The organism is Ensifer adhaerens, from assembly GCF_013283195.1.
GTDB lineage: Bacteria > Pseudomonadota > Alphaproteobacteria > Rhizobiales > Rhizobiaceae > Ensifer > Ensifer adhaerens_G.
Window position 1 is genome coordinate 555880 of the sequence record NZ_JABEKT010000004.1, and the last position, 56406, is coordinate 612285.

Here is a 56406-nt window from a genome sequence, read left to right on the forward strand (position 1 = left end):
GATGATCACCGCGATCAGGATCAGACCGGTGATCACCGGGATCACCTTGGTCACAAGCGTATTCGATTCCAGACCCGGATTGCGGTTGAAGAAGGCGACGATGGCAAAGGCGGTAAAGGCCATCAGCACCATGACGGCGAGCGTACCGACATTGGTCAGCCACGAGAACAGCGCCAACACCGGATCCTGCCCGGTTGCGGCAAACAGCGCGACGACGAGCACGGCCGTGATCGTCTGGATGACCGAGCCCGCATGCGGGCTATGATAGACCGGATGGGTTACGCCGATTGAGGCCGGCAACAAGCGCTCGCGACCGGCAACGTAGAGGTAGCGGGCGACACCGTTGTGGAACGCGAGCACGCCGGCAAACAGGCTGGTGACGAAGAGTACGTTCATGATCGGCGGCAGCCAGCCGCCGGCATAGCGCTCGGCGAGACCGAAGAGGAAGGTCGTCGGGTCGGCCAGACCCTGCAGTTCCGGCACCAGCTTGTCGGAGCCGACCGCATTCACCATCAGCCAGGAGGTCAGCATGTAGAAGACGCCGATGATCAGCACGGAGATATAGGTCGCGCGCGGCACGGTCCGATGCGGATCGCGGGCTTCCTCGCTGTAGATCGTCGTCGCCTCGAAGCCGATGAAGGCGGCAAAGCAGAACAGGATGCCGATCGCCGGCGAGCCTGACAGCAGCGCCGAAGGCGTGAACGACGTCATCGTCAGGCCGCTGTCGCCGCCCTTGGCGATGATTGCGACGTCAATGACAAGTACGACGAGGTATTCGAGAATGACCAATACGGTCAGCACCTTCGCCGACAGGTCGACGCGGCGATAGCCGAGAACGCCGACGATAGCGATGCCGATGAAGGTCCAGACCCACCACGGCAGGTCGATACCGAGCCCGGCAAAGAGGCCGGCGGTTGCCGCACCGAACAGGCCGAAGACGCCGATCTGCATAGCGTTATAGGCAAGGATCGCGATCATCGCGGCAGCCCCCCCCATCAACCCGCCCAACCCTTGGGCGGTATAGGCATAGAAGGCGCCGGCGTTGCGGATATGCCGCGCCATGGCGACATAGCCGATCGAGAACATCAACAGGATCAGCGTGACGAGCAGAAACGTGCCGGGGATACCGGCGCCGTTACCGAGCAGCATGGCCAGCGGCACGCCGCCGGCAACCGCCGTCAGCGGCGCTGCGGCCGATACCACGAGAAATGTGACGGCACCGACCCCGAGCGCATTCTTGCGCAACTGGTTGGCGCCGGTTGCGGGCGACGATTGATTGTCCATAGCTTCTTAGCTCCCCTTTTCTTGGCACTATTTGCCTTTGCCTCAGGTCCATCTCTCCAAAGGCATCCTCCGCGAAGCTGCTGCTGACCACGTTGTTTTTTGTTCTTGGTCCCGCGCAATAGTCGGTTCAATATTCAAACCGTTGCTTCAAATATAGACTTGCAAATGACACGGCGACCTGTCAAGTTATTTCGCATGTTAAGTATCTCTGCCAACTAAAAACGCGATACGGGTGGCTCAACCGCCTGAAAATCAAGGGAACAGGCATCGGGATCACTGGCGGCGGCGCTCGACGACGGAGGATTGGATGAGCACAATCGGAAAGGCACTGGCCCTTTTGGACGCGATATCGCGCCTGGACAGGGAAGCGGGTTTGAGCGACATCGCCAGGCACTGCGCGCTCGACAAGGCGACGGCGCGACGCTTTCTCGTCGAGCTTGAAAGACATGGTTTCGTCGAACAGGATCCGGACACCAAGCGCTATCGCATCGGCGGCGCGCCGGTCCGGCTTGCCCGCATCCGGGAAGCACGGTTCCCCTTTCTCACGCTCGCGGTTCCCTTTGTAAAAGAGCTTGCCAACACATCAGGCGAGACCGTGCATCTCTCGGAATTCGTCGCAGGCCGGCTTTCGACCGTTCACGTGGAAGACTCGCCGCGCGCCCATCGGGTCATCGTCGATGTCGGCAGCCCGCTGCCCCTCCATGCAACGGCCTCAGGCCACGCCTTCCTCGCCTTCTGCCCGCCAAGGCAGGTCGAGGATGTCCTGTCGGCACCACTCGAAGCGTTCACCGAACACACGATCACCTCGAAAACCGAACTGCGCCGGCTGCTGACGGAGACCGCCCATCGCGGCTATTCGATCAGCCAGCAGGGCCTGGAGAGTGGCGTCATCAGCGTTGCCGCGCCAATCCGCGCGCCAAACAGCGTGCCGATCGGCGCGATCGCCGTTGCTGCACCTGAGGTGCGCGCAAATGCCGACACGATCGCGGAACTCGGGCCGGCGACGGCGGCGATCGCCAAACGCATTTCCGAGAAATTCTTTGGGTTGGAGCAGGCGACTGCCAATCCGCTGGCAAGGAGGGCCGGCTGATGAATGCAATGAACCGTCTGCCCAACATCCTCGTCGTCGGAACGGGCGACACCAAATGCGAAGAGCTTCAATTCATGGCATCCGTCATCCGCGAGGCCGGTGGCCTGCCGGTGATGATCGACGTCAGCGTTCTCGGTGATCCGCCCTATGCACCGGAATATTCACGTCACGATATTGCCGAAGCGGCCGGCACGTCGATCGTGGCGATCGCCGCAAGCGGCGACGAAAACAGCGCGATGGAGTTGATGGCCAAGGGTGCGGCCGCTCTGACCCGCAGGCTCTATGATGCGGGCCAGGCCAATGGCGTCATCATTCTCGGCGGCTCGATGGGCACCGATCTTGCACTCGATGTCGCAGCATCCCTGCCGCTCGGCGTGCCGAAATTCGTCGTCTCGACCATTGCCTATTCGCACCTGCTGCCGCCGGAGCGCATCGCGCCCGATCTGATGATGATCCTTTGGGCGGGCGGACTATACGGCCTAAACGGCATTTGCCGGTCGGTGCTGTCGCAGGCCTGCGGCGCCGTGGTCGGAGCGGCCCGTTTCGGCACCAGGCCGGACAAGGATCGCCCACTGATCGGGATGACCTCGCTCGGATCGAGCTGCCTCAAATACATGAAGTACCTGAAGCCCGAACTGGAGCGGCGCGGCTATGACGTCGCAGTGTTTCACGCGACCGGCATGGGCGGCCGCGCCTTCGAGGCGATTGCCGCGCAGAACGGCTTTACCGCCGTCTTCGACTTCTGCATCCAGGAGGTCAGCAACCATCACCACGGCACCGTCGTCACCTCCGGACCGGATCGGCTGGAAAATGCCGGCCGCGCCGGGATCCCGCAGCTTGTAGCACCCGGAGCGGTCGACATGGTCGACCTGCCCGCATGGCAGGCGCTGCCCGCCGTTTTTGCGGACCGCCCCTATCACGCCCACAACCGGCTGCTCGGTTCGGTGACCACATCGCCCGAAGGTCGGCGCGAGATAGCCCGCATCATCGGCGGCAAACTCGCCGATACCAGCGCGGAGGTCGCCTTCATCCTGCCGCTCAAGGGCATCCAGGAATGGGACCAACTGGGCGAACCGCTGCACGAACCGGAGGCGCTCGACGCGTTCATCGACGAGATGCGCCGCACCGTGCCGCCGTCCGTCCACCTTCACGAGATCGACAGCCACATCAATGCACCGGAGTTCTCCGCCATGGCGCTTGCCATCTTCGACGACTGGATCGCCCGCGGCGTGATCCCGGAAGGCCGCCCGTGACCAACCGCGCCCTCGTCCTCGACTTCGGCGGCGTCGTCACCCGCACGCTGTTTGAAACCCATGATGTCACCGAGCGGGCGCTCGGCCTTTCGCCTGGCAGCCTGACCTGGCTCGGTCCGTTCGACACGGCGACCGATCCGCTCTGGGTGTCGATGCAAAGGCGTGAGATCACCGAGCGCGACTATTGGATGGAGCGCACCCGCGAAGTCGGCCGTCTTGTCGGCGAAGACTGGAGCGATATGAAGACCTTCGTCCAGCGCGCCCGCGGCGCCGAGCCGGAGCTGGTGCTGCGTCCGGAAGCGCGCGACGCGATCCTGCAGGCCAAGGACGCCGGCATCAGGCTCGCCATTCTTTCCAACGAACTCGATCTTTTCTACGGCGTGGAATTCCGCAAACGCTTTCCGCTGATCGAGCTTTTCGACGTCATCGTCGATGCCACCTACACCGGCATCCTGAAGCCGGACCCACGGGCCTACGAACGCGTGCTCGCCGAACTCGGCCTGCCGCGGGAGGCCTGCGTCTTCGTCGACGACCAGAAGAAGAACATCGAGGGTGCGGAGGCCGTTTCCCTGCCAAACGTGCACTTCGATGTCACCAGACCCGCAGAAAGCTACGCCAGAGCCCTTCGGATGCTCGGCATTTGAACTGACCAGGAGCAAGACATGCGCGAAACCAACTTTCTCATCGAGAACAACGCTCGCCACCTGTGGCACCCGATGGCCCACCCGGCCGAAATGCACGCGACGCCGCCGCGCATCATCAATGCCGGCGAAGGCGTGGAGATCGTCGACATCCACGGCAAGACGGTGCTCGATGCGGTCGGGGGCTTGTGGAACGTCAATCTCGGCTATTCCTGCGAACCGGTGAAGAAGGCGATCCGTGACCAGCTCGACGAGCTGCCCTATTATTCGACCTTCCGCGGCACCACCAATTCGCCGCTGATCGAACTCTCCTATGAACTTGCCGAGTGGTTCAAGGCGGATGGTCTCAGCCGCTCGTTCTTCACTTCGGGTGGCTCGGATTCGGTCGAGACCTGCCTTCGCCTCGCGCGCCAGTACCACAAGCTCAACGGCCAGCCGGAACGTACGAAATTCGTGGCGCTGAAGAAGGGCTATCACGGTACGCATTTCGGCGGCGCATCGGTCAACGGCAACGCCAATTTCCGTCGCAACTACGAGCCGTTGCTGCCGGGCGTCTATCACCTGCCCGCCCCTTATACCTACCGCAACCCGTTTGCGACCACCGATGGCGCCGAGATCGCCAAGGGCATTGCCCGCCTGTTTGAAGACGAGATCGCTTTCCAGGGTGCCGATACCATCGCGGCCCTGATCATGGAGCCGGTGCTCGGCGCCGGCGGCGTGATCGTACCGCACGAGACCTTCATGCCGCTAATGCGCGAGATCTGCGACCGCCACGGCATTCTGCTGATCGCCGATGAGGTGATCACCGCCTTCGGCCGCACCGGCGCCTGGACCGGCTCGCGTCTCTGGGGCGTCAAGCCGGACCTGATGTCGACGGCAAAGGCCATCACCAACGGCTATTATCCCTTCGGTGCGGTGATGATCTCCGACAAGGTGGCCGAAGCCTTCGAAACCAACAAGACGGCTGCCGGCTCGATCGGCCATGGCTACACCTATTCCGGCCATCCGGTCGGGGCCGCCGCGGCTCTTGCCACACTCAAGGAAACCAAACGCCTCGATGTTGCGACGAATGCCGGCGCACGCGGCGAAGAACTGATGGCCGGTCTGCAGGCGTTGTACGTCAAACACGAGTTTATCGGCGATGTCCGCGGCAAAGGCTTGATGTGCGCGCTTGAACTGGTGTCGGATCGCGAGAAGAAATCGCCAGCCGCCAAGGACGTGGTCCAGAAAGTGCAGGACGCGGCCTACGAGGCCGGAGTCATGGTCCGCACATCCGGCCCGAATGTGATCCTGTCGCCGCCACTCGTCATTACCGCTGAGGATGTGACGCGCATTCTTGCGGCTCTCGATGCGGGCCTAAGCGCTGCCGAGGGCAAGTGACATGAGCGATACGGCAGCGCTCAAGGAACGCCGCGAACGGTTGCTCGGCAAGAACATGTCGCTGTTCTACAGCGACCCGGTCCATATCGTCAGAGGCGAAGGCGTATGGCTCTTTGATGCCGACGGCAAACGCTATCTCGACTGCTACAACAATGTGCCGCATGTCGGCCATTGCCATCCGCGCGTTGTCGAGGCGATCTCCCGGCAGGCGTCGACGCTCAATACCCACACTCGCTATCTGCATGAGGGGATCCTCGACTATGTCGAGCGGCTGACGGCGACATTCGACCGCAGCCTCGACACGGCGATCCTCACCTGCACCGGCAGCGAGGCCAACGACATCGCCTTGCGCATGGCCCAGGCGGTGACCGGCAAGACCGGGGTCATCGCCACCGATCACACCTATCACGGCAACACCACTGCTGTTTCACAGCTGTCCACCCGCATGCCGCCGGTCGGTGGCTTCGGCGGCCATGTGCGCCACGTTCCGGCGCCCGACAGCTACCGGCCGCTCGGTGGCGTGCCGGGCGAAGCCTTTTCGGCGGCGTTTGCCGCCGAGGTGGAGAAGGCAATCGCCGATCTGCAGGAGAGCCCCTTTGGCTTCTCCGCCTTGATCATCGATCCGTTCTTCGCCAATGAAGGCTTTCCCGATCTGCCGTCGGGCTTCCTCGACAAGACGGTTGCCGCAGTGCGCAAGGCCGGCGGGGTGGTGATTGCCGATGAGGTGCAGCCAGGTTTCGGCCGCACCGGCGGCCACATGTGGGGTCACCAGAGGGCCGGCATCGTCCCGGACATCGTCACCTTGGGCAAGCCGATGGGCAACGGCCATCCGATTGGCGGCGTCGTTGCCGGCAGCGAAACGTTGAATGCGTTTCGCAAGGCGTTCCGCTACTTCAACACCTTCGGCGGCAACCCGGTCTCCTGCGCAGCGGCGATGGCAGTGCTCGACGTGATCGACGACGAGAAGCTGATCGACAACGCCGGCGAGGTCGGCGCTTACGCCAAGGCCGGCATCGACCGGCTCAGGAACAAGCACGCCATCATCGGCGATATCAGGGGCAGCGGCCTGTTCTTCGGAGCGGAACTCGTGCTCGACCGGGAGAAGAAGACCCCGGCCGTCGATCTCGCCACCAAGGTCGTCAACGACATGCGCGAACGCGGCGTGCTTATGGGCAAGCTCGGCATTCACCAAAACGCGACCAAGATCCGCCCGCCCATGCCGTTTTCCAGGGAGAATGCCGACCTGCTGACGTCGACCCTCGACGACGTCCTGTCGGGCTTGTGAGCAGACCATGGCCGAGCATCTGCCGCAACCTCTGCTCGATGCCCTTGCAGCGCGAGCGCATGAGGCTGCCACCCACTGGGAACTTGAGAACGCCCAGCCGACATTGCTGAAATACCGGGAGAACGCCGTCTTCCGGATCACGCTTGCCGATGGTGAGCCGGCAGCGCTCAGGCTCCATCGGCCCGGTTATCATGACGAAGCCGCGCTACGCTCGGAACTGCAGTTGATGACGGCGCTGCGCGAGAGCGGTCTTGCCGTGCCGAGCGCGGTTGCAACCCCGGGCGGCCACCTTCTCGTCAGTCTCGAGCCGACCGATACTTTTGCTGGCCAGCATGCCGACATCGTCAGCTGGATGCCTGGCGCGCCTCTTGGCGAAAGCGGCGTTCCGCTCGCCTATAGCGGCGCGCGACAGATTGCGATTTTTCATGCGCTCGGCGTCATGATGGCCGACATGCACGATCTTGCCGATCGCTGGTCGGTGCCATCAGGCTTCAAACGTGCAGCGTGGGACGTCGAGGGACTGCTTGGCGACAGGCCGGTCTGGGGCCGCTTCTGGGACTGCGATGGCCTGTCCAACGAACAGAAGCTTGGTCTGTGCGATCTGCGCACCCAACTCCGACGCATCTTCGATGCGATGTCGGACAACGAACTCGACTACGGCCTGATCCATGCCGACCTCGTGCGCGAGAATGTGCTGGTTCAGGGCGACGGCGTGGCGTTCATCGATTTCGACGATGCGGGCTTCGGCTTTCGCCTGTTTGATATCGCCACGGCGCTTCTGAAGAACCGAAACGAGCCGAATTACGAGGCGATCGAGAGGTCATTGATCTCTGGATACCGGAGCAGGCGGCCGCTCACCGATGCCAGCCTCTCGACGCTGCCGATCTTCACGACGCTTCGTTGCCTGACCTATATCGGCTGGTTTGCCGAGCGGCCCGAGCTTCCCGGCGCTCGACCCCGCGTGCGTCGCTACGCCGATGACGCGCTGCAGTTGGCGCAAGCGTTGCCGGCCTTAGCATGACGTCCGCCTGCGACCGCTCAGTCGCCGAGCGTTGCGAGTTCGTCCAGCATGTCGAGCAGCACCTCGACGCGTTCACGACCATAACGCGTTTCGAGCTGGTCGTAGATCGCCCGGCTTTCCGGGCCGACATCGGCAATGACACGCATGCCGGCAGGCGCGATCTCGAGCAGCACGCGGCGCCCGTCATCGGCGTCCTTGTGTTTGGTGATCAGTCCGCGTTCCTCGAGGGAGCGGATGATCCGCGTCAGGCTCGGCGCCAGGATGAAGGCTTTGTCGGCCATCTCGGACGCGTCGACCTTGCCGGATTCGGCCAGAATCCGGATGACGCGCCATTGTTGCTCGGTGATTTCGTGACGTGCCAGCATCGGCCGGAAATGCCCCATCACCGCTTCGCGCGCACGCAGAAGCGCGATCGGCAAAGATCGACGCGTATTGTGGGGAAGAAGGGCGTCGGGCCCAAGCTCGGTAGGGGTTTTCGCACGGCTCATGCCCGATCTATGGGCGATTTTTTTGCTTTCTGCAATTGCCGTCGGAAACCCGACCGGCGCGAAAGCCGCTTGACAGCGCATGCCTTATTGTTAACATGTTAAATAATAGCTCGATGACCTGAGGACCGAAAATGCCGCACTTCACGATCGAATATTCCGCCAATCTCGACGCGCGTGTCGACTTCGACCGTCTGTGCCGCACGATCCACAAGACCATCCTCGACACTGGCCTCTTCGAAATCGGCGCCATCCGCGTGCGCACGATCCGCTGCGCCGACTATGCGGTTGCCGATCTCTTGCCTGAGAACGGCTTCATCGACATGGCCTTCCGCATCGGACACGGTCGCTCGGATGCGGAAAAAAAGGCGACCGGGACAGCCATTTTCGAGGCGGTCACACAGGAGCTCGCCAGCCTTTTCGCCACGCCCCATTTCGCACTCAGCCTCGAGGTCCGTGAGATCGATCCGGACCTCAGCTGGAAGAAGAACGCGATCCATCCACGACTCCGCCCGAAGGGCAACTGACACCGACGGAAGTCGGCACAACGTTTCTGCGCCCGCTTGAACGGCAGCGCACCACGACTGGAGAATGACATGTCCAAACTCGACGAGAACCTCACGAAGGCGGAAGCCTATCTCGCCCGCTTCCGCACGCACGGCGTCTTGAACCATATCAATGGCGAAGCCGTGCCGGCAATCGACGGCGACAGCTTCGGGACGATCTCGCCGGTCGATCTGAAGACGCTTGCAACCGTCTCGCGCGGCAAGGCAGCCGATATCGATCGCGCCGCCCGCGCCGCCAAGGAAGCTTTCCCGGCCTGGGCCGCAATGCCGGGCGACGCGCGCAAGAAGCTCCTGCACAAGATCGCCGACGCCATCGTTGCACGCGCAGAAGAAATCGCCTTCGTCGAGTGCATGGACACGGGACAGTCGCTGAAGTTCATGGCCAAGGCAGCCCTGCGCGGCGCGGAGAACTTTCGCTTCTTCGCCGACCGTGCGCCGGAGGCTCGTGACGGCAAAATGCTCCGCGCGACCGACCAGATCAACATGACCACGCGCGTGCCGATCGGCCCGGTTGGCATCATCACGCCGTGGAACACGCCGTTCATGCTGTCGACATGGAAGATCGCGCCGGCGCTTGCGGCCGGCTGCACCATCGTGCACAAGCCGGCCGAATTCTCGCCGCTGACGGCGCGCCTGCTCGTCGAGATCGCCGAGGACGCTGGCCTTCCCAAGGGCGTCTGGAACCTCGTCAACGGCTTTGGCGAGGACGCAGGCAAGGCGCTGACCGAGCATCCCGCGATCAAGGCCATCGGCTTTGTCGGCGAGAGCCGCACCGGGTCGCTGATCATGAAGCAAGGCGCCGATACGCTGAAGCGGGTGCATTTCGAACTCGGCGGCAAGAACCCGGTCGTCGTCTTTGCCGACGCCGATCTGGAACGGGCTGCCGACGCGGCGGTCTTCATGATCTATTCGCTGAACGGCGAGCGCTGCACCTCTTCCTCCCGCCTCTTGGTGGAACAGAGCATCTACGACCGCTTCACCGCGTTGGTGGCCGAAAAGGCCAAACGCATCAAAATCGGCCATCCGCTCGATCCTGAGACGGTCGTCGGCCCGCTGATCCACCCGGAGCACGAAAAGAAGGTGCTGGAGTACATCGACATCGGCCAGAAGGAAGGGGCGACGGTTGCCGCCGGCGGCTCCAAATTCGAGGGTCCCGGCGGCGGATGCTACGTCCAGCCGACGCTGTTTACCGGCGCCAACAATGCCATGCGCATCGCTCAGGAGGAAATTTTTGGCCCGGTCCTGACCGCCATTCCCTTCAAGGACGAGGCCGAGGCGCTGGCCCTCGCAAACGACGTTCAATACGGCTTGACCGGCTACCTCTGGACCTCCGACGTCACGCGTGCCTTCCGCTTCACCGACCACCTCGAAGCCGGGATGATCTGGGTCAATTCGGAGAACGTCCGTCACCTGCCGACACCCTTCGGCGGCGTCAAGAGCTCCGGCATCGGACGCGACGGCGGCGACTGGTCGTTCGACTTCTACATGGAAACCAAGAACATCGCGTTTGCCAGCTCGGCCCATGCGATCGCCAAGCTCGGCGGCTGAGCGCGAGATAGAACCGCGCCGCCCAAAATCTGGAGGAGACAACAATGCCCTTACCGAAACCGAACCTTCATCCGCCCTTCAACATCGTGCGGTTGAGCCATGTCGAACTCGCCGTCACCGATCTCGCCAAGTCGCGCGCCTTCTATGTCGACGTGCTCGGCCTGCAAGTGACCGACGAGACCACCGACACGATCTATCTGCGTGCGATGGAAGAACGCGGCCATCATTGCATCGTGCTGAAGAAGGCGACGACAGCCGAGGCCCGCGATCTCGGTTTCAAGGTTTTCGGCGATGAGGACCTCGACAAGGCGGCGCATTTCTTCAAGCAGAAGGCGTTGCCGGTCGAATGGATCGAGCGTCCCTACCAGTCGCGCACCTTCCGCACCCGCGATCCCCAAGGCATCCCGCTCGAATTCTATTCGAAAATGGACCGCCTGCCGCCGATCCACCAGAAATATGCGCTTTATCGCGGCGTGAAGCCGTTGCGCATCGACCACTTCAACTGCTTCTCGCCCAATGTCGATGACGCCGTCGCCTTCTACAACGAAATCGGCTTCCGGGTGACCGAATATACGGCCGACGAAGAGACCGGCCGTCTCTGGGCCGCCTGGACCCACCGCAAGGGCGGCGTGCACGACATCGCCTTTACCAACGGTCGCGGGCCGCGACTGCACCACACGGCCTTCTGGGTGCCGACGCCACTCAACATCATCGACCTGCTCGACCTGATGTCGACCTCCGGTTGGCTCGCCAACATCGAGCGCGGTCCTGGCCGCCACGGCATCTCCAATGCCTTCTTCCTCTATGTCCGCGACCCGGATGGCCATCGCATCGAGATCTATTGCTCGGATTACCAGACGGTCGATCCTGATCTCGAACCAATCAAATGGGATCTCAAGGACCCGCAGCGCCAGACGCTTTGGGGCGCGCCGGCGCCACGCTCCTGGTTCGAGGAAGGCAGCCAGTTTGCCGGCGCCGAGACGATGGAATCGGCATTGAAGGCGCAACCTATCATCGCCCCGTAAATCGGGGCATGAAAGGCTGGGTGCCGGCACAAGAGGTCTGGCAGCCATCGGCACAAGGGGAGGAACGGAATGGACGAGAAGACTTTCGGGGAGTGGTCGCAGAAGGCTGCGGAATGGGGATCGGCCTATAGGGCGTCGTTGCGCGACCGCCCGGTTCGTGCCCAGACGGCACCCGGCGCGATCGCCGCCCAGCTCCCGACGAACCCGCCCCAGACCGGCGAGGACATGCAGGCGATCTTCGAGGATTTCGAGAAGATCATCCTGCCGGGAATGACCCACTGGCAGCACCCGCGTTTCTTCGCCTATTTCCCCGCCAATGCTGCGCCCGTCTCCGTCATCGCCGAGTATCTGGTGACGGCAATGGCCGCCCAATGCATGCTGTGGCAGACCTCGCCGGCGGCAACCGAGCTTGAAACCAGGGTTCTCGATTGGCTGCGCCAGGCAATCGGCCTGCCCGACGGCTTTTCCGGCGTCATCCAGGACTCGGCCTCCTCCGCCACGCTGTCTGCCGTGCTCGTCATGCGCGAGCGCGCCTTGAACTGGAAGGGCAACAAACAAGGCCTCAGCGCGCACGCTCCCTTGCGCATCTACTCCTCGGACCAGGTCCACACCTCGATCGACAGGGCCATCTGGGTGTCGGGCATCGGCGAGGAAAACCTCGTGCGCATCCCGGTGACCGGGCCGCTGCAGTCCATGGATTGCCAGGCGCTCGAAGCGGCAATATTGAGAGACAAGGCCGCAGGGCTTCTGCCGGCCGGCGTGATCGCCTGCACCGGCGGCACCAGTACCGGCGCCTGCGACGATATCGCCGCGGTCGTGCGGATCGCCCACAAGCATGGCCTTTATGTCCATGTCGATGCGGCATGGGCAGGCTCCGCGATGATCTGCGAGGAATTCCGCTCACTCTGGGCCGGTGTCGAAGAGGCGGATTCAGTCGTCTTCAACCCGCACAAATGGCTCGGCGCCCAGTTCGACTGCTCCGCGCACTTCATCCGCAATCCGGATGATCTCGTCCGCACGCTGGCGATCCAGCCGGAATATCTGAAGACACACGGCCGCGACGGCATCATCAACTATTCCGAATGGACGATCCCGCTCGGCCGACGCTTCCGCGCATTGAAACTGTGGTTCCTGCTGCGCTTCCACGGGCTGGACGGCTTGAAGACGATGATCCGCAACCATGTCGCCTGGGCGAGCCGCCTTGCCGAGCGCCTCGGAGCGAATGACGACTTCGAAATCGTCACGGCCCCGCGCTTCTCGCTGTTTTCGTTCCGACATCGCGGTGGCGCCGACAGCGATGCTCACAACATCGCACTCGTCAACGCCATCAACGACGATGGCCGGATCTACCTGACCCAGACGCGGGTCGACGGCCGCGTCGCCATCCGCTTCCAGGCCGGCCAATTCGACATGACGGAGGCGGATGCCGATGTCGCGTTCGATGTCATCACCGAGATCGCGGTGCGAATGTCAAACCAGTGATCCACGAGATCAAACATGCCTGCCCGTCGGCATCGCCTGACCAGGCCGGAGGATTGAAATGACCTTTGCGAAATTCGCCACCTTCGCCGCCGCTGGCGGCCAGGGATACGGCCTTGTCACCCAAGATGGCATCATCGACCTATCCCGGCGCTACGGCTCGAAGTGGCCGACGCTGCGGGAAGTCGTCGCCGACGGCGCCCTGACAAAACTGGCGGACGAGGCTTCCGCCCTCGCTCCGGATTTGTCACTCGCCGATATCCGCTTCGAGATCCCGATCCCTGCACCGGAAAAGATCATCTGCGTCGGCGTCAATTTCCCCGATCGCAACGAAGAGTATCGGGATGGGCAGGCAGCGCCTTCCAACCCGTCACTGTTCATCCGCTTTCCGCGCTCCTTCACCGGTCACGGGCAACCACTGATCCGTCCACCCGAAAGCCCGCAGCTCGACTACGAGGGCGAGATCGTCATTGTCATCGGCAAGGGGGGCCGGCGCATCCCCGAGGCCTCGGCGCTCGACCACATCGCCGCGCTGTCGCTGTGCAACGAAGGCACGATCCGCGACTGGGTGCGGCACGCCAAGTTCAACGTGACGCAGGGCAAGAACTTCGACCGCACCGGGTCGATCGGGCCATGGATGGTTCCCTACACCAACGAGGCGCAGATCGCCGACATCAAGCTTGAGACCCGCGTCAATGGCGAGGTCCGCCAGCAGGACCGCACAAGCCGGATGATCTTCTCGTTCCGCAAGATCATCAACTACGTCTCCACCTTCACGACGCTGGCGCCAGGCGACGTCATCGTCACGGGGACGCCGACCGGCGCCGGCGCCCGTTTTGACCCACCGATCTGGCTGAAACCCGGCGATATCGTCGAGGTCGAGGCCGATGGCATCGGCGTGCTGCGCAACCCTATCGCCGACGAGACCTGATCCATGTTGAATACGACCGAAATCGCCGATGCGGCAAAGGCGCTGGATGAGGCGGAAAAAAACCGCGTCCAGACCCACCTCCTCTCCCTGAAGCATCCCGGCATGACGATGGACGACGCCTATGCCGTGCAAGCGGCCTGGGTGAAGCAGAAGATCGCGCGGGGTCGCCGGGTCATCGGCTGGAAGATCGGGCTCACCTCCAAGGCGATGCAATATGCGCTCAACATCGACATCCCCGATTCCGGCGTGCTGTTCGACGACATGATGTTCGAGGATGGCGCGACGATCCCGAAGAACCGCTTCATCCAGCCGCGCATCGAGGCCGAGATCGCCTTCGTCATGAAGGCGCCGCTCGCCGGCCCCAATGTCAGCGTCTTCGACGTGCTCAACGCCACGGACTACGTCACCCCGGCGCTTGAAATCCTAGATACGCGCATCCTGCGTGTCGATCCGGAAACGAAGAAGGCCCGCACCATCGTCGACACGATTTCCGACAACGCCGCCAATGCCGGCATCGTCATCGGCGGCCGGGCCATGCGCCCGCAGGATGTCGACATGCGCTGGATGGGCGCCATCGTCTCGCGCAATGCCGAGGTCGAAGAGACCGGGCTGGGTGCCGGCGTGCTCAACCATCCCGCCCGCGGCATCGCCTGGCTTGCCAACCGGCTTTCCAGCTATGGCGACCGCATCGACGCCGGGCAGGTCGTGCTTGCCGGCTCCTTCATCCGCCCCGTCGAGGCCCGCCACGGCGACACCATTGTCGCCGATTTCGGGCCGCAGGGAACCGTCAGCTGTTACTTCGAATAGGGTGCGCCCATGCCTGCTCCACGCAATATGTTCAAGTTGGCACTTGCCGAAGGACGGCCGCAGATCGGCCTTTGGCTGGCGCTCGCCAATCCCTACACCGCCGAGATCTGCGGTGGTACCGGTTTCGACTGGCTGCTGATCGACGGCGAACATGCGCCCAATGACGTGCCGCTGATGATGGCGCAGTTGCAGGCGCTTGCCGGTTCGCAGAGCCATCCGATCATCCGTCCGCCGATCGGCGAGGCCTGGCTGATCAAGCAGCTCCTCGATATCGGCGCGCAGACGCTGCTGGTGCCGATGGTCGAAACCAGTGAACAGGCCCGCGCGCTGGTCCGGGCCGTGCGCTATCCGCCACACGGCATGCGCGGGGTCGGTGCAGCGCTCGCCCGTGCCTCCGCCTTCAATCGCATCGACGATTATCTCCCGACTGCGAATGCCGAAATCTGCCTGCTGCTGCAGGTGGAAAGCCGGGCGGGTCTGGCGGCCATCGACGATATAGCCTCGACCGAAGGCGTCGACGGCGTCTTTATCGGCCCCGCGGATCTGGCCGCCGACATGGGCTTTCTCGGCCGGCCCGGTGCGCCGGAAGTGCAGGAAGCCGTCGAGGCCGCACTGGCGCGGATCCAGTCGCACGGCAAGGCTGCCGGTATCCTGACCTCGGACACTGCACTTGCGAAACGTTACCTCGAACTCGGCGCGCTTTTTGTTGCGGTCGGAAACGATGTCAGCCTGCTGGTGGGGGCGACCAGTCGCCTGCGTGCAAGCTTTGCCGAGCATGCTTCTGCACCGATAGCCGGAGCGAACACACCCGCCTCTGGCTATTGAAAGGCGACGGCAGCCAATAGGTCAGTACACTCTCGATCGCAGATGGTCGAGCGTCAGCGCCACGCCGGCCTCGAGATCGACACGCGGGGAAAGGCCATAGGAGGCCTGTAGCGCCGTATCGCCGCAACGGTAGAACACGCCCTCGGGCTTATCTGACCGGCCGCTTATTTTTGGCTCCCAGCCGATGCCTCGGCTGACCAGCCGGGCGAGTTCTATGAACGAGGTGGCGACGCCGGTGGAGATGTTGAGACAGGCGCCGTTCTGCAACCGGGTAAAGGTTCTCCAGACGAAGTCGATGCAGTCGGAGATATGGATGAAGTCGCGACACTGTCGGCCGGAGCCCCAGACGAAGACCTCCTCCGCCCCGCGCTCCTCCAGAAGCCGCCGGCAGATCGCCGGGAACGGATAGCTCAGATCCTGGTCCTCGCCGTAGCCGCTGAACGGGCGATAGGCGACCGCCCGGCCGCCATAATTCTCGACATACAGCTTCATCAGATATTCGCCGCTGAGCTTCGCCCAGCCATAGCTCAGATCTGGAACGCCGATGCTGGCCTCGAAACCGATCATGTCTTCGCTGAGCTTCCGATAAGCTTCCGGTCGTTGCAAGCTCACGGGATAGGCGGCGCTGGAGCTGAAATAGACGACCGATCCCGGCCGCGTGCGCGCCGCCCAACGCCACATGTCGGTGTCAACCGCGAGATCCTCGGCAACCAGGAGCGTCTGCGTCTCCAGCATGACGCGGCCGCCGACCATGGCGGCCAGATGAAACACCATGTCGAACCGGTCGTCGGCGCGATCGAAATAGCGGCGGCAATCCTCCTCGATCAGAGAGAAGCCGGCCTTTGGCGGGTTCGGCCATTCGGCGGGACGCATCGCGCCGGTTCCGCGCGCGAACTTGTCGACACAAACGACATCGACACCCTCCGATATCAGCTTGCCGCAGAGATGGCGTCCTACAAATCCGGCTCCGCCGGTCACCAATGCACGCGCCATCCCCCTGCCTTTCAGATCCGGCCGGCCATTTCAAACTCTTGTCGGGCTGGCCGCCCCATTGCCTCTTTCAGCTTGTCGCGTGTCACGAATTTGAGCCGGCCTGAGTAGATATCGACGATCCGCTGGCGCCATTCGTCTCTCGAGGGGGCAACGCTCTTGCCATAGGCGAAAGCCCCCCTGCTCAGATGCCGGACCAGAGCGTCGCTCTCCATCAGTGCCATGATCTCGGCAAGAGATCGTGCATTGCCGCTCTCAAACACCAGCCCGGCCTGGTGCTGCTCGATTTCCGTGGCAATCAACGCATTGCTGCTGGCGATCACCGGTATCCCGCACATCAGTGCCTCGGCGGCCACCAGACCATAGGGTTCCGGCATCCTTGACGGCATGAAGAAATAGCGCGCCCGCGATGCGACAGCGGCAACCTCGTCGTCATCGAGCCAGCCTGGAACATAACAGTGCGGAAGCGCGCGCTGGATCTCCTCGAGCAACGGCCCCCTTCCGATCAAGGTCGCAGCCTTGCCGGTGGCGTCGAGCGCCTCGGCGAGGGTTCGAACGCCCTTTTCCACCGACATGCGGCCGAGAAACATGGGGCGGCTGTTCTTCCAGGCCTCGACCGGGGATTGCGTGAGCGGCGTCGACGGCGTGCGCAACGTCAGGAAGTTTCGAAGCGGGCCGTCACTCAGATAGGGCTCCATGCCCTCATGGGCGAGAATGACCCCGACGCGGCTCCAAAATGCCTCACCCGTGGCAGTCTGGGTCATCGCCCGGGCGAACCGCCACAGTTTGTGCAGGTGGTTGCGCTTGTCGCAGGCACTGACGAGGCATCCGGTCGACAGTGGTTTCTCAGTGCAGACCTCGCCCTTGCCGTAGTGGACATAGGCACCGTTTGGACAGGACAGGAAGAAGTCATGGGCGGTGACGACGACCTTGGCCTTGCTGCGCGCGAGTGCATGAAAGATCGAGGGCGACAGGATCTGCGACCAGCCGTGGACATGAACGACGGTCGGGTCGCTCCGGGCTTCGAGCAATCGCCGCAAGGCGAGGTAGGCGCGGCGGTTGAAGTTCCTGTCAAACAGGTTTGTGAAGCGGACGCCGTCACGCAAGGGGCGCTCGCCCAAAGCCTCCACCTCGACACCCGGGAAACGCGAGCGAATGCCGGCGCCGTCGTCGCCGACCAGAACGGCACAATCGAGCCCCGCAGCAACGCCCGCCTCGATGCATTGGAGCGCAACCTTGGTTGCACCCCCCAGGGCCTCCGATACGTCGTTGACAACGATAAGCCGCATGAACACTCGCCTCTCGGAGACTTTAACTGCGCGACCTGGTTCCCCTTCATTTCGCCGCCTGTTGCAGCAGATTTGCAAGCCATCAATTTGCGGTAGACGCCGCGCGCGAATGGCCGGATCAGCACCGCGCGAACCGCTTGAGAGGATGCCGGCTGGTACGCCGCAAAGGCTGCGGGAAGTTGGCGCTGTCTACCGGCTGATCCGTCCGAAGCGGGCAATGTGCACGCCCTTGGCTTGGCCTGACCGCTGCTACTTTGCCAGGACGTATAGGCCGTAAAGCACAATGAGCGCTGCAGCACCGATGGCCGCAATCAAGCCCAGGCGCTTCTCGATGAAGTGCCGCACCGCTTCGCCGTGCCGGCGAAGCACCGCGGCGAGGATGAAAAAACGTGCGCCGCGGGTGATGACCGCCGATGCGATGAACATGCCAAGGCTGACATTGGCTGCACCGGACAGGATGGTGACCACCTTCATCGGGGGTACATGCGCAAGCCCCGATGTGACCAGCAGAAGCACGACCGCTTCCATGTCCACGGAAGCGCGCATGGATTCGAACGCATCGATCTTGCCGTAGAACTGCAGGATCGGACGGGCGATCGCGTCGAAAGCATAGTGGCCGAGGAACCAGCCGGCGATGCCGCCAAGCACCGAGAACAGGGTGGCAAGGAAGGCATAACGATAGGCCCTATGCGGTTTTGCCAACACCATCGGCAGGAACAGGACGTCGGCCGGAACCACGAAAACCGAACTTTCGACGAAGGCGACAACCGCCAGCCACCAGGCCGCCGACTTTCGGCCAGCGAGGTCCATCGTCCAATTATACAAACTGGGAAGCATGGCAAATCCGGTCGTTCATGGGCGTCCCCATGGGACCCTGGCGGGAAGAGTTCCAATCCTCCGGGGCGGAGGACAGAGACTGAACACACATCGATATTGTGCAGTCGGTTAGCAAAGGGGCGGATTTTTGTCTGCCCCGAAATCGCGCTGCGCAACTCTTATTGTCCGGCGACCCCTCCTCTCTGCAGCGGCTCGCGCTCGCGACCGAACCGGTTCAGTCCGGTTGGCGCCGCTTCATTGACGCCATCACGTAACTTTTATTGTGCCATGATATTGAAAAAGCGCTACTCATGTAACCTAATAAGATACGATATTCACGAAACGAGGCCCGACATGACCCATGACGTACTCATCCTCGGCGGCAGCTACGCCGGGCTTTCCGCCGGTCTTCAACTTGCACGCGCCCGCCGGAAGGTGTTGGTGATCGACACCGGGTTGCGGCGGAACCGGTTCGCCCGCACGTCGCACGGCTTCCTCACCCAGGATGGCAGCACTCCGGCAGACATTGCCGCCGAAGCCCGCGCGCAGTTGATGGAATACCGGACGGTCGAGTGGCTGCAGGCTGAGGCCACCCATGCCGAACGCATGCAGGATGGCTTCAAGGTCGCCTTGCGGCAAGGCCCGGAGGTTACCGGAAAGCGGCTTGTGCTCGCCACGGGTGTCACCGATGTCCTGCCGGAGCTTGAAGGCCTTGCCGATCGCTGGGGCAAAAGCGTCTTCCACTGCCCGTATTGCCACGGTTACGAACTCGACGAGGGGAGCATCGGCGTGCTCGCGACATCGCCCCTGTCGATGCATCAGGCCCTGATGCTGCCGGACTGGGGTCCAACGACATTCTTTCTCAACGGGGCATTCGAACCCGATCACGACCAGTTGCAGCAGCTAGCACGGCGGAATGTGACGGTGGAGCATGGCATCGTCCACAGGCTCGATGGTGAACGGGCGGACGTTGTCATGCGGGACGGACGGGTGCTGCCAATGGATGGCCTGTTCACTACCACCAGGACGGTGGTCTCGTCGCCCTTTGCCGAACAGCTCGGCTGCGCCTTTGATGACGGCCCGCTTGGTCGCTACATCCGAACCGATTCCATGAAGGCGACGACCGTTGCCGGCGTCTTTGCCTGCGGCGATGCGGCGAGGCCGACGGGATCGGTCGCGCTGTCTGTCGGAGATGGGGCGATGGCGGGTGCTGCCACTCACCGATCCCTCATGTTCGACTGAGAGGCCGATCGCGACAGGTCCCGGCAGCGCACCGCTGAACACCGGGACTGCGGGCTCCCCTGGCCTGCATGTTCCATGTTATCAAAGGAAAACGTTATCAAAGGAAAACAGGGAAGAATGCCATTGCGACAGGACGGACGACTCTCACGCTTGTTGCATGTATTGCTGCACATGGAAAAGCATGCGGCCCCAATGACATCCGAAACGATCGCCCGGATGCTCGGTACGAATTCCGTCGTCGTGCGCCGCACGATGGCCGGACTTCGCGACGCCGGTTACGTATCGTCCGAAAAGGGCCATGGCGGCGGCTGGACATTGTCGCGGCCGCTTTCCGATTTCACCCTCCTCGATGTCTATCGAACCATCGGCAGTCCAGGTTTCTTCGCCATGGGTGTCGCCACCGACGAACCGAAATGCCTGGTCGAACAGGCTGTCAATTCGGCGCTGGAGCGAACGCTCGATGAGGCCGAGGCCCTGCTGCTCGCGCGCCTCGGCGAAATCGCCGTTTCCGATATCGCCGCCGATTTCGAGCAGCGCTACGGCGCTGCCATGGGCAACAGGTTGCCCTCATGTGCAGACCACCCGAACAGCGCAGATTGAGTGCTGACTGCGCCATTGCACCATCCGCTCCGCCTCAGCGTCCTCAAGGGGGCGGTCGTAAAGATTGTATTTAGTCTTTTCCGGTAAGTTTCCGTTAGCAATTTCACATCAATGGGGTCTGGCGGCACTGTTCCTCGCCGTCGACAATGTTTTGCGTACGGGTGTTCATGCGTTTCTCAGCTGTGCCAGCAATGTTCCTTGCCTGTCTGGTTTTGGCAGGCTGCACGTCCAGTTCGACGCTGGACACGATCGTGCCGCAACAGCCGTCGCGCGAAACGACGAGCTCGGTCATGCCGACATCTCCCGTGCCTTCGGCCAGTGTCGGCGTCGCCCAGGCGCAAGCTGCGCCGCCGCAGGAAGTGCTCGCCTGGGCAGGGGCGGTGCCGGAACCGGAAGCCTTCCGACCGGATGCAAGGGCCGCAGCAACACCGATGCCGCTGGAGCGGCCCGTTGCCGCCATCGTGCCGGCGACACCCGCGGTTCTGACGACGCCGGGAACCCGCTCGCAAATTTACGGGCATCGCTTCCGCGACGCCAAGCCGATCAATTTCGGACGGGCATCGCCACGCAAGATGGCCGTCCATGGCGTCGACGTGTCGCGCTGGCAGGGCGAGATCGACTGGCCCAAGCTGCGCACCCAGGGTGCCAACTTCGCCTATATCAAGGCGACCGATGGCGGCGACCACCTAGACCCGATGTTCAAGAAGAATTGGCGCAAGGCCAAGGAAGCCGGACTGAAGCGCGGTGCCTATCATTTCTTCTACTGGTGCCGGACTGCCGGCGAGCAGGCCGACTGGTTCATCCGCAATGTTCCGCGTGAAGCCGGCGCTCTGCCGCCGGTGATCGACGTCGAATACAATGGCGAGTCCAGCTGCAAGCGGCGCCTGTCGCGCGCCCGCGTGCTTGAAAAGATGCAGGTCTTCATGGACAAGCTCGAGGCGCATTACGGCCAGCGCCCGATCATTTACACCGCCCCGGATTTTTATGCCGACAACCTTTCGGGCGAACTGCTCGACTATCCGTTCTGGCTGCGCTCGGTGGCGGCTCACCCCTCAAAGAGATATCCGGGCCGCAAGTGGGTCTTCTGGCAATATTCGGGATCGGGCCTCTCGCACGGCGTCGAAGGCAAGATCGACCTCAATGTCTTTCACGGCGATGAGAACGATTGGCAGAACTGGCTCGCCCGGCGCGCAAGCTAGGCCATCGTAACCGACCGGGCGCCCGGCGCGCGCCCGGATCGACAAATTTCGGTTTAAAGATGCGTCAGCCTCGGACGCAATCCCCCTGCGGTAGCGTTGCAAGGCGAAACGCGCCGCCCCTCTTTCTGGATACACCAGTCGCGCTCTCCCGCCCAAAATCCAGGCTCCCCTGAATGCCGCCAGTCTTGCGTATAGGCCGCGCCGGAAAAGAAAAAGCCTGCCGCGGGAGGAGGTGCGGCAGGCTCTTGAATGGATTGAATGGCAACTGGGAGGAGGAGTGTTGCCATTCCGGCAAGCGCTCTTTGGGAGGAGGAGAAAGCGCCTGCAACTATCGAAGCGTTGCGGGAGGAGATGCGCTGCTTCGATGAGTTGACTATACAAGAAACCGGTCGGTTTCGTAGATCCGAGTTCGCAGACCAGCCATGCACTCAGCGCCGATCGGATGGCTCGCAACATCAGCCGAAGACAGAAAGATCGGCCCAAACGGGCTTGAAACTGCCCTTCGCATGGACGAGCCCCATCCTCCGCCAGCGGCAAAATTCAATGATATCAGAGGCTTGCCTCGCAAGTGACACCCGCAGCCGCGGCCGTCACGCCCATGTCACGGGAACGGTCCCACAAACCGTGTTATAAAATCCCGTCATCGCGTGTCTCCGACATCCCCCGGCCAGCGGTTGTGGATGCGAGAAGCATTGAAAGCCCATGCAAAACGGAAAGGAGCGGCGGACCATGCCCCGCTACATGTACCATATCCATGCGGCCGGCGTGACGAGCCGCGATCAGGCCGGCAAACAGCACCCCAATGACGGCCGCGCAGTCGCTTACGGACAGCTCATCGCCGACGAACTCGCCGAGGAATACGAGTATCGTGGCGCGATCGTTGACGTCCTCGCGCCAAGCGGACGCCTGATTGCGCGTCTGGTTTCAAGCCGGGCTTTTCCGCCGTGGCTGCAATCCACGCCACCAGCGCAGCGCGCGCTTCACTGATACCAACGTAATTGGGAAAGCGATGGCTGCGGCCATCGTCTCTGCAACGACAGAACTGGCGGACAGGCAGCACGCCGAAACACGTTTGGCCCTGCCCGCCGGCAACCTTTCACGAGATCAGGAAGCGGCACGCGTTCCATCCATAGCCACACGGCCGAGCTATCGCCGCCGCGAGCGTGACGCAAGGACGTTGCGGATCGAAAAGCTGGAATGGATCCGCAGGACGCCTGGGAGCTTTGCGAGGATCTCCTTGTGGATGCGCTCGAAGTCGCCGGCATTTTCGACCTCGACCCGCAACAGATAATCGGAACCACCGGTCATCAGGTAACATTCCTGGATTTCCGGGTGCTTTCTGACCGCCGCCTCGAAGCGGTTGAGGTGCTCCTCCGTCTGGCGTTCCAGGGTGATGTTGATGATCACTGCAATGGCGTTGTCGCCATCGACGTTTCCCACCAGCGCGGTGTAGCCTCGGATCACGCCGCCCTGTTCCAGCAGATTGATGCGCCGCAGGCAGGCCGATGGTGACAGCCCCACTTCTGCCGCGAGCTTGGTGTTGCTCATGCGCGCATCGAGGCGCAGCAGGCGAATGATGTTGCGATCGATCGCATCAAGACCGGACATGCAGATTCTTTCGTTTTTCCGCCGAATACTCCTAAAATCAGTCAATGATGGAATTTTCAAGCGCTACTTCGCATGATCGTGCTCGATTATTTCACTATGCTCTGAAGCAATTTCTGGGAGAGCCGGGGGACTTGGAGGTACGCGGCAAATGCAAGCACCTTGTGTCGGCCTCAGGCTGCTGGACGATCGATCTGTGATCCTGAGGATGCGATGAAGATTACCATATTGGGCGCCGGCGTGATCGGCGTGACCTCTGCATACTATCTCGCCAAGGCCGGCCACGAGGTGACCGTCCTCGATCGTCAGCCCGGCCCGGCGCTGGAAACGAGCTTTGCCAATGCCGGCGAAATCTCGCCGGGCTACGCGTCTCCCTGGGCGGCGCCCGGTATCCCGCAAAAGGCGCTCAGATGGCTGTTCATGAAGCATGCGCCCTTGATCATCCGCCCGATGGTGGACGCCGCCACCTGGCGCTGGATGACCGCAATGCTGCGCAATTGCACCTCGGCCCGTTACGCCATCAACAAGGGCCGGATGGTTCGCCTGGCCGAATACAGCCGCGACTGCCTGATTGCTCTGCGCGAGGAAACCGGCATCGCCTATGATCACCGCACGCAAGGCACCCTGCAACTCTTCCGGACTGCCAAACAGCTTGATGGCATCGGCAAGGACATCGAAGTGCTGAAGGCCGATGGCGTGCCGTTCGAGGTGCTCGACCCGGCCGGCTGCGTGGCCGCGGAACCCGGGCTACAGCCGGTCCGCGACAAGATCGTCGGCGGCCTTCGGCTGCCGAATGACGAAACCGGCGACTGCTTCAAGTTCACCAACGAATTGCAGAAGCGCGCCGAAGCTCTCGGCGTCCAGTTCCGGTTCGGCGTCGACATCCGCCGGCTTCGCCAGGACGGCAAACGCATCGTCGCCGTCGAAACGGCTGAAGGCGAAATCCGTTCCGACATCTTCGTGGCAGCACTCGGCAGCTACACACCGGCGCTTCTGAAGCCGCTCGGCCTTCGCCTGCCAGTCTATCCCGTCAAGGGTTACTCCATCACCGTGCCGATCGTCGACGAGACGCGCGCGCCGGTATCGACGATCATGGACGAGACCTACAAGATCGCCATCACGCGGCTCGGTGATCGCATTCGCGTCGGCGGCATGGCGGAGATCGCCGGTTTCAGCAACGACCTTCCCCAGACGCGTCGCGCCACACTCGAACATTCGGTCGAAGACCTGTTCGGCGGCGCGGGCGACCAGAAGCAGGCAACCTTCTGGTCCGGGCTGCGGCCGATGACGCCGGATGGAACGCCGGTGATCGGCGCTACGCGCTTCGCCAACCTGTTTCTCAACTCCGGTCACGGCACGCTTGGCTGGACCATGGCCTGCGGCTCGGGCCGCGTATTGAGCGATCTCATCAGCGGTTCCAAGCCCGAGATCGAAACAGCGGACCTGGCAATCAACCGATATCATTGACGGCGCACGCAACGGGCCGGCGCCTCGCGGCGCCGGCAGATGCCGAGATCGAACTCGGCGCCTCGGCCCGCCATTCTACAAGACGTTAAACAGTGACGGCGCCGCCAGCTCCGTCGCCCGGTTGCGGCGGCAGATCCGCCCACTTTCTTTCGCTGGCGCCGAAAGCGCTCGCGCACTCGCCCGCGCTATAGGAACAAAGAGCAGCCGGCAAAGCACCCGAGCGCATACATCCCCGGCTCAATTCCAGGAAAATCCGCTGGTCATCGCCTGTGCGCGTTCAGGATCAATGGGATTTCACCCTTTTCAGGTCGAATTGCTTGCGCCCACCATCGAGGTTCAAGCTCAGCTGCACGCCGCGGCTCAGCTTCGGCAAAGGCGCAGTCAGGTCGATACGGCCAAAAATCTGCTTGCGGCGCTCGCTGTCACGTTCTCGCTTCAGGCGGGAGTCGGCGACGGCGGCCAGTGCGCGATTGATGATTTCAGTGCGGGTCATCGTTCATCTCCACATCCGTTCTCTTTTTGTTCTATTTTTAGAAAAATGTCAAGTGAACGTCTCGCCTGCGCGCTGGCGTTGCCAAGAAGCCCCATGACATCATGGGCGCCGAGGCATCACGCCTCCCCCGGACATACGCCCCTAGAACGTGATCTTCACCGAACTGGTGCTACGGCTGGCGGCGCCGTGATAGACGGCTTCGATGTTGTTGCCATCGGGATCGAGCAGGAACGCGGCGTAGTAGCCTGGATGATAGGGACGTTCGCCGGGTCGACCGTTGTCCTTGCCGCCATTTTCCAGACCGACTTTGTAGAAGGCGTCGACCATGGCGCGGTCCCGGGCTTGGAATGCCAGATGGTGGCGCCCGGTCAGCTTACCCTGGGCCGCTTGGCTGCCGGCCGTCGAGACGAACAGTTCGTCGGCCCAAAAATAGTCTTCGCCCACGCCTCCCAACGGCACCTCGAGAGCACGCAGTACCGCTTCGTAGAACCGCCGACTGGCGCCGAGATCCTTGATCACCAGCTGGATATGGTCGATCAATCGGCCGCGATGCAGTTCCATCCTCAAATCCTCCGTTCGCAATCGACAGGGATTTAGGTCCGGCCCGAGGCTCGTCAATGGCCGTCAGGTACAGCCTTGGTCGCCCCCTCACGCGCAAGACTTTTGGAGAAGATTATCGACGACCTTGTTTCCAGGGCTTGAAATGGCCGCAATCGCTCGCCATATGGGGCATAACGAATTGATCGTTGAGCATAGACAGTCTCGGTGAGACGGATGTGTTCCGGTCAGAGTTCGCGCTAAACCGCTGACCACGGATGTACTGGCAGGGCAAAGCAGCGAACGGGAAAAGGTCGGCATTGCCGGCCTTTTTTGTTTTCGAGATTTCCCGCTGCCTCATCAAAATCCGCACAGACCTGTTGCGTTCGACTGCCTTTGTCTGGCAGAAGACCCGGGAACGCGATCGCCATCAGTTTTAGGATGGGGTCGGGCGGGCGATTGACGTCTACCTCGCTGCCACGAGACCACGTGGCCGTTCACTACAGCGCCGCGCGTCCTGACGGACGCACGAAGGTCAATGTCGCACCTGAAATTGCTGGCTGTTTTTACCCTTGAACCGGATACGATTTAAAGAGACATGCAGTAGGCCTTCCACAGCATGTGCCGCCGGACTGGCAGCAGCCGGACTGCTCACCGAACTCTGCAGATATGCGAAGGAACCATGATCTCATTCAGGCCGATGCTTGAGAGCGAGTACGCTGGATATCTCGCCTATTTCATTCCCGACTATGCCGCGGAGATCGCCGCCAACTACGGGATCCCGGCTGCAGACGCGCTGGCGCAGGCAACGAGCGAGATCGCCGAGGATCTGCCGCAAGGCGTCGATACACCAGGCAGCGTCCTACTGTGCCTGATCGAAAGCGCAAGTGCCGCGCATGTCGGCTATCTCTGGTATCGACCGGACGCAATGGGCCGCTCAGCCTTCATCAGCGACTTCCATATTCTGCCCGATCATCAGGGAAAAGGCCTTGGAAAGCTCGCCATGGCTGCGCTTGAGGTCGAACTCTCGGCAAAAGGGTTCGAGCAGATCAAGTTGCGTGTCGCCGAGAACAACCCGCGCGCCCGGCACGTCTATGAGGCAACAGGATTTCGCGTGACCGGCACCAATATGAGCAAGACACTCAAGCCATCCTAGAGGTAGCTCCTTCGTGAACACGGCACCGTCGGTCGCCTCGTTTGCAATCCCGCGCGGAACTTAAGCCGCCCTTCTTCGTTGCACCCTTGCTATAACAAACGAGGTGCAAAAATGGCCAATGACATTCAGCGATCCGTCGAAGACCAGATCTCCGAACTGCGGGCACAGGTTGCCGATCTGACCCGATCGATCTCCGCACGCGCTGGCGAGGCTGCCGAGAGCGCCGCCGATCTGGCGGAGGATGCGAGAGGGCGGGTTCGTTCGGCCGCGCGTGTCGTGCGTGCACAGGGACAGAGCGTCGTCGAAGCGGCGAAGGACAATCCAGGCACGGCGACGACGGTTGTCAGCACCGCCGGACTGATCGGCTTTGCTATCGGCGTCCTTGTCGGCGTGTCCTGCCAAAGCAATGCGCGTTGGCGATAACTGCCGGGCCCGACGTGGTTGACCGGTACGGTTGGCCACGCCAAGCGAGCTTTTCTATTGAGCCGGCATGTTCACCAGCAGCGTGCCGGCGACGCCAAGCCCGATCAGGATGAAATGGGTGATCTGCAGGGTGTCCTGGCGGATATAGTAGGCAAACCAGGCACCGCCAATCAGCATGACCAGGCTGAGGGCTATGAAGGCTGCGAAAGCGAGATTGGCCCAGATGACAGCCGTGGGACCCGCCGATATGCCGAGGAGCGCGCCGAAAAACATAAACGCTGCTGCGGCCAGAAGCAGCATGGTCGCCACCTCCAGCAGCAGAACGAAGCTGAAGACCGCACGATGCCACAGGGCGCCATTGACGCGGCGCGATAGCAGCGGCGTGCGGATGGCGGGCTCCTGATCGAAGAGCTGCATGCGCATCAACAAACCAATCGAAAAGACGCCGTTGCGAAACGCGACGACGTTGTTGAGCACGACAATGGCAAGCCAGAGCGCGAGACCGGAAAGCAGGATGGCTTTGATCAGGAGGAGCGAAGTCAACTGGGTCATTTTTCGATATCACCATGGGTTGAGACGGACGCGTTTGATCGCGATACCCAGATGACGAATGGCAGCAGGCAGATGTGACGCCGACATCGTCATTTTTTCCGGCCTGTGCTTTTCCGCCGGAATGAAGGCTGTCCACATTTTCGGGAATAAGTTGGGGATCAGCTGGCCATCAGCGCCGCCGCGGTGCGCCACATACCTGGACGCCTTATTGAGGCCACGAAATCGGTGCCACCATCGGCGGCGGCGGACCTTGGGTCTATTGCCTTGCGCAGGGATCGAACGAGGGCCTGCGCAAGGCATGATCGGCAAAGCCGTGTCGCCCGTTCCCGTCAGCAAACTACCCCCATCAGCAAAAATGACGACGGAGGCGGCGGTGGTTGTCCACTGACGCGGCGATAGCGCTTGCCTGCGCCGGTCGCCTGTTCAACGGCGGCGTTGGGTCAGCGCCATGCCGACAAGGATCAAGGTGACGCCGAGCACACTGGCAAGAAGCCCCGCAGAGACGCCCTGCAACACATCAAGCGCCACGCCCGAGACCATCTGCCCTCCGATCACCAGCAGCGCGGTATTGACGGCACCGATGCGCGCGATGAGCCAGCTACCGGCAGCGACGAAGACGACGCCGATCGAGCCGCCGAGATAGGCATGCCAGGGGGCGTCCGCCGCCCCTTCGGGAATGAGGCCGCCAATAGACAGGCCGAGAATGCTCAGGGCGACGAAGCCGACGATATGGTTCCAGAACGACGCGATCAGCGGCGACGTCGAAAGGCTGAGCCGGCCATTGACCTGTCGGCTGACGCCGACCAGAACTCCGGCGAGGCAGGCAAAAAGGATCGGCAGGGTCATGCGTTGCCCCTGCCGAAGAGGATAATGAGCGCACTGCCGGCAAGGATCAGGACCATGGCGGCCAGATCTCGACGATCCGAACGACGCATCGGCAGGCCGAAGAGCCCCCAGCGATCCGCCACGATGCTGAAGATCACCTGGCCCGCCAGGCCCAGGGCAAGCGTACCGGACAATGCAAGCGGCGAGTTCACCGCAAACGAGGTGAGCATGACGGTGATGGCGCCGGAAATCCCGCCAAGATAGGCCCACAGCGGCGCATGCGGCTTCGCCCCTGCATTTCGCGCGCGCCAGGGATAGAGGATAGCGAGCAGCACAAGTGCCGCCACTGTCCCCGTGCCGTGCGCTGCCCAGGACGAGAACAGTGCGTTGCCGTATCGGCCCAGTTCTCCGTTGAAATGAACCATCAGCGTTAGAAGCCCGCCCGTGCCGAAGGCGGCCAGCAGGTGCAACGGGTTCAGCCGAGGTGCGGAGGGAGTGGTCATGAATGGGTGCTCGCAACAAAATCGATCATTCGGCAGTCATCAATCGCCGTTTGCTTTTCCTAGAGGTTCGGGCCCGCGATTGACAGCGTTCGATTGCTTTCGCCGGCCAATTTCCGGCGGCTCGCCCGCGGCCAGCTTCAAACGAGCACCCTCTCCCGTGGAATCCAACAGCTAGGGGACGCGCTGACATTGGGTCTGTGACCGTCGCCAGGCAGAACCGTCCGAGCGACGCCGATGGCGAAATTCTAGCATGACAGTCGCCGTCAGGGCCGATCGACAGACTTGCCGGACAGGCCTCAGGCTGCGTCAGCGGCCGGGAATCCACGTGATGAAACGAACAAGCTTGTCCGTCAGTCCCTTGTAGGGCGGCGAGATCAAGTCACTCGGTGCGGGATCATATTTCCTCAGTACCGGCATCGACTTGGAGAAGGTCAGGAACCCTTCCCGACCGTGATAATGGCCCATGCCGCTCGCGCCGACGCCGCCGAACGGCATGTCGTTGCAGGCAAACTGGTAAAGCGTGTCGTTGATACAGACGCCGCCCGCGACGATGCGGGCGAGGATCGCCTCGATCTCGGTCGCATCCGCGCTGAAGCAATAGAGCGCCAGCGGCCGATCGCGGCCGAGCACATGGTTGATCGCCTCGTCCGTGGTGCGATAGCTGATCACCGGCAGGATCGGCCCGAAAATCTCCTCGCGCATGACCGCGCTATCTTGAGTGGGCTCGAGGACCACGGTGGGCTCCATCAGGCGAACGCGCGACGGCGAAGCCTGTTTCATTTCCAGAAGCGGAATGAGCGCATGCCCGCGCGCCCGCGCATCGCTTACAAGGCCGGCGAGACGGTCGTGCTGGGCGTCGTTGATGATCGAGGTATAATCCTGATAACCGTTGCCCACCCCGTAGCGCTCACCGATCTGCTGCCTCAGCAGGCTGACGAAAGCATCGCGTTTGCTTTCGTGGATCAGGACATAGTCCGGCGCGATGCAGGTTTGGCCGGCGTTGAAGAACTTGCCTGTCGCGATACGGTCCGCCGCACGCCTTAAATCCGCGCTTTCCCCGACGATCACAGGGGATTTGCCGCCAAGCTCCAGTGTGACCGGGGTCAGATTCTGCGCGGCCGCCGCCATCACCTTGCGACCAACGGCGGTCGAACCGGTGAAGAACAGATGGTCGAACGGCAAAGCGGAAAAGGCCGCCGAGAGGTCGGCGCCGCCGAGCACCACCGTCGCCCGCGTCTGCGGGAAAACGTCGGCGATCAGCCTGCGCAAGAACTCCGACGTGCGCGGCGTATGCTCCGACGGCTTGAGCAGCACATGGTTGCCGGCACCGATCGCCGCGACCAGTGGCGCCAGCGCCAGATTGACCGGATAGTTCCACGGCGAAATGACGCCGACGACACCGAGAGGAACGAACCGGACGTGCGCCTTTGCCGGCCACAGCTTCCATCCGGCCGCGCGGCGCTGGGGCTTCATCCAGGCCTTGAGCCTTGCGAGCGTGTGATCGATCTCCGAAAGCACGACGCTGCCCTCACCAAGCAGCGTTTCATGGACGGAGCGATGGCCGAAATCGGCGCTGACCGCCGTCGACATCTCGTCGAGGCGTTCGCGGAAGAGACGGCGCAGGCGCTTCAGATCGTCCCGGCGCTGCTCGTAGGATGGACGTTGGTCGAGCCAGGCGGAGCGCAAGCGCTCGAAGCTCTGCTGTAGCTGAGGCGGATTACTATCGTGCATGCGCATTGCCTTCGGTCGAACGGGCGAAGAGCCATTGTGCGGCATAATAGGTGCCGAGTACCCAGACGGCATTATAGGGGATATTCCAGCGGAACCGACCGTAAGCGAGCAGCGTGTCGCTGACCATGAAGAGCAGCCCACCGAGCGCCGCTGATCGCGCGGCGGATTTCTGTGGCGCGCCGATAGCAATCTGCCGATCGCGGGAAATCGCCTGTGCTGCCATCGCCGCCAGCGCCAACGCATAGATCACGACGGGAACGCGCATGCCTGGCGGCAAGGACGACCACAATCCGGCAATGACGACAAAGCCGATGACGGTGAAGAGCGCGAACATCCTCTTGTCCGCGGCAAAGCGGCTGTCTCGCTTGAGCGCCCAGATATAGGCGCAGTGGGTCAGGAGAAAACAGACGAGGCCGGCAAGAAAATAGTCGCCCGGCAACATCAGAAAGAAATCGCCAGCCGCCGCAAAGGCTAGCCCCACGACGATCGCCTTCCCATAGGCGCCAGACGAAGGGGCGATGTTGCGAAGGACGGCGACGAGCAAAAGCAGCGTCGCCGTCGGCTTCGTGAGGTAGTGCAGCCACCGCCAGCCGGATTGATCGCCACCGGCCAACAGGCTGCCGGCAATGGCGAGAACGGCGAGGAGGATAAACAGTGCGTTGAGCCATGCGTTGTCTCGCGCGCCCAAAGTGATGCTTTGTTCCATGCCTGCCCCTCGTTGTTCGCGCGACTTGTCCGCCACGATCGCCCGGTGAAGACCGCCGCTATTGCTGCTCCCCGGCTCATTCGAAGGACTGTAATCAAGCACCGAAGATTGTCCATAGCTGAACAAATATGGAGGCCGAGGTCTTTTCTGCAATCGCAGCTACATAAATACGGGGACGGCCTTGTGCAGGCGGTCAGACGATTTATATAAATCTGACTACAGAAAGGACTGCTCATGGCAACCCGGGGACGGCCGCGTGGTTTCGACCGCGATCTTGCGCTTCAGAAAATCATGGATGTGTTTTGGGCAAAAGGGTACGAGGCCGCTCAACTCAACGACCTGACGGCGGCCATCGGCATCACGCCGCCGAGCTTCTACGCCGCATTCGGCTCGAAGGAGCAGGCGTTTCGCGAGGCGGTCAGCCTCTACGTCGAGACCGCTGGATCAGGCTCGATGCGCGCGCTCAATACCGGAGAAACGGCGCAACAGGCGATACGCGCGATGCTTCTCGCCAGTATCGACGTCGCGCTCAACGCTCCGCAATCGAACGGCTGCCTGCTGATCCTCGGCGTCATGAACTGCCAAGCCGAAACGGAGCCGCTCTACTATCTGCTGAAGGGCGTGCGGAAAGAAACCGTGGAGCGCGTGCGCGCAAGGCTCGAGCGCGGCGTAGCGGACGGCGATCTCCCGCAAACCACCGACATAGCGACCTTGGCCAGCTACTACGGCGCCATCATGCAGGCCATTTCCATGCAGGCGCGTGATGGCGCGCGCCGGCCGGAGCTGGAAGCTCTTGTCGGCCCGTCCCTCACCGCCCTGCAACAATGAAGACAGATTGCCGCTGCGGCAGTCACGACGAATTGAGAGGGATGACGATGCAGACCTTTGAGACGACCGTCAACGCTGTTCCCACCCGGACCGGAAAGGTCGTAATACCGGAGGAATTTCAGGCGGATGTGGATCAGTTTCACTACGCGCCCGCCCGCCGCGCCGGTGATTTCGTCTATCTCTCCGGCATTGTCGCCGCAAACGACGACACCAGACCGATGGACGCCGAAAGGTTTCGTCTCGAACTGCGCCGCGTTTTCACGCTGATCGCACGATTGCTCGATGCGTGTGACGCGCGCCTCGAGGACGTTATCGAACTCCAGATGTTTCATGTGTTTGGAAGCGACCGCCTGGCCCTGGACAAGGCCGGCCAACTGGCCGCGATCGCCGCGGTGCGAGACGAGTTCTTTGCCGCGCCCTATCCTGCCGCGGTCGAACTTGCCGTTGCCGAACTCAATCCCGACGGCGGGCTGGTCGAGATCAAGGCGACGGCATTCGCACCTCTGGCTACGTCCGGTTGATGGGCTTCCAGGCCCGTCAAGGATATCGGGTCTCGTCGAGGACACGTGCGCTTCCGGTCATGTGCCGGCCAGCGACGCCAGCCGCCCAGGCAACCGTCTCGTCGATGCCGCCGAAGGGGTAAAGATGAAGCCTGACCTTGCCGAGATCGCGCCCCCTCATCCCGTCTTCGAGACGGGTCATGAAACGATCCGGCCCTACCTTGTTGATGAGATTGGCCAGAGAGAAGCCATACTTCCCGACGATCGCCGCCGACGAGACCACACCGAATTGCGTGGCGAACCGCAACAGACGTCTGACGTCGGCAGGTCCAGGCACGCCGATGCGGATAGGTACATCGATACCCTTGCTTCTGACCTGCGCGATCCAATCGACGATTGCGTCCGCGTCGAAGCCGAATTGCGTCGTGATCTCCACCGTGCAGCCACGGGCTTTCAAGAGCCCGATCTTCAGCTCGAGGGCTTCCCACAGGCGCGCTCGGTCGATCCTCGGGTGACCTTCGGGGTAGCCCGCGATCCCGACATGGACAATGTCGTGGTCTGTGATGATGCCGCCGGCAATCAGATCGAGGGAGTCTCCATAAGGACCGGCGGGTGACGACGGATCGCCGCCCACGAACATGAAACGCGTCGGACGCGCAGCAACGATCAGGCCGGCGAGCAGTTCGTCCCGGTCCTCGACCGATCTCAGCCGCCGGGATGAAATGATCGGGACGGGTTCGAACCCCCATTGTCGGATCCGTGCCGCCGCGTCGATACGTTGCGCATGGGTCTCGTTTCCGAGGAAGGCGATGTTGATCGGCGTTCCGGCGGGAATGGCGGACCTCGCAGCTTCGATCTGCCCGATATCCTTGCCGGTAATCTCCAGCGAATAGTTGTGAAACAGCGCAGTCTCTGAATCGTGTCGTGTAAACGCAGTCATGGGCATCCTTTGCCGGCGCGGCGACGCATGGGCTGAGTTATCGCAACGCCCCGATCGTTTCCCTGCAATCGTCGATGATCTACCCGATGGGCGGCTGCCGCGTCGACGCGCCAAGCGTCGCAGGCTCGACGCGCTCCGAGAGCAAGACTGGGCAAAGCACAAGCGATGCATCGAGCTGTAAACCGGAATCAAAAGCGCCCGCTTGTTTCCAAGCGGGCGCTTCGTGAATTGGTCAATTGTCTCAGGCGCGATTAGCGGCCGTAGGCACCCCGGGCAATGCTCTGGATGTCGGCGCGTTCGATGCCGAGGTCGCGCAGTTCACGCGAGGACATGCGGCCCAGTTCGGAGACCGTCTGCCGGTACTTGAGCCAGTTGTTGAAAGAGCGTGCTACGTTCATGATGATCCCCTTTCCTTGGGCTTTCCAAGCTCAGCTGCCAGTCCTTGGCGCTTCGTTCGCTTCGATGAGAGGAATATAGGCGATCACCCCCGCGAGCAGTAGCGCCAAGACCTCAGCCCACCCCTGCATGCCGTGCATGGATCGTTGTTCCCCAGGGCACTGCGGCGGTCGAAAAGCTGTGTCAGAGAGAACGACCACGGTGATCAACCGCCCTTTGAGAGCAGTTTTGCCCAGCCCGGGAAGGTTGGACCTACCGGGCTGGGTGCTGTCATGCTTGGTCGAATGTCCGATGCCTGAAACTCAGCGCATCATCGCGCCGACATTGCCGCCGTCGACCGTGAGGACCGCACCGGTGCTGGTGCGCGCCTTGGCGAGGTGGACGAAGGCGGCCGCAACATCCCGGGCCGTGACTTCACGCTTGACTAGGTTGCCGCGCATGTAGCTCTCCGGCGAAATGCCGCGGGCCTGGCTGCGCTCCTCGATCATCTGGTCAGTCATCAGGCCGGTACGGATACGGTCCGCATTGACCGCGTTCGAGGTGATGCCGTCGGCACCGTGTTCGACGGCGTACTGGCGCATCAGCGCCATCAGCGCCGCTTTCGACGTTCCGTAGGGACCGAAGTCGGGACCGGGATTGACCGCCTGCTTCGAGACATTGAACACCAGCGCGCCGCCGGTCTTCTGGGCCTTCATGATCCTGACGGCGCTGCGGGCGATATAATGATGCCCCCAGAAATTGAGCGCGAAGGCCTTCTGGAAGACCTCCTCCGACACATCCAGCAGCGCGCCCTGGAAGGCGGCACCGGCGTTCGAGATGACGATATCGACACCGCCGAAATGCCTCGCCACGTCGGCAAGGGCGGCGTCGACCGCCTCCGGCTTGGTCACATCGCAGACGAGACCGATGCCGCCAAGGCGAGCGGATTCCTTCTTCAAGGCATCCTCCGCAAGATCGAGCAGGGCGATCTCGGCGCCCTCGGCGTGGAGCGCCTCGGCAATCGCCAGTCCGAGGCCACCGGCACCACCAGTGATCACGGCAACCTGCCGGCTCAGCGGTTTTTCAGCCTGCTTCGTCAGCTTCACCTGCTCCAGCGACCAGTATTCGATGTCGAAGAGGTCTTCTTCCGACAGCGCCTCGAAGCTCTCGATGCCTTCGGCATTACGGATCACGGCGATCGTCGCCTCGGCAACATCGGCGCCGACACGAGCAGCCTTCTTCGACGGCCCGGCGGCAAACAGGCCGACGCCGGCGACGTAAAAGACCCGCGGCATCGGATCGAGCATGCGCTTGATGCCGCCGACGCGGGCGTTGTTGCGCTCGAAATAGGCGCGATACTCGTCATTGTAGGCGGCGACGGCGGCGCGCACCTTTTCGGCCCAGGCCGTCATGTCGCCGGCAATCGGAGCCGGCAGCGCCACGCCAAAGCGCTTGATGTGGATGACATGCTCGGGGGTGGCGTTGCCGCGATGGGCCAGATCGGCAACATTCTCTGCATTGCAGAAATCGAGAACCTCCGGACCTGAGCGGTGCTCGAGCACGAAGCGGCGCGGGCAGCCTTCAATGCCGCTGTCGATCGCGATGGCGCCGCGCAGAACCGGCGCGATCTCGGCAGCCGTTGCCAGCGAAGCCGCCTGTTCGACGGTTTTGAACGGACGCGGGTTGCCGCGGGCAATGCGACGCTCGGCCTTGTCGATGGCCGCGATCATCTTTTCATAGGATTCGCGCGGATCTTCCGACCAGGTGAAGATGCCGTGCTTCAGCAGGATCATGCCGTCGGCACCCGGATTGGCGCGAAACGCCGCGTCGCAGGCCTTGGCAAGATCGAAGCCCGGCATGACGTAGGGGACGATGATGGAGTCCGGGAACAGTTCGCGCACCAGATCCTCGCCATGCGGTTGGTTTGTCAGCGACACGATGGCGTTGGCATGGGTGTGGTCGATGTGCCGGAACGGCAGGTTGGCGTGCAGGATCGCTTCGACCGAAGGGTTCGGTGCTGCTGGATCGATGAGCAGCCGGCGCTGCAGCATCACCATGTCGTCGTCGCTGAGGACAGGGAATTTGACCATGGCCTGAAGCGGCTCCAGCCTGACCGCAGGCAGGCCTGCCGGCTCGATCGTGCCCATGTCCCAGCCGCTGCCCTTGACGCACAGAACGGCGACCTCGGACCCATCCATCTCCGTAAACGTGGTCTTGACCGAGGTGTTGCCGCCGCCGTGCAGCACCAGTTCCGGGTCCGAGCCGAGAAGCCGGGTCGTGTAGGTGCGGATCGCGAGATCCCGATTGATGCCGGCGTTGACATAGGTGTCGACCACACGGGCGAATTCGGCTTCTGACCATCTGGATTTCATCAAAGTCTCCTGTCTTCCCGCGCTTGGCAGCGTTTCCTATGGGGTTTGAAAATCAAGTCCTGTCGCCGGCCCTCCATCGGATCGCGTGCAGGACGATCGTTCGTCCTGCACGCGCCGTGAAGACACGGGGCGGCCTATCCGCCGGCGGCCTGCAGGCGAAGCCTCGCTGCTGCGTCATCGGTCCGGGGCTGAGTGCACCCGAAACCGCAATCGACGTCGCGAGTGAGTTGCAGCGGGTTTGCGGAGGCGAAAATGGCTGGACGCAGCGCTCGGCCGACTGGTTCGTTTCCAACCCGTTTGCACGCGCCTATAGTCGTCCATTGCATCTCGGCGTCTCCCAAAACCTTCGCCGAGACAATTGCCACCATGTAGTGTCATGTGTCAACAAGCATGGCAAATTTGTTTGACGGCGGACACTTTTTCCGCTTCAGGAGAAGCCATGACAATCCAGGGGAGCAGACGATGATGGATAGCACGCGGGCGAACCGGGGAGTGGGCGAAGGCATAGCGCTGCCCGCGGAGTTCGACGATGGCGTCGTCTGGGCCGCCTGGCTCTATTATGTCGACCAGCTCACCCAGAGCGAGATCGCCAAGATGCTCGGCGTGTCCCGGGCCACGATCGTCAACTACCTTCAGGAGGCCCGCGAGCGCGGGCTGGTCAATATTCGGCTCAACACCGAAGTCGGCTTCCGCACCGGCATTGCGCGACGCCTGAAGGACAAGTTTGGCCTCGAGGGGGCATTGGTCATTCCGGCCGTCGACAACAGCGACCTGGTGCAGCGTCTCGGTGAAGCCGGAGCGCGCCTGCTTGCCGATATGGTGCAGCCGGGCGACACGATCGGCGTTGCTTGGGGGCGCACGGTGCTGGCGGTTGCCGACAGCATCTCGCTGCCCGAGCCGGTGGAGGGATTGACGGTCGTGCAGGTCTCCGGAAGCTCGATTGCCAACCCGGACTTCGCGCCTGAATTCTGCACCTCGCTGATGTCGCGCCGCATCCATGCCCGCTGCATTAACCTACTTGCCCCAGCCCTGCTGTCGACACCCGAGTTGAAACAGGCACTTCTGGCCGAACAGGTCCTGGTCAAGCAGTTCGAGCTCATCCACTCCTCGAACATCATCCTCTTCGGCGTCGGCGACATCGGCCCCGAGACGTTGATCCGCTCGGCCAACATCACCGGCCAGGAGGACATCGACGCCTACCAGGCCGGCGGCGCGGTCGGAGTGCTGATCTGCCGCTTCATCGACGCCGAAGGACGGCCGGTGCGCGGCGATCTCGACAACCGCATGGTCGGCATCGAGCTCAACGAGTTGAGCCAGGTGCCTCGGCGCCTGTGCGTTGCCGGTGGCGCCAGCAAGCTGACGGCGATCCGGGCGACGCTGAAGGGCGGTTATGCCACGCACCTTGTCACCGACATCGCCACGGCGGAGTTGCTGCTGCAGTAGCAGTCTCGCCGCCCGATATCGGATCGGGCAGCGGACGGTCTTTTCTGCGGGACCCGGCGTCAGCTGGCCTTCACGCGGGCATTGTTCATGAAGTCCCAGGTCGCCTCGAACGAGGTGATGCCGGCATCCGATCCGAGGCCGGTCGCCACGAGTGCGGCCGACGCCTGAGCAAACTTCAAGGCGGTCTCCGTCTCCATGCGGTGATGCAGCCCGGCGATGAAGCCGGCATTGAAGGCATCGCCGCAGCCGGTGGTGTCGACCACGTCGATTTCGAAAGCCGGCAGGCGCAGGCTCTTGCCATCGGCATCGAGGAAGCAGACGCCGTCGCCGCCGAGCGTGAAGATGCAGTGCTTGACGCCGAGATCGGCAAAGAAGCGGCCGGCATCTTCGGCGGTCTTCTGGCCGGAAATCAGCATGGCTTCTTCGACCGAAGGCATGAAGTAATCGATAAAGGGGAAGAGCGGTCGGATCAGCGACAGCGTGTTGTCGTTGGCGCCCAGCAGATCGAACGTCGTCGTCCGACCGGAGCGCTTGGCTTCCTCCAGCAGAACGCGGCTCGGTTCGCCGTCGAGGCGATCGAGCAGCCCCGTACCGCCAAGATGGACGATCGGCGGCGCCAGCACCCGCTCGCGCGCATCGGCCGGGATCTCGAAATGGCCCGAGGCCCCGCGCACGTGCAGCGCCGGCCGTTCGCCGTTGCGGCGGATGTTGAGAATGCTCGCGGATGTCGGCACGCCGGCAATGCGCTGCATCTCTGAGCGGTCGATGCCGAAACGGTCGAGCGTGGCGAGCACGAAGTCCGCCTTCTCGTCATCCCCGACCGCGCCGACAGCCAGGCAGTTCAGCCCGAGCTTGGCAAGGTCAACCACCGTGCCGCCGGCAGTGCCGGCTACGGTCAGGCGGATCTCGTCGATAAATTCGACGTTGCCGCCGGACGGGATCCGGTCTACCGGACGGCCGAGAATATCGAGAATATACAATCCGATTACAGATACGTCGTGCGCCATGCACTTAACCTTCCCTGCTGAAATGGTAACCGCTGGATGATTGCCGAACGCCCTTAGCCTCTTGCGCGAAGCGAAAAGACGGTGCCGGCGAGAACGATGAAGACGCCGATAATGGCAAGCTGCCAGGTGCTCGGAATGCCGACGAGGATGAGAACGTTGCTGACCAGCGTGATCAGCACCACGCCGAGCAGCGTTCCGATCACGCTGCCGGAGCCACCGGTAATACGCGCACCACCGAGAACGACGGCTGCGATGATCTCGAGCTCGGTACCGGCAAGATCGAACGGATTGGCAAGCCGGTTGCTGGCGACATGCATGATCCCCGCGATGCCGGCGAGCAGGCCCGCATAGGCAAAGACGAAGATGTGCACGGTGCGCAGGTTGTAGCCGAGACGCTCGGCAATGCCGGGATTGCCACCGACGGCATAGACGGCCCGGCCCATCAAAGTGCGCTCGAGGATCCACCAGGTCGCCGCGGCAGCGACGGCCAGCACCAGCACGAAGGCCGGCAGAATCGAAATCGAACCGTTGGCGCTCTGGTGCGTGAACAGCGCCAGCTTGCCGAACGCCTCCATCGAGCCCGGAATGTTCATGAACAAAGCGGTGCCGACGAAGGTGAGCAGAAAGCTGCGAATGACATATTGCGTTCCGATCGTCACGATCAGCGACGGCGCGCGCAGCGTGTGGACGAGCAGGCCGTTCAGCGCCCCGAAACAGGCGCCGCCCGCGGCCGCCACCAGCAGGATCACCGGCATCGGCAGTCCCGGCAACAGGTTGGTGACCAGCATCGTCACCGTGTACATGACGAAAGCGGCAATGGCGGTGAAGGAAACGTCGATGCCGCCCGACGCCAGCACCACCAGAACCCCGAGCGCAAAGAGCCCGCGAACGACGGAAGCGCGCAGGATGTCGAACAGGTTCGACACCTGCCAGAAGTCCGTATTGATCGTCCCGACCACCAGGCAGACGAGCACGATCAGTGAGAAGGTGACGACCGGCGGATGCCGCAGCAGCCAGCGCCAGGCTGAGCCAAGCGAAGCCTTGTCGTTACCGTCAGGGGCGGCCCCGTTGAATGTCGTGTCGGTCATTGCGGGGTCCTCGCAGTCGTCTCTTCTACAAGGGCGCGATAGAGCGCCTCTTCCTTGAGCGTCTCGGCCTCGAAGGTTTCAACCACCTCGCCCTTGCGCATCACCATGATCCGGTCGCAGTTCTGCAGCAGTTCGAGCAGGTCGTCGCTGATGATGATGACGCCCATGCCCTCGTCCGCGAGGCGCTGGATGATCCGATAGATCGTGTCCTTGGATCCGACATCGACGCCGACGGTCGGGCCGTGCAGCACCAGAAGCTTTGGGTTGATGGTCAGCCAACGGCCGATAAGCACGCGCTGCTGGTTGCCGCCGGAAAGTGACTGCACCGGGTTGGCGACATCGGGTGTCACGACCTGCAGATCTTCGACCGAGCGCTTCGCCAGTTCGCGGCTGCGACGACCGTCGAGGATGCCGAAGGCGCCGCGCAGGCGGTCGAGCACCGGCACGACGATGTTCTCCTCGATCGGCTTCTCCAGAAAAAGGCCTTCCGAAAGCCGATCCTCGGGGACATAACCGATACCGGCCTCGATGGAGTCGGCAGGCTTGCGGGGCGTCACATCCTTGCCATCGAGGCGGATGCGCCCCGCATCGGCCGGCGCGACGCCGGCAATTGCCCTGGCGAGTTCATTGCGGCCCGAATCCAGAAGGCCGGTGATGCCGACGATCTCGCCCCCGCGCATGGAGAAGGAAACGTTGGCAAAAGCCCCCTTCAACGACAGCGCATCGACGGACAGCAGATCCTCGCCAAACTTCGGTGCGGAGCGATAACGCGCTTCGTCCAGCACCTTGCCGGTCATCCAGAAGCCGAGTTCGGCCTTGGTGTGATCGGCGATGTCGCATTCGGCGACCTTCTGGCCGTCGCGCATGATGACTGCGCGGCCGCCGATCTTCTTGCACTCGTCAAGCTTGTGCGTGACGAACAAGACGGCAACGCCCTTGGCGCGCAAGCGCGTGACGATGCCGATCAGATTGTCGACCTCGTGTTTCGTCAGCGCCGTCGTCGGCTCGTCCATGATGACGAGGCGGGCATCAGACGCGATGGCGCGGGCAATCGCGATCAACTGGCGCGTCGCCATCGGCAATTCATCGGTGCGCGTCGACAGAAAGGCGCGGCTCGTCGGCAGGTTCACGGCGGCAAGCGCCCGTTCCGCCGTCTGGCGCATCTGTTTGAGATCAAGCCGCCGGGCAAGTTTGCCGGAAGCGGCGACCAATTGCTGCGTCAAGCCGACATTTTCGGCGACGGACAGGTTGGGCAGCAGCGAAAAGTCCTGGTAGACGGTCTCGATGCCGGCCGCGAGAGCCGCAACGGGCGTCAGATGGCCGACGGGCTTGCCGTCGATGAGCAGTTCGCCGGCGTCCGCCGGCTGTGCACCGGAAATGATCTTGATGAGCGTGCTCTTGCCGCAACCGTTCTCGCCCATCAGGTGATAGATCTGCCCGGGTTCGATCGACAGACTGACCCCCTTCAGCGCGCGAACGCCACCGAAGCTTTTCTGGATGTTGCGAATTTCCAGATAGGGGATTGCGGCTGTCGCGATCTCGCCGCCTTGAGGCGGCGCGCCGGCTTCGTGCTTGAGCTGCATGGCACTGTCCTGACCAAAAAGAACGAGGCCTGCTGAACGTCTCCTCACATCACAATCGATCCGTCGAGAAGATAGGCAGCAGGTTTGAAGCGTTATAGCGCCCCTGGCGCATCCGGTTTGACACGCAGCGCTATAGCGGCATTCGACTGGCGATGCCGGGCTCACGATCGAGCCCGGCATCGCCGTCATCATCTACCCGATCAGAACGGGTACTTAGCGTAGTTCGACTTGTCGACGTCGACCCAGGCCTGGCCAACGACGATCACGCCTTCGCCGGCACCCTTCTTGACGGTGACCTTCTCGTAACCGGGAACGCCGAGGTCCATGCCGTCCTTGAGCTCCTCGCCCTTCAACACCATGTCGGCGACCTTGTTCATGACGTAGCCGGCATCCTTCGGATCCCAGAAGCTGATTCCGTCGACGGCGCCCGATTCCAGATAGGAGCCGGTGTCCTTCGGCAGGCCGATGCCGAACACGCAGGTCTTGTCCTGCAGGCCGGCTTCCTCGACGGCGCGGCCGATGCCGATGACGTCGATCGCCGAACCGCCCTGGAAGCCCTTGATGTCAGGGTATTTGCGCAGGATCTCGCGCGCCTTTTCATAGGCGCGGTTGGCGTCATTGAAGGATTCGTTCTTCTCCGAGACCAGCTCCATCTCCGGGTACTTCTTGGCATTTTCCGAGCCGCCATCGGCCCACTGCACGTGGGTCAGGCTACCGAGCGAGCCGACGAACGAAGTCCACTTGCCGGACTTGCCCATGCACTCGGCGATCTTTTCATTGAAGCGCGCACCAAACACCTTGTTGTCGAAGGCCTCGATGTCGACGAGCGTGTTCTTCATGTTGTCGGCTTCATGGGTGATCACCTTGATGCCGCGCTGGCTGGCGCGCTTCAGCACGCCTTCAAGAGCGGACGCGTCCATCGGCACGACGGCGATCGCGGCAACCTTCTTCGCCACCAGATCTTCGATCAGACGACCCTGCTGGGCGGCATCCGCCTTGCCCGGACCGACCTGGCTGGTGGCGACACCGGGATTTTCCTTGCCATAGGCGTCGACGCCTTCGTTCATGCGGGTGAACCAGTTTTCGCCGGTGACCTTCACCACGGTAACGATGCTGGGCTTTTCCTCGGCAATGGCGGCCGTGGTTGCAGTCAATGCTCCAAGCGCAACGGCGCAGGCAGCGAATTTACGAATGGCAAGCATGCATTCCTCCCAAAGAACCTTCGAATTTTGACAGATCGGCCGGCGTGCGAAGGCGTCTCGCCGGCCCTGGAACTTAAGGTCAGCCGCGCAACGCCTTTGCCCAGGCCTTGGCATCGAAACCGGATGCCGCGAGAAAGACGAGCAGCAGCACGCCCCAGGCGAGGTCGCGGAAGAAGTTGGAGATGTCCATGAAGTTGAACAGGCTCGACAGGATCTGCAGCGACGTCGCCGAAAGAACGACGCAGATCACCCGACCATACCCGCCCTCCGGGCGAACGCCCGCCATGACGGCAATGAGGATGGCGATCAGCACGTAGGAATTGCCGTAGTCCCACTTCACGCTGGAGGTGCGCGCGGCAATCACGATGCCGGCGACCGAGGCGAGTACGCCGCAGGCGGTATAGGTCAGAAACAGGATGCGCTTTTCCGCAATTCCGGCATAACGCGCGGCCTTGGCGTTGTTGCCGAGCAGCAGCAGCCTCAGACCGAACGGACTGTAGCGAAGCACGCCTCCGAGGATAAGCGCAATCAGCAGGAAGAGTGCGAAGCACAGGGGGACACCCAGAACCGGGGTGTTGCCGAAGGCATCGAGCGGTTCGATGTAGCCGAGACCAAGTGCAGACCCGTTGGTGAAGGCGATCGCAAGCCCGGTAAAGAACAGCTGCGTGCCGAGCGTGGCGATGATCGGCGTCAGCCCTGCGCGCGCGATCAGGAAGCCGTTGAGCATTCCGCCGGCGAGACCGACCAGCAGCGCAATGCCGGCAAAGCTCCAGCTGAACAGGAGTGGCGCATCGTCAGGCGAAACCGTGTCGCGCAACACGAGATAGGCGACGACACCCGACAGGTTGGCAAGCGCGATGCCGGAAAGATCGATGCCGCCATTGCCGGAGATCATCGCCAGCATCACGCCGAGTGCCAGAAGGCCGAGCTCGGGGACCTGGCCGGCCATAGATTGCAGATTGTAGATATCGAGGAAGCTGGCACCGACCAAAACGCCGCCCGCCACCATCACGGCGACGTTGACGACGGCCAAAAAGGCCAACTGACGATCAACCCGAAATTCCAAAGCGCGTCCTCCGTCGTGGTCGTTCGCAAGCCAGCGCGACCACGGCTCCCAGCGCGCTTCAGGGCACGCTCCGTGACCGCGCCCCGGGACCTCTTTCGAGTTCGGATGCCGCGACGGCCGACCCAACACGGTCGGCGATGACATTTGCCAAAGACTGTTGTGTATTGTCAACAGCAATCTGGCGCCACCTTCCTATTTGCCTGAAAAGTTTGGAATTTCCCCAACAGAAACACTGCTTCCATATCGCCATTTCTGAACGAAGCGGGAGTTTGGACCGACTTGGAACCGGTCCCGGCCCTTTCCGAAGGGCAAGTCTTCAAGCGTTGCCGAACGACCGACAACCTGGGCGATCCGTCCGGCGGCAGTGCTGCGTCACGGCTGCCGACGAGGAAAACCCTGCACGCGAAGAGATGCGCCCTTGTCGCCGACTGGCGGGTGATAGAGAAATCCTGTTTGCAGCGTGCAGGCTCTGGTCGTGCAGCACGATAATTATGTCGTAGACAGGCTCTAGTCGCAGCGCCGCAAATCCTAAAATCCGGCTTCAGTTTCAATCAGGGTCGCAATCAATGGCAGAGTTTCCGCAAAAGGCGAAGGTCGTAATCATCGGGCTGGGTGGCATCGTTGGTGCCTCGATCGCGCATCACCTGATCGAGCGCGGCTGGGACGACATCGTCGGCATCGACAAATCCGGCATCCCGACCGATATCGGCTCGACGGCGCACGCGTCGGACTTCTGCTACACCACCAGCCACGATTATCTTTCGGTCTGGACGACGCAGTATTCGATCGATTTCTTCGAGAAGATGGGGCACTACGCCCGCATCGGCGGCCTGGAAGTCGTACGCACCGGCGACGATGTCTGGATGGAAGAAATCAAGCGCAAGCTTTCCTCGGCCAAAGCCTTCGGCACCCGCGCACACTATGTCTCACCGGCTGAAATCAAGGCGATGTTCCCGCTGATCGAGGAAGATCAGGTCATGGGCGGCATGTTCGACCCGGATGCCGGCCTCGTCATTCCGCGCTCGCAGACGGTTGCCGGCAAGCTGGTCGATGCGGCCGAGAAATCCGGCAAGCTGCAGATCTTCGGCAACACCCCGGCGACGTCGCTTCTCGTCGAGAATGGCCGCATCAAGGGCGTCGTCACCCATCGCGGCACGATCATGGCCGACCATGTCGTCGTCTGCGCCGGCATCTGGGGCCGCCTGATCGCCGAAATGGTGGGAGAGGATCTGCCGGTCATGCCGGTCGACCATCCGCTCACCTTCTTCGGCCCGTACAACGAATTCGAAGGCACCGGCAAGGAAATCGGCTTTCCGCTTTTGCGCGACCAGGGCAACTCCGCTTACATGCGCGACACCGGCGATCCGAAGACCACCGAAGGCGGCCAGATCGAGTGGGGCTATTACGAGACCACCAACCCGCGTCTCTGCCATCCCCGCAACATTCTTGAAAAGCACGAGGCGCGCCTGTCGCCCTCGCAGCGCGACCTCGATATGGAACAGATCATCGAGCCGCTCGAGCGCGCCATGGAACTCACACCGATCCTCGGCGAACTCGGCTACAATGAAGGCCATTCCTTCAACGGCCTCTTGCAGGTCTCGGCCGCCGGCGGCCCGTCCTGCGGCGAGAGCCAGAAAGTGCGCGGCCTCTGGTACTGCGTCGCCATCTGGGTGAAGGACGGCCCCGGCTACGGCAAGCTGATCGCCGACTGGATGACGGACGGGCGCACCGAGATCGACCATAACTCGATCGACTATTCGCGCTTCTATCCGCACCAGCTCGAGGAAAAGTTCATCGAGGGCCGCTGCTTCGAGGCGGCGCAGAAGATCTACTATCCGGCTGTGCACACGCGCGAACCCTATGGGACCGGTCGCAACGTCAAGCGCTCGCCCTTCCATGAGCGCGAGAAGGAACTTGGCGGCTACTTCATGGAACTGGGCGGTTGGGAGCGCGCACACGGCTACGCCGCCAACGAACATCTGCTCGAAAAATACGGCGACCGCGTTCCCGTGCGCGAGAACGAATGGGACAGCCGCCATTTCTGGCGCGTGTCCAACGCCGAACATCTGGCGATGAGCGAGGATTGCGGCATCGTCAACCTCTCGCACTTCCACATGGTCGACATCTCAGGGCCCGACCATGTCGCGCTGCTCGAGTGGCTGTGCGCCGCCAAGATCGGCGGCGACGGCAATATCGGCAAGGGCATCTACACCCACTTCCTCGATGACGAGGGCATGGTGCGCGCCGACTTCACCGTCTTCCGCATGGAAGACCGCTGCCGTCTCGTGAACGGCGCCGATGCCGGTCCGCGCGACTTCCAGTACATGCGCCGCGTCGCCGAAGACCGCGGCCTCGATGTCACCATCACCGACGTCTCGGAAAAGTTCATCACCATCGGCATCTGGGGTCCCAACGCCCGCGAAACCCTGAAGAAGGTGGTTGCCGAGCCCTCGGGCCTTGACCTCGAAAACTTCGCCTTTGCGGCAATCAAGCCGATTGAAATCGCCGGCAAACCCGTGACCGCCTTCCGCATCTCCTATGTCGGCGAGCAGGGCTGGGAACTGCACATGAAATATGAGGACGGTCTCGCCGTCTGGGACGCACTGCGCTCAACCGGCGTCATGGCCTTCGGCGTCGAAACCTATGCAAACTCGCGCCGCATGGAAAAGAGCCTGCGCCTGCAGAATGCCGATCTTCTCACCCAGTACAACCTCATCGAGGCGGATCTGGCTCGCCCGAAGGTGAAGGACGTGGATTTCCGCGGCAAGGCCAAGCACCTCGAATACAAGGCCCGCGAGCACCAGCCGGCCATGCTGTGCACGCTCATTCTCACGGAGAACACCGACAAGAATGGCGTGAAGCGCTACCCGGTCGGTAGCCTGCCCGTCATGGACCCGGAAACCGGCGCGGTGCTGGTCGACGAACTCGGCCGCCGCTCCTACACCACTTCGATCGCCTTCGGGCCCACGATCGGCAAGAACATCGCGCTTGCCTATCTGCCTTGGTCCCACTGCCAGGTCGGCCGCAAGCTGAACGTCGAATATTTCGCCGAGAGCTACCCCGTCGAAGTTGCCAGCGTCGGCTACAAGCCGCTCTACGACCCGGAGAACCTGAAGCCGCGGAGCTGATCTTGCGCTGAAGAGACATGCGCGCATACACCGCAAGACAAAGGCTCGCTCACATCCGAGCGGGCCTTTATCTATTTCCAAGGTCACCGCCCGACCTGCGAGAGAGTCAGCGTAGCTGACGAACGATGAGGCCCAACCGGCGCACGCGCGGCGGCAGTGCCTGGATCCGAACCGGAGCCGTTCCTACGGGAGCACATGCCCCGCCGCCCTGAAAAGGTGGTACCAGTCCTCGCGCGACAAGGTGATGTCCGCACCGGGCGCGATGTCGCCGAGACGCTCCGGGCTGGTCGTGCCCAAGACCACTTGGATCTTTGCGGGATGCCGGGCGATCCAGGCATAGGCGATGGCCGACGGCGATACCCCGTATTTGCTTGCAAGCTCGATCAGCACGCGATTGAGTTCCGGAAAATTCTTCTCATCACCAACGAATACGCCCCCGAAGAAGCCCTGCTGGAACGGCGACCAAGCTTGGAGGGTCATCCGATTGATGCGGGAGTAGGCAATGACCTCTCCGTCGCGGTCGATCGACTGCTCCAAACCGGCCATATTCGCAGCAAGACCGAAGGCGATGGAGGGGGCATGCGCGATACTGAGCTGGATTTGATTGGCGACAAGCGGCTGGTTCACGGCGGTCTTCAGAAGGTCGATCTGCAGCGGTGTGTGGTTCGATACACCGAAATGCCGCACCTTGCCTGAAGCGTGCAGATGGTTGAAAGCCTCGGCGACTTCCTCCGGCTCCACCAGTGTATCCGGCCGATGCAGCAGAAGGAGATCCAGATAGTCGGTTTTCAGGGCTGCAAGAGAACGGTCGACGGCCCGGAGGATATGTTCCTTGGAGAAATCAAAAAAGCCCGGACGAATGCCGCACTTGCTCTGTATCACGATCGCGCCCCGCTCGCTCGCGCTCAGCCGTAGGGCTGCACCAAAGCGACGCTCGCACTCATGCGCTTCGCCACCGTAGATATCGGCGTGGTCGAAGACGTTGATGCCGACATCACGCGCCCTACTGAACAGCTGACGAATGGCGTCGTCGCTCAGATCGGCGATACGCATCAGGCCCAGGACTGCGGACGAAACAGCCAAATCGGTCGTTCCCAGTTTGAATTTCTGCATCGGGGGTCACTCACTCTGTCAATATCGTTGCGGAAGGGTAGCCTGGCACCGGCACGACCGACTACCGCTGGAACCTGCTGTCGGAGCGGCAAGCTGTAGCAGCATGGAGGAGCAAGGCAAATGCCGGCGATGGAAATGCGCGGCAACAGGTTTGTCTTTTCCGTGATGCACTCGCCAATCGCCTTGACCGCGGCTCGTCTTTCGGTCTCCGGACCTTTCGGAAGCACTGGGCGTAATTTGTGCTGTGATTTTGCGTGGCTGCGGGCCGATTAGAGCTCAGAACGCCAAAAGCCCGCCGGTTTTCACCTAGCGGGCTTTTGTTTGATTTGGTTGCGGGGGCCTGAGCACACCGAGACTTGTATATTCTAATGCGAAGCTGCTTGGGGCGAAGCAGAATTCGCGGAAATGGGCCCGATGACCGTCCAAACCTTCAACGAACGGGCGATCTACGGACGGGTTAGCGATGAAACCAGCCAGTCAAGTTCCGTGCGAGCGGACGAGAGTAAGCTCGCGTAGGAATTGACGGTCGTCATGTCAGTCCCGTATCTCTTGTCCATAGAGGCTGCGGAACCCTTGCCGATCATCAAGATCCTCAACGGGCTGCTTGAAGTGATGGTCCCTGACAGGTCATCACGATATTGCTCAGCTTGAGCGATGTCTTCCCGAGAAATCGGATGGTTGGGGCGCTTAAACTCAATGAGCAGATAGCTGTCAGCAAGATCCTGCGACAACAGAAGATCAGGCCGTTTCGAGGCCCGCTCGCCCGTAAATTTCTTATCACTATAGTTCGCGATGACCCGTTTCAGTGTGATGTTCGATGACATCAGAGCGTATTGGCGGCCAAGAAGCCACAAATTCGTCTCGAAGGCCTTATGGACGTCTTTTTCGAGGGTCGCTTCGTTGTCGATAAGCTCCTGGAGGTAGTCCAGAAATCTCATCCGTCTGGTCGCTTGAGCAGCGATCCCAGAGAGCTCAACCATACCAAAATCTTCGAGCGCCGCTGCAAAGGAACTGACATCTGTCCGGTCGGTGGCATTTATCCGCTCGAAGACGGCCCAGTAGGCGTCATGCTCCATGGCGTCGAGCGCGACCTCTGCTATCGTCGCAATGCGGTCTTCGCTTTCCCGATAGAATCGCTGCAGGATCCGGTGGAGGGCTTCCTCAGCGTAGCGTCGGCGGTGTTCTGGGAGGTCTTTCAGCCTAGCGTCCAACTGCTTCTTCAATCGAGCTAGCTGAAGGCTCATATCGCGAGAGTGGCTCTCCCTAAGCCCTTCTTTGACGATCGATTTCACGTAGGATTGGATTTCTTGGAACGCCTTGCTGTTCTCGACCACCCCGCCCCAATCGGCAGTTACGAAATGGTCGTTACCCTCGAGCTCCACCTCTCCGTAGACTCGTTTCGAAAGCTTGAAGGGAATTTCCTCGTCGTCATCTAGGCCGAACATCATCGGCTTCCCGACGACCTTCCCGTCCACCTTCAGCACTATACCAGGTAATTTTGGTGCTTTCTTGCCGTCTGCAATCGTAAACCTCAATCGAACTGAGCCGCTCTCTGTAAGGGTCGTCTCGACTTCCCTTAATACGCCCGGAACATCGTCGACCGACAACTGCGCCTCATTTACGAATACCTTGAAGGCATCCTCCCGGCCGTATTCGTGCACGAGGACTTCTCGAAAACGATCAGGCGTAGGGAAATTCAATCGGCTATCAAGACCGGACAGGATGATTGTCGTGCCTACATGAGCTTCGCCTGCATCCTCCTCGATGAATGGTAGAGGCACAGATTCCAGGTCATTCTCATTCTCGGCCAGGACGAGTTTGTCGATCGTCAGGCTGCATTTCCGACCTCGGGCGACCGCTGAAACATCCATCCGGCTTGCCAATGACAGGCCAGCAAACTTACCGATGCCCTTTCGACCCTTAACCTTCCGCTTGAGTAGAGGGGTCCGTTCGCCTGTGCGTGCCCGCTTATCGCTGGCGATGTTCAAGTATTCGTTCCTCATTTCCAGAGATGTCATTCCCGAGCCGTCGTCGCAGACGATAATCGGATCAGACGACAAAGGCGTCGGCAATGTGATCCAGACATTTTTGGCGTCAGCGTCCCATGCGTTGTCGACCAGCTCCTTCAAGGCTGCTTCGCTCGATCGATAGGCTTCACCCAGCAGTCTTGTCAGTCGTGTGTTAACCGAAAAATGCACGTCATCCATAAAACGCGTTCCTCAACCCGTACGTAAACCAGAGGTAGCAGAAGAAATAAGTCTCTGATACCTTCGTCGATACGCCCCACAGGAAACAACGCGACGCGACTAAAGCCACGCAAGTAAATTGGCCCTGACGTCGACCGTTATCTGAAACTGGACTCGGCATCCTGTTTCTGCTGGACGACCATGGCGCCTGTCCGCACCTCCTGACCTGTTACGACGGTGCTGATCTTATCTTTGTCCAGATCGCAGACTTATGGATTGCTGTCGATCACGAGATCTAAAACGCCCGATCAGACAACGGAAGCCGAAGTTCAAGTAGATAAAACGAGATACGCTAGCTAGATTTCTTTGACGAAGTGGTTGCTTATCGATTCGAAAACACGCTGTAGTAGGGCAAGACTAACATTAGCTCGATACGATCCATAGATTTGCGTCTCGTTGATGACCTCGTCGACTTCGTTCAAGGCCAAGTGGCACGGACAGCCAATCGGGGTCGCCGAGCTGCACACCTTCCACGGCAAGATCGAGCAGAAGGCGGCTTGGACGCGCGGCCTTTTCGTCAGCAACAGCGGATTCACCGATGACGGCCTTGTGGCCTTCGGACGCGGCAACCGCGTCATCTGCATGGACGGTCTCGACCTCTACGAGATGCTGGAGCGAGATTTGCCGCTCACACACGTTCTCGAACTCAAGGTTCGCCGGGCTGCGGAAACCGGCTCCGCCTTTGTTCGCGTCCGCGATCTCTTTTCTCGGTGACCGGGAGGAAGGGTATGACGCAGTTTAATGATTGGTGCCTTTCGGTGGACGAGCCCGTCGGTAACCACGTCCGTCGGGTGATGACCGGACAGGCCGCGAGCCTTGCTACGGGGATCCAGGCGACGGCGGCCATTGTGCCGGGGCACTATGCGTCGGAAGAATCGGTTGCCAGGGCGCTCAACCGACTCGGCAAGCCGGCCGCCGCCGCGCTCATCGAGGGCAAGCTGCCGACAACGAAGAATATCCGTTCCGGCGATCTCGGCGAAATCTACGCGACGGAGTGGATCGACGCACACAGCGGTGGATATCGCGCGCCGATCAAACGCTTGCGCTGGAAGGATCATCGGAACATGGCGATGCGCGGGGATGACGTTATCGGCATCCTTCAAGATGCCGCCAGCCAACGCTTGCTCTTTCTTAAAACCGAAGCGAAGAGCCGCGTGGCGCTGACCGGTCAGGTTCTCACCGACGCGCGCGCGGGCCTGGACAAGGATGGCGGGCTGCCATCCGCTCACGCGCTGTCCTTCATCTCGGCACGCCTGCTGGAACTGGACAATTTGCCGCTCGCCGACGCGATTGACGATGCGCTGCTCAAGCACGGCATTCCCGTGCAAAATGTCAAGCACCTGCTTTTCACGTTTTCCGGCAATGCGCCGGACGCCCTGCTAACCGCTTCGCTGCAAGCCTACCCTGGACCTATCAACCAATGGGGTGTCGGCCTACGAGTGGAGGGACACGCCGCCTTCATCGGCGCGGTCTATGATCGAGTGATCGCCGATGCCAACAACACCTGAAGCAATCGCGGCGGACATTGCCGAAGCGGCTACTGCTGGCTTCCGCGGCCGTCTCATCGCACGCGGTCAGGCGCGAGCGATCATCTGGCGGGACGGCGCGCTTCCGCCGGACGCACCGGCCTTTGCGCCGCAACTTAGCTACGACTTGCATTCGCATGGGTATGGTCTTCTCGGGCTCGGCCTTCGCCTTCGTGAGCTCGGCGGCGATGCAGCACAGGCGCGCACCGCCTTCGAACAGGCTGCTACGGCCCTCGAGGCGGTGATCGCCAAAGGAGACCGCCTTGAGGCCGATCGCGACTTCCATTTCGTCATGGCGGCGGCGAGCTATCATCTCGCCCATCTCTCGGCCCGCGCCTACTCGCTGCTCGCGATCGTCGAAGCCGACGAGAATTTCGCGCCTATCGAACAGGCACTTGCCCTGCTGATGCGACGAAACTTCAGCACGCTTCGCAGCAGCGTTCTCGACTATCGGGCGTCCGGCGAAGGCAGTGATGCCCGAATTACTGCCGGCATTCAGGCCAACCTCGACCAGGCCGAGGCGGCGGGCAACCCCGCGGACGGCAACGATTTCCTCTTCGATGGTCTCGACACCGCGCTGACCGACGCATTTATGGCGGCCATGTCGCTGTTCCTCCTCGCATTGGAACGCGGTGAGCGGCCGCTGCTCGATCAGGCGCTGGAGCGGCTGCGCACGAGCCTTTCCATTTGCAGTGAGATGAACATGCTACCGCAATGGTGGGCACATCGCATCGCGCTCCACCTCCTGTCGGATCTCTGGTCGAGTACCTTCCACGAAAAGGTGCCGCTCCAACCAGCCGGTGGCGAGGCGGCCGATTGGCCTCGACTACGTGAGCTGTTCATCGCCCTGCTGCAACGGCGGCCGAGAGCTGAGGTCGACCTGTGGCCGTCGCAGATCGAAGCGGCCACCCGCGCGATCGACCAGTCCGACGATCTCGTGGTTTCGCTGCCCACCAGCGCGGGCAAGACCCGTATTGCCGAGCTTAGCATCCTGCGCTGCCTGGCCGGCGGCAAGCGCGTGGTCTTCGTCACGCCGCTTCGCGCGCTGTCGGCACAGACTGAAACGACACTACAGAGGACCTTTGGTCCGCTCGGCAAGACTATCTCGGCGCTCTATGGCAGCATCGGGGTAAGCGGCTTCGACGAGGATGCGATCCGTGAACGGAATATTGTTGTGGCGACGCCGGAGAAGCTCGATTTCGCATTGCGCAACGATCCGTCTCTTCTCGATGACGTCGGCCTGCTGGTTTTCGACGAAGGCCATATGATCGGACTCAATGAGCGTGAAGTGCGCTACGAGGTGCAAATCCAGCGACTGCTTCGGCGCGCGGACGCGCATACACGGCGGATTGTGTGTCTGTCGGCCATATTGCCTGACGGAGACCAACTCGACGACTTCGCCGGCTGGCTGCGGCGCGATCATCCGGGTGGCGTGATCAAGCACGACTGGCGACCGACCCGGCTGCGCTTCGGTGAGGTTGTATGGACGTCGCCAAATGCGCGGTTGAACCTTCGCGTCGGCGACGAGCGGCCTTGGGTCCAGCGGTTCCTCACGGGAACGGCGCCGCCCAACTGGGTGCCGCCAAAGCGTCAGAGAACGCGGCTCTTCCCCGACGATCAGCGCGAGCTCTGCCTGGCAACAGCCTGGCGGCTGATCGAGGATGGGCAGACCGTCCTGATCTTTTGCCCGGTCCGGCGAAGCGTCGAGCCATTCGCCGACGTAATCGTTGACCTTCATGAGCGTGGGGCGCTGCGGACGCTGCTCGAAGCTGATCCCGCGGTCCTCCGCACCGCAATCGCGCTTGGCGAGGAATGGCTGGGCCCGAACAGCGCAATCCTGAAATGCCTGCGCCTGGGCGTCGCGTTGCATCACGGCGCCCTTCCGACGGCCTACCGCAAAGAAGTGGAGCGCCTGCTGCGCGACGGTGTTCTCAAGGTGACGATCTCCTCGCCAACCTTGGCACAGGGCCTCAATCTGTCGGCCACGGCCGTCATCATGCATTCTCTCCACCGCAGTGGGGAGAGGATCGACATCTCTGAGTTCAAGAATGTCATCGGCCGCGCCGGCCGCGCGTACGTCGACGTCGAAGGCATGGTCCTTTTTCCGATGTTCGACGATATTGGGAAGAAGCGGCGCAATTGGGAAGCTCTCATCAGCGATCTTGGCGCGCGAAACATGGAAAGCGGGCTGGTGCTTCTCGTCTGGACGCTTCTGTCTCGTATGCACGCACGAATTGGCGGCGATCTGAATCAGGTCGTCGACTACGTCGCCAACAATGCCGCCGCCTGGACGTTTCCCGAGATCGCACACGAAAAGCCCGACGACCGCGAGCGTGCACTCGCCCATTGGGAGCGGCATGTCGCTACGCTCGACACGGCGATCCTCAGCCTCATCGGCGAAAATGATATCCCTGACGGCGGCATCGAGGCCGCACTGGACGACATCCTGCAATCGTCCCTTTGGCACCGTCGCTTGCTACGTCAATACAAGCAGGTGCAGCAGGCTCTGAAGGCGGGCATTGTGTCCCGCAGCCGCCTTATCTGGAGTCAGTCGACAGCAGCGCGCCGTCGAGGTTACTTCCTGGCGGGGGTTGGGCTGACGACTGGGCATGCGTTGGACGCCATAGCGGAAGATGCCAACCTCCTCCTCATCCAGGCCAACGCTGGGATACTGGAAGGCGATGACGAGGCGACAATTGCGGCGATCACGGGTTTGGCTGAGCGCGTCTTCGCATTTTATCCCTTCACCCCTGATCCCTGGCCGGTGAACTGGCGCGATATTCTGCGCACCTGGCTCCTCGGCCAACCTCTTGCCGGCATCGCCGCCGGTCAGGAGTCCGAAACACTGCAGTTCATCGAGGGGGGCCTAGTCTATCGCCTTCCGTGGGCAATGGAGGCACTCCGCGTTCGCGCGGCCGCGAACGGCGATGTGGTTGGCGTCTTTAGTCTCGCGCTCGAAGACCATGAGGTTGGCTTCGCTGTTCCTGCCGTCGAGACAGGAACGTTGAACCGATCGGCCTCCATCCTGATTCAGGCGGGTTTCACCTCAAGGCTAGCGGCCATCAAGGCCGTCACCGATACGGGTGCGATCTTCCAGACGGGCTCAGAGCTTCGTCAATGGTTGAACTCGGAAGCGGTCACCGCAATGAGCGCCCAGCCGGAGTGGCCGACGGCAGAGACGAAGGCGATGTGGACGGAATTTACCCAAAGCTTCATTCCACCGGAAAACCGGACTTGGGCCGATCGGCGATACTGGGCGAATGCGACATGGCTCGGCGTGCCGCCGCCTCCGGGAACGCCCGTTCAGCTTCACCACTGGGCTGATCAGTCACTCGTGCTGTCGGCCGATGGTGCGCCGCTCGGCATGGTACAGGCCGCGCTCAATCCGGCCCGAGCGGGGTTGGTGCGCGCGCAGGTGGCTCAAGACGTCAACAGGATCGATATCAGCTACCTTGGGCCGGCGGACCTGTCTGCCGCCTAGATGTGTGAGATTCCAACCTTCGCATCGCCATGTCTTCCTGCATACGCTGGCGAAGCGGTGTGGTCGGGGTGTCGTTGGAGAAGCTGGCCATTGAACGTTCCTCTCGTTGAAGGGAACTCCATGGTCAGGCCACACCTACAGCCTGCCTAGAACTCCAGATAATCGCGCCAACCTCCCCGCGCGCACCCTCCCGCGATGCGGGTTCGTGCATCGGGGCGCAAAGCTGCGTTCAAAAATCCGACGTGGGAACATAGTCTCGGACCGGCAGCGGAATAACTTCCAGGCACGCGCAATGGTCCCAGGCTCAGAGCTCGGGCATGACTGTACGGACACTTGCAAGTCCTCCGCCTCACGCCTCTGCCCTGCGACCGCTCCGCATCCCGCCCAGAAACCGCTCTCGTAATTGCGCTACAGCGGTCGATTTCGCTGGGGTACTTTTGAGGCGGGATAACGTATTGAGCGGACATCTTCTTGGTTCGCCCCGCTGTGCCTGACAGGCGCCCGCGAAAATCGAACCCGGGAGCACCAGTGGCATTTCTGCCGTTGCGAAGTACCGGAACTCTTTCGCCTTCACCCCTTCAGCGCAAGACTTGGGAGATTCGACTCGCCAGACCGAGCGCCTATCAACACGCCTAGCGGTATCGCAGGGATTCTATTCACCAGCCCATCTCGTATGCCTTGCAAATGCACTCACTCAGTTCGTCCATCTCTTCGCGAGGGCCGACGAGGCGTTCAACCAGCAGCAAAGTGAGAT

General features: G+C 62.0%; 51 protein-coding genes (1 of these 51 only partly in view). 27 read left to right on the forward strand and 24 right to left on the reverse strand.

All coding sequences use genetic code 11. The features are described from left to right. On the reverse strand, positions 1-1284 hold the 5' portion of the coding sequence (locus tag LPJGGPFB_RS28995; RefSeq protein WP_173423381.1) for an APC family permease. 168 nt of this gene lie to the left of the window's left edge; the window shows 1284 of its 1452 coding nt (coding positions 1-1284); it begins with the start codon at positions 1282-1284; its stop codon lies beyond the left edge, outside the window. A 307-nt stretch (positions 1285-1591) separates the two neighbouring features. On the opposite strand from LPJGGPFB_RS28995, the gene LPJGGPFB_RS29000 reads away from it, so the two are divergent. From LPJGGPFB_RS29000 to LPJGGPFB_RS29025, 6 genes are read left to right on the forward strand one after another with little or no spacing between them, the layout of a single operon-like run. Continuing rightward, positions 1592-2374: an IclR family transcriptional regulator gene (locus tag LPJGGPFB_RS29000; protein ID WP_173423382.1), complete on the forward strand. Its 783-nt coding sequence runs from the start codon at positions 1592-1594 to the stop codon at positions 2372-2374. Continuing rightward, a complete protein-coding gene (locus LPJGGPFB_RS29005; RefSeq protein ID WP_234903114.1) occupies positions 2374-3627 on the forward strand; it encodes a Tm-1-like ATP-binding domain-containing protein in 1254 nt (417 codons plus the stop codon). The genes LPJGGPFB_RS29000 and LPJGGPFB_RS29005 overlap by 1 nt, the downstream gene beginning before the upstream one ends. After that, positions 3624-4271, forward strand: coding sequence for an HAD-IA family hydrolase (locus LPJGGPFB_RS29010; protein WP_173423383.1), 648 nt, complete (start codon positions 3624-3626; stop codon positions 4269-4271). The genes LPJGGPFB_RS29005 and LPJGGPFB_RS29010 overlap by 4 nt, the downstream gene beginning before the upstream one ends. Positions 4272-4289: 18 nt before the next feature. Beyond that, positions 4290-5648, forward strand: a complete 1359-nt coding sequence (locus LPJGGPFB_RS29015) for an aspartate aminotransferase family protein (protein ID WP_173423384.1) — start codon at positions 4290-4292, stop codon at positions 5646-5648. Between the two features lies 1 nt (position 5649). After that, entirely contained in the window at positions 5650-6933 is a 1284-nt protein-coding gene (locus LPJGGPFB_RS29020; RefSeq protein ID WP_173423385.1) for an aspartate aminotransferase family protein, read from the forward strand. 7 nt (positions 6934-6940) lie between these two features. Next, positions 6941-7954 carry a phosphotransferase enzyme family protein gene (locus LPJGGPFB_RS29025; protein ID WP_173423386.1) on the forward strand — a complete coding sequence of 338 codons (1014 nt, stop codon included), beginning with the start codon at positions 6941-6943 and terminating at the stop codon, positions 7952-7954. Between the two features lie 17 nt (positions 7955-7971). Here the strand turns inward: LPJGGPFB_RS29025 and hpaR are convergent, their stop codons facing one another. Further along, positions 7972-8442, reverse strand: coding sequence for a homoprotocatechuate degradation operon regulator HpaR (hpaR, locus tag LPJGGPFB_RS29030; RefSeq protein ID WP_173423387.1), 471 nt, complete (start codon positions 8440-8442; stop codon positions 7972-7974). Positions 8443-8573: 131 nt separating this feature from the next. On the opposite strand from hpaR, the gene LPJGGPFB_RS29035 reads away from it, so the two are divergent. The 7 genes from LPJGGPFB_RS29035 to hpaI all read left to right on the forward strand — a co-directional run bounded on the left by LPJGGPFB_RS29035 (position 8574) and on the right by hpaI (position 15620). Continuing rightward, the gene (locus tag LPJGGPFB_RS29035) at positions 8574-8966 is read left to right on the forward strand and encodes a 5-carboxymethyl-2-hydroxymuconate Delta-isomerase (RefSeq protein ID WP_173423388.1); all 393 of its coding nucleotides are present in this window, start codon (positions 8574-8576) and stop codon (positions 8964-8966) included. A 69-nt stretch (positions 8967-9035) separates the two neighbouring features. Beyond that, positions 9036-10553: a 5-carboxymethyl-2-hydroxymuconate semialdehyde dehydrogenase gene (gene hpaE / locus LPJGGPFB_RS29040; protein ID WP_173423389.1), complete on the forward strand. Its 1518-nt coding sequence runs from the start codon at positions 9036-9038 to the stop codon at positions 10551-10553. Positions 10554-10597: 44 nt separating this feature from the next. After that, a complete protein-coding gene (gene hpaD / locus LPJGGPFB_RS29045) occupies positions 10598-11578 on the forward strand; it encodes a 3,4-dihydroxyphenylacetate 2,3-dioxygenase (RefSeq protein WP_173423390.1) in 981 nt (326 codons plus the stop codon). Between the two features lie 69 nt (positions 11579-11647). Then, the gene (locus LPJGGPFB_RS29050) at positions 11648-13060 is read left to right on the forward strand and encodes a pyridoxal phosphate-dependent decarboxylase family protein (protein ID WP_173423391.1); all 1413 of its coding nucleotides are present in this window, start codon (positions 11648-11650) and stop codon (positions 13058-13060) included. 58 nt (positions 13061-13118) lie between these two features. Continuing rightward, positions 13119-13988 carry a fumarylacetoacetate hydrolase family protein gene (locus LPJGGPFB_RS29055; protein WP_173423392.1) on the forward strand — a complete coding sequence of 290 codons (870 nt, stop codon included), beginning with the start codon at positions 13119-13121 and terminating at the stop codon, positions 13986-13988. A gap of 3 nt (positions 13989-13991) precedes the next feature. Beyond that, the gene (gene hpaH / locus LPJGGPFB_RS29060; RefSeq protein ID WP_173423393.1) at positions 13992-14795 is read left to right on the forward strand and encodes a 2-oxo-hept-4-ene-1,7-dioate hydratase; all 804 of its coding nucleotides are present in this window, start codon (positions 13992-13994) and stop codon (positions 14793-14795) included. A gap of 9 nt (positions 14796-14804) precedes the next feature. After that, positions 14805-15620, forward strand: coding sequence for a 4-hydroxy-2-oxoheptanedioate aldolase (gene hpaI / locus LPJGGPFB_RS29065; protein WP_173423394.1), 816 nt, complete (start codon positions 14805-14807; stop codon positions 15618-15620). Positions 15621-15641: 21 nt separating this feature from the next. Here hpaI and LPJGGPFB_RS29070 read toward each other — a convergent pair whose 3' ends face one another. The 3 genes from LPJGGPFB_RS29070 to LPJGGPFB_RS29080 all read right to left on the reverse strand — a co-directional run bounded on the left by LPJGGPFB_RS29070 (position 15642) and on the right by LPJGGPFB_RS29080 (position 18736). Continuing rightward, positions 15642-16613, reverse strand: a complete 972-nt coding sequence (locus LPJGGPFB_RS29070) for an NAD-dependent epimerase/dehydratase family protein (protein ID WP_173423395.1) — start codon at positions 16611-16613, stop codon at positions 15642-15644. An 11-nt stretch (positions 16614-16624) separates the two neighbouring features. Further along, the gene (locus LPJGGPFB_RS29075) at positions 16625-17899 is read right to left on the reverse strand and encodes a glycosyltransferase (RefSeq protein WP_173423396.1); all 1275 of its coding nucleotides are present in this window, start codon (positions 17897-17899) and stop codon (positions 16625-16627) included. A gap of 249 nt (positions 17900-18148) precedes the next feature. Continuing rightward, entirely contained in the window at positions 18149-18736 is a 588-nt protein-coding gene (locus LPJGGPFB_RS29080; protein ID WP_173423397.1) for a YqaA family protein, read from the reverse strand. A gap of 333 nt (positions 18737-19069) precedes the next feature. On the opposite strand from LPJGGPFB_RS29080, the gene LPJGGPFB_RS29085 reads away from it, so the two are divergent. Together LPJGGPFB_RS29085 and LPJGGPFB_RS29090 are read left to right on the forward strand one after the other, a co-directional pair. Further along, entirely contained in the window at positions 19070-19957 is an 888-nt protein-coding gene (locus tag LPJGGPFB_RS29085; RefSeq protein ID WP_173423398.1) for an NAD(P)/FAD-dependent oxidoreductase, read from the forward strand. Between the two features lie 123 nt (positions 19958-20080). Further along, positions 20081-20557: an Rrf2 family transcriptional regulator gene (locus LPJGGPFB_RS29090; RefSeq protein WP_173423460.1), complete on the forward strand. Its 477-nt coding sequence runs from the start codon at positions 20081-20083 to the stop codon at positions 20555-20557. Between the two features lie 103 nt (positions 20558-20660). On the opposite strand, the gene LPJGGPFB_RS33395 is transcribed toward LPJGGPFB_RS29090, so the two are convergent. Next, positions 20661-20849 carry a hypothetical protein gene (locus LPJGGPFB_RS33395; RefSeq protein ID WP_234903115.1) on the reverse strand — a complete coding sequence of 63 codons (189 nt, stop codon included), beginning with the start codon at positions 20847-20849 and terminating at the stop codon, positions 20661-20663. Between LPJGGPFB_RS33395 and LPJGGPFB_RS29095 the strand changes: the two genes are divergently transcribed. Both LPJGGPFB_RS29095 and LPJGGPFB_RS29100 read left to right on the forward strand, forming a co-directional pair. Then, positions 20770-21756 carry a GH25 family lysozyme gene (locus LPJGGPFB_RS29095; protein WP_327795845.1) on the forward strand — a complete coding sequence of 329 codons (987 nt, stop codon included), beginning with the start codon at positions 20770-20772 and terminating at the stop codon, positions 21754-21756. The two genes, LPJGGPFB_RS33395 and LPJGGPFB_RS29095, sit on opposite strands and share 80 nt — an antisense overlap. A 729-nt stretch (positions 21757-22485) precedes the next feature. Further along, positions 22486-22743 (forward strand): hypothetical protein, encoded by a 258-nt coding sequence (locus LPJGGPFB_RS29100; RefSeq protein ID WP_173423400.1) that lies wholly within the window; start codon positions 22486-22488, stop codon positions 22741-22743. 159 nt (positions 22744-22902) lie between these two features. Here LPJGGPFB_RS29100 and LPJGGPFB_RS29105 read toward each other — a convergent pair whose 3' ends face one another. Beyond that, entirely contained in the window at positions 22903-23364 is a 462-nt protein-coding gene (locus tag LPJGGPFB_RS29105) for an Lrp/AsnC family transcriptional regulator (protein WP_077502660.1), read from the reverse strand. 210 nt (positions 23365-23574) lie between these two features. Between LPJGGPFB_RS29105 and LPJGGPFB_RS29110 the strand changes: the two genes are divergently transcribed. Next, positions 23575-24828: a D-amino acid dehydrogenase gene (locus LPJGGPFB_RS29110; RefSeq protein WP_173423401.1), complete on the forward strand. Its 1254-nt coding sequence runs from the start codon at positions 23575-23577 to the stop codon at positions 24826-24828. A 283-nt stretch (positions 24829-25111) separates the two neighbouring features. Here LPJGGPFB_RS29110 and LPJGGPFB_RS29115 read toward each other — a convergent pair whose 3' ends face one another. Together LPJGGPFB_RS29115 and LPJGGPFB_RS29120 are read right to left on the reverse strand one after the other, a co-directional pair. Then, complete coding sequence (locus LPJGGPFB_RS29115; RefSeq protein ID WP_173423402.1) at positions 25112-25321, reverse strand: hypothetical protein; 210 nt, start codon at positions 25319-25321, stop codon at positions 25112-25114. Positions 25322-25462: 141 nt separating this feature from the next. Beyond that, positions 25463-25882, reverse strand: coding sequence for a VOC family protein (locus tag LPJGGPFB_RS29120; protein ID WP_173423403.1), 420 nt, complete (start codon positions 25880-25882; stop codon positions 25463-25465). Between the two features lie 658 nt (positions 25883-26540). On the opposite strand from LPJGGPFB_RS29120, the gene LPJGGPFB_RS29125 reads away from it, so the two are divergent. Together LPJGGPFB_RS29125 and LPJGGPFB_RS29130 are read left to right on the forward strand one after the other, a co-directional pair. Next, positions 26541-27014 (forward strand): GNAT family N-acetyltransferase, encoded by a 474-nt coding sequence (locus tag LPJGGPFB_RS29125; RefSeq protein ID WP_173423404.1) that lies wholly within the window; start codon positions 26541-26543, stop codon positions 27012-27014. A 111-nt stretch (positions 27015-27125) separates the two neighbouring features. After that, positions 27126-27437, forward strand: a complete 312-nt coding sequence (locus tag LPJGGPFB_RS29130; RefSeq protein ID WP_173423405.1) for a hypothetical protein — start codon at positions 27126-27128, stop codon at positions 27435-27437. A gap of 54 nt (positions 27438-27491) precedes the next feature. On the opposite strand, the gene LPJGGPFB_RS29135 is transcribed toward LPJGGPFB_RS29130, so the two are convergent. The 5 genes from LPJGGPFB_RS29135 to LPJGGPFB_RS29155 all read right to left on the reverse strand — a co-directional run bounded on the left by LPJGGPFB_RS29135 (position 27492) and on the right by LPJGGPFB_RS29155 (position 31754). Beyond that, complete coding sequence (locus LPJGGPFB_RS29135) at positions 27492-27989, reverse strand: DUF2165 family protein (protein WP_173423406.1); 498 nt, start codon at positions 27987-27989, stop codon at positions 27492-27494. A gap of 423 nt (positions 27990-28412) precedes the next feature. Further along, positions 28413-28835: a DMT family transporter gene (locus LPJGGPFB_RS29140; RefSeq protein ID WP_173423407.1), complete on the reverse strand. Its 423-nt coding sequence runs from the start codon at positions 28833-28835 to the stop codon at positions 28413-28415. Continuing rightward, the gene (locus LPJGGPFB_RS29145) at positions 28832-29317 is read right to left on the reverse strand and encodes a DMT family transporter (RefSeq protein ID WP_173423408.1); all 486 of its coding nucleotides are present in this window, start codon (positions 29315-29317) and stop codon (positions 28832-28834) included. The genes LPJGGPFB_RS29140 and LPJGGPFB_RS29145 overlap by 4 nt, the downstream gene beginning before the upstream one ends. A gap of 306 nt (positions 29318-29623) precedes the next feature. Then, positions 29624-31054 carry a coniferyl aldehyde dehydrogenase gene (locus LPJGGPFB_RS29150; RefSeq protein WP_173423409.1) on the reverse strand — a complete coding sequence of 477 codons (1431 nt, stop codon included), beginning with the start codon at positions 31052-31054 and terminating at the stop codon, positions 29624-29626. After that, the gene (locus LPJGGPFB_RS29155; protein WP_173423410.1) at positions 31038-31754 is read right to left on the reverse strand and encodes a lysoplasmalogenase; all 717 of its coding nucleotides are present in this window, start codon (positions 31752-31754) and stop codon (positions 31038-31040) included. Before LPJGGPFB_RS29155 ends, LPJGGPFB_RS29150 begins: the two co-directional genes overlap by 17 nt. A 234-nt stretch (positions 31755-31988) precedes the next feature. Here LPJGGPFB_RS29155 and LPJGGPFB_RS29160 point away from each other — a divergent pair, with 234 nt between their 5' ends. Next, positions 31989-32582 (forward strand): TetR/AcrR family transcriptional regulator, encoded by a 594-nt coding sequence (locus LPJGGPFB_RS29160; protein ID WP_173423411.1) that lies wholly within the window; start codon positions 31989-31991, stop codon positions 32580-32582. 47 nt (positions 32583-32629) lie between these two features. Beyond that, on the forward strand, positions 32630-33103 hold the full coding sequence (locus LPJGGPFB_RS29165) for a Rid family hydrolase (RefSeq protein ID WP_210264627.1): 474 nt from the start codon (positions 32630-32632) through the stop codon (positions 33101-33103). A 16-nt stretch (positions 33104-33119) separates the two neighbouring features. Here the strand turns inward: LPJGGPFB_RS29165 and LPJGGPFB_RS29170 are convergent, their stop codons facing one another. The 3 genes from LPJGGPFB_RS29170 to LPJGGPFB_RS29180 form a co-directional block, all read right to left on the reverse strand. Next, a complete protein-coding gene (locus LPJGGPFB_RS29170) occupies positions 33120-34022 on the reverse strand; it encodes a methylenetetrahydrofolate reductase (protein WP_173423413.1) in 903 nt (300 codons plus the stop codon). Positions 34023-34273: 251 nt separating this feature from the next. Next, positions 34274-34420, reverse strand: a complete 147-nt coding sequence (locus LPJGGPFB_RS29175) for a DUF1127 domain-containing protein (protein WP_173423414.1) — start codon at positions 34418-34420, stop codon at positions 34274-34276. Between the two features lie 300 nt (positions 34421-34720). Beyond that, positions 34721-36769, reverse strand: coding sequence for a bifunctional aldolase/short-chain dehydrogenase (locus tag LPJGGPFB_RS29180; protein ID WP_173423415.1), 2049 nt, complete (start codon positions 36767-36769; stop codon positions 34721-34723). Positions 36770-37231: 462 nt separating this feature from the next. Here LPJGGPFB_RS29180 and LPJGGPFB_RS29185 point away from each other — a divergent pair, with 462 nt between their 5' ends. Next, positions 37232-38212, forward strand: coding sequence for a sugar-binding transcriptional regulator (locus LPJGGPFB_RS29185; RefSeq protein ID WP_234903117.1), 981 nt, complete (start codon positions 37232-37234; stop codon positions 38210-38212). Positions 38213-38271: 59 nt separating this feature from the next. Here LPJGGPFB_RS29185 and LPJGGPFB_RS29190 read toward each other — a convergent pair whose 3' ends face one another. The 5 genes from LPJGGPFB_RS29190 to LPJGGPFB_RS29210 all read right to left on the reverse strand — a co-directional run bounded on the left by LPJGGPFB_RS29190 (position 38272) and on the right by LPJGGPFB_RS29210 (position 44101). Further along, a complete protein-coding gene (locus tag LPJGGPFB_RS29190; protein ID WP_173423416.1) occupies positions 38272-39219 on the reverse strand; it encodes a carbohydrate kinase family protein in 948 nt (315 codons plus the stop codon). A gap of 53 nt (positions 39220-39272) precedes the next feature. Then, positions 39273-40307: an ABC transporter permease gene (locus LPJGGPFB_RS29195; protein ID WP_173423417.1), complete on the reverse strand. Its 1035-nt coding sequence runs from the start codon at positions 40305-40307 to the stop codon at positions 39273-39275. Further along, complete coding sequence (locus LPJGGPFB_RS29200) at positions 40304-41890, reverse strand: sugar ABC transporter ATP-binding protein (RefSeq protein WP_173423418.1); 1587 nt, start codon at positions 41888-41890, stop codon at positions 40304-40306. The genes LPJGGPFB_RS29195 and LPJGGPFB_RS29200 overlap by 4 nt, the downstream gene beginning before the upstream one ends. Before the next feature lie 200 nt (positions 41891-42090). Continuing rightward, the gene (locus LPJGGPFB_RS29205; RefSeq protein ID WP_173423419.1) at positions 42091-43092 is read right to left on the reverse strand and encodes a substrate-binding domain-containing protein; all 1002 of its coding nucleotides are present in this window, start codon (positions 43090-43092) and stop codon (positions 42091-42093) included. A gap of 79 nt (positions 43093-43171) precedes the next feature. After that, the gene (locus LPJGGPFB_RS29210) at positions 43172-44101 is read right to left on the reverse strand and encodes an ABC transporter permease (RefSeq protein ID WP_234903139.1); all 930 of its coding nucleotides are present in this window, start codon (positions 44099-44101) and stop codon (positions 43172-43174) included. 623 nt (positions 44102-44724) lie between these two features. Between LPJGGPFB_RS29210 and LPJGGPFB_RS29215 the strand changes: the two genes are divergently transcribed. After that, positions 44725-47286: a GcvT family protein gene (locus tag LPJGGPFB_RS29215; RefSeq protein WP_173423421.1), complete on the forward strand. Its 2562-nt coding sequence runs from the start codon at positions 44725-44727 to the stop codon at positions 47284-47286. Positions 47287-47469: 183 nt separating this feature from the next. Here the strand turns inward: LPJGGPFB_RS29215 and LPJGGPFB_RS29220 are convergent, their stop codons facing one another. Together LPJGGPFB_RS29220 and LPJGGPFB_RS29225 are read right to left on the reverse strand one after the other, a co-directional pair. Then, on the reverse strand, positions 47470-48399 hold the full coding sequence (locus tag LPJGGPFB_RS29220; RefSeq protein WP_173423422.1) for an aldo/keto reductase: 930 nt from the start codon (positions 48397-48399) through the stop codon (positions 47470-47472). A 446-nt stretch (positions 48400-48845) separates the two neighbouring features. Beyond that, positions 48846-50606: an ATP-binding protein gene (locus LPJGGPFB_RS29225; RefSeq protein WP_173423423.1), complete on the reverse strand. Its 1761-nt coding sequence runs from the start codon at positions 50604-50606 to the stop codon at positions 48846-48848. A gap of 438 nt (positions 50607-51044) precedes the next feature. Between LPJGGPFB_RS29225 and LPJGGPFB_RS29230 the strand changes: the two genes are divergently transcribed. The 3 genes from LPJGGPFB_RS29230 to LPJGGPFB_RS29240 are packed head-to-tail and all read left to right on the forward strand — an operon-like array spanning position 51045 to position 55652. Then, entirely contained in the window at positions 51045-51359 is a 315-nt protein-coding gene (locus tag LPJGGPFB_RS29230; protein ID WP_234903118.1) for a restriction endonuclease, read from the forward strand. Positions 51360-51373: 14 nt separating this feature from the next. Further along, positions 51374-52153 carry a Hachiman antiphage defense system protein HamA gene (locus tag LPJGGPFB_RS29235; protein ID WP_173423424.1) on the forward strand — a complete coding sequence of 260 codons (780 nt, stop codon included), beginning with the start codon at positions 51374-51376 and terminating at the stop codon, positions 52151-52153. Beyond that, positions 52137-55652 (forward strand): DEAD/DEAH box helicase, encoded by a 3516-nt coding sequence (locus LPJGGPFB_RS29240; RefSeq protein WP_173423425.1) that lies wholly within the window; start codon positions 52137-52139, stop codon positions 55650-55652. The genes LPJGGPFB_RS29235 and LPJGGPFB_RS29240 overlap by 17 nt, the downstream gene beginning before the upstream one ends. Positions 55653-56406: the final 754 nt, after the last annotated feature.

Coding starts and splice junctions, on each gene's coding strand:
- LPJGGPFB_RS29000 (WP_173423382.1), top strand. CDS start 1,592: ATGAGCACAATCGGAAAGGCACTGGCCCTTTTGGACGCGATATCGCGC.
- LPJGGPFB_RS29005 (WP_234903114.1), top strand. CDS start 2,374: ATGAATGCAATGAACCGTCTGCCCAACATCCTCGTCGTCGGAACGGGC.
- LPJGGPFB_RS29015 (WP_173423384.1), top strand. CDS start 4,290: ATGCGCGAAACCAACTTTCTCATCGAGAACAACGCTCGCCACCTGTGG.
- LPJGGPFB_RS29020 (WP_173423385.1), top strand. CDS start 5,650: ATGAGCGATACGGCAGCGCTCAAGGAACGCCGCGAACGGTTGCTCGGC.
- LPJGGPFB_RS29025 (WP_173423386.1), top strand. CDS start 6,941: ATGGCCGAGCATCTGCCGCAACCTCTGCTCGATGCCCTTGCAGCGCGA.
- hpaR (WP_173423387.1), bottom strand. CDS start 8,442: ATGAGCCGTGCGAAAACCCCTACCGAGCTTGGGCCCGACGCCCTTCTT.
- LPJGGPFB_RS29035 (WP_173423388.1), top strand. CDS start 8,574: ATGCCGCACTTCACGATCGAATATTCCGCCAATCTCGACGCGCGTGTC.
- hpaE (WP_173423389.1), top strand. CDS start 9,036: ATGTCCAAACTCGACGAGAACCTCACGAAGGCGGAAGCCTATCTCGCC.
- hpaD (WP_173423390.1), top strand. CDS start 10,598: ATGCCCTTACCGAAACCGAACCTTCATCCGCCCTTCAACATCGTGCGG.
- LPJGGPFB_RS29050 (WP_173423391.1), top strand. CDS start 11,648: ATGGACGAGAAGACTTTCGGGGAGTGGTCGCAGAAGGCTGCGGAATGG.
- LPJGGPFB_RS29055 (WP_173423392.1), top strand. CDS start 13,119: ATGACCTTTGCGAAATTCGCCACCTTCGCCGCCGCTGGCGGCCAGGGA.
- hpaH (WP_173423393.1), top strand. CDS start 13,992: ATGTTGAATACGACCGAAATCGCCGATGCGGCAAAGGCGCTGGATGAG.
- hpaI (WP_173423394.1), top strand. CDS start 14,805: ATGCCTGCTCCACGCAATATGTTCAAGTTGGCACTTGCCGAAGGACGG.
- LPJGGPFB_RS29070 (WP_173423395.1), bottom strand. CDS start 16,613: ATGGCGCGTGCATTGGTGACCGGCGGAGCCGGATTTGTAGGACGCCAT.
- LPJGGPFB_RS29075 (WP_173423396.1), bottom strand. CDS start 17,899: ATGCGGCTTATCGTTGTCAACGACGTATCGGAGGCCCTGGGGGGTGCA.
- LPJGGPFB_RS29080 (WP_173423397.1), bottom strand. CDS start 18,736: ATGCTTCCCAGTTTGTATAATTGGACGATGGACCTCGCTGGCCGAAAG.
- LPJGGPFB_RS29085 (WP_173423398.1), top strand. CDS start 19,070: ATGACCCATGACGTACTCATCCTCGGCGGCAGCTACGCCGGGCTTTCC.
- LPJGGPFB_RS33395 (WP_234903115.1), bottom strand. CDS start 20,849: ATGACCGAGCTCGTCGTTTCGCGCGACGGCTGTTGCGGCACGATCGTG.
- LPJGGPFB_RS29100 (WP_173423400.1), top strand. CDS start 22,486: ATGCCCCGCTACATGTACCATATCCATGCGGCCGGCGTGACGAGCCGC.
- LPJGGPFB_RS29105 (WP_077502660.1), bottom strand. CDS start 23,364: ATGTCCGGTCTTGATGCGATCGATCGCAACATCATTCGCCTGCTGCGC.
- LPJGGPFB_RS29110 (WP_173423401.1), top strand. CDS start 23,575: ATGAAGATTACCATATTGGGCGCCGGCGTGATCGGCGTGACCTCTGCA.
- LPJGGPFB_RS29115 (WP_173423402.1), bottom strand. CDS start 25,321: ATGACCCGCACTGAAATCATCAATCGCGCACTGGCCGCCGTCGCCGAC.
- LPJGGPFB_RS29120 (WP_173423403.1), bottom strand. CDS start 25,882: ATGGAACTGCATCGCGGCCGATTGATCGACCATATCCAGCTGGTGATC.
- LPJGGPFB_RS29125 (WP_173423404.1), top strand. CDS start 26,541: ATGATCTCATTCAGGCCGATGCTTGAGAGCGAGTACGCTGGATATCTC.
- LPJGGPFB_RS29130 (WP_173423405.1), top strand. CDS start 27,126: ATGGCCAATGACATTCAGCGATCCGTCGAAGACCAGATCTCCGAACTG.
- LPJGGPFB_RS29135 (WP_173423406.1), bottom strand. CDS start 27,989: ATGACCCAGTTGACTTCGCTCCTCCTGATCAAAGCCATCCTGCTTTCC.
- LPJGGPFB_RS29140 (WP_173423407.1), bottom strand. CDS start 28,835: ATGACCCTGCCGATCCTTTTTGCCTGCCTCGCCGGAGTTCTGGTCGGC.
- LPJGGPFB_RS29145 (WP_173423408.1), bottom strand. CDS start 29,317: ATGACCACTCCCTCCGCACCTCGGCTGAACCCGTTGCACCTGCTGGCC.
- LPJGGPFB_RS29150 (WP_173423409.1), bottom strand. CDS start 31,054: ATGCGCATGCACGATAGTAATCCGCCTCAGCTACAGCAGAGCTTCGAG.
- LPJGGPFB_RS29155 (WP_173423410.1), bottom strand. CDS start 31,754: ATGGAACAAAGCATCACTTTGGGCGCGCGAGACAACGCATGGCTCAAC.
- LPJGGPFB_RS29160 (WP_173423411.1), top strand. CDS start 31,989: ATGGCAACCCGGGGACGGCCGCGTGGTTTCGACCGCGATCTTGCGCTT.
- LPJGGPFB_RS29165 (WP_210264627.1), top strand. CDS start 32,630: ATGCAGACCTTTGAGACGACCGTCAACGCTGTTCCCACCCGGACCGGA.
- LPJGGPFB_RS29170 (WP_173423413.1), bottom strand. CDS start 34,022: ATGACTGCGTTTACACGACACGATTCAGAGACTGCGCTGTTTCACAAC.
- LPJGGPFB_RS29175 (WP_173423414.1), bottom strand. CDS start 34,420: ATGAACGTAGCACGCTCTTTCAACAACTGGCTCAAGTACCGGCAGACG.
- LPJGGPFB_RS29180 (WP_173423415.1), bottom strand. CDS start 36,769: ATGAAATCCAGATGGTCAGAAGCCGAATTCGCCCGTGTGGTCGACACC.
- LPJGGPFB_RS29185 (WP_234903117.1), top strand. CDS start 37,232: ATGATGGATAGCACGCGGGCGAACCGGGGAGTGGGCGAAGGCATAGCG.
- LPJGGPFB_RS29190 (WP_173423416.1), bottom strand. CDS start 39,219: ATGGCGCACGACGTATCTGTAATCGGATTGTATATTCTCGATATTCTC.
- LPJGGPFB_RS29195 (WP_173423417.1), bottom strand. CDS start 40,307: ATGACCGACACGACATTCAACGGGGCCGCCCCTGACGGTAACGACAAG.
- LPJGGPFB_RS29200 (WP_173423418.1), bottom strand. CDS start 41,890: ATGCAGCTCAAGCACGAAGCCGGCGCGCCGCCTCAAGGCGGCGAGATC.
- LPJGGPFB_RS29205 (WP_173423419.1), bottom strand. CDS start 43,092: ATGCTTGCCATTCGTAAATTCGCTGCCTGCGCCGTTGCGCTTGGAGCA.
- LPJGGPFB_RS29210 (WP_234903139.1), bottom strand. CDS start 44,101: ATGGTGGCGGGCGGCGTTTTGGTCGGTGCCAGCTTCCTCGATATCTAC.
- LPJGGPFB_RS29215 (WP_173423421.1), top strand. CDS start 44,725: ATGGCAGAGTTTCCGCAAAAGGCGAAGGTCGTAATCATCGGGCTGGGT.
- LPJGGPFB_RS29220 (WP_173423422.1), bottom strand. CDS start 48,399: ATGCAGAAATTCAAACTGGGAACGACCGATTTGGCTGTTTCGTCCGCA.
- LPJGGPFB_RS29225 (WP_173423423.1), bottom strand. CDS start 50,606: ATGGATGACGTGCATTTTTCGGTTAACACACGACTGACAAGACTGCTG.
- LPJGGPFB_RS29230 (WP_234903118.1), top strand. CDS start 51,045: ATGACCTCGTCGACTTCGTTCAAGGCCAAGTGGCACGGACAGCCAATC.
- LPJGGPFB_RS29235 (WP_173423424.1), top strand. CDS start 51,374: ATGACGCAGTTTAATGATTGGTGCCTTTCGGTGGACGAGCCCGTCGGT.
- LPJGGPFB_RS29240 (WP_173423425.1), top strand. CDS start 52,137: ATGCCAACAACACCTGAAGCAATCGCGGCGGACATTGCCGAAGCGGCT.